This window comes from Micromonospora sp. A200 (genome assembly GCF_029893845.1).
GTDB classification, from domain to species: Bacteria; Actinomycetota; Actinomycetes; order Mycobacteriales; family Micromonosporaceae; genus Micromonospora; species Micromonospora purpureochromogenes.
On the sequence record NZ_JARXXY010000008.1, the window covers coordinates 167,639 to 221,123 of the forward strand.

Below are 53,485 nucleotides of genomic sequence, written 5' to 3' on the forward strand. Positions count from 1 at the left end.
GGTGACCCCGACCCGGTCGGTGTCGAGCACCTCCCGCCAGATGCCGGCGATCAACTCCTCGGTGTCGGTCAACCCGCCCGGACCGGCCGGCATCGAAATGCGCGGCGCCTCGGCGGCCGCCACGGTCATCGCGCCGAGCTTGGGCGTACGCACGGTGGGCCGGGGCAGCGCGGCGGCAACCGCGTCGGCCGGCGCGTGCGGGTCGGCGGCGAGCGCGCCGACCAGCTCGGCCAGGTCGGCCAGGAGCGCCTCGATCCGGTCCGCGTCGAACAGGTCCGGGTTGTGGACCACCTCGACGCCGAAGCGGCCGTCGGACTCCACCACGTAGACGGTGATGTCGAAGGGTGAGCCGGGCTTGGGCACCGGGACCGGCACGGCGGTCAGCCCGGTCAGCGCCAGCCGGGGCGGGGCGAAGTTGAGCACGTTGAACAGCACCTGCACCAGCGGCGCCCGGGAGGTGTCCCGGCCGACGCCGAGGGCCTCGACGAGGCGTTCCAGCGGCGCGCCCGGGTGGGCGGTGACCTCGTGCAGCTCGGCGGCGCACCGGTCGACCAGCTCGGCGAAGGTGGCCCCGCCGGTGCGCAGCCGCACCGGCACGGTGTCGATGAAGAAGCCCACCACGTCGTCGAAGGCGGCCAGCCGGCGGTCGGCGACGATCGCCCCGACCACGTGGTCGTCACCGCCGGTGAGCCGGCGCAGCAGCTCACCGAAGCCGGCGAGCAGCACCGCGGCGACCGTGGTACCGCGCCGGGCGGCCAGGGCGCGGACCGCGCGGTCGGCGGGCTCCGGGAGGCGCACCGCGGCCTCTGCGCCGGCGTAGGTCTGCACCGCCGGGCGGGGCCGGTCGCGGGGCAGCTCCAGCACGGTGGGCACGCCGCGCAGGTGCTCGGCCCACCAGGCCAGGTCCGCCGCGCCCCGGCGGGCGTCGCGCCCGGCCCGCCAGACCGCGTAGTCGGCGTACGTGGCGGCCGGCGGCGGCAACGTCGGGGTGGCCCCGGTGACGGCCCGGTCGTACGCGGCGGCGAGGTCGTCGTAGAGGACCGCCTCGGACCAGCCGTCGAAGACCGCGTGGTGCATGGTCATCGCCAGCACGTGCGCGTCGGCACCGAGCCGGTAGACGGTCACCTGCCAGGGCGGCCCGGTGGCCAGGTCGAAGGCGTGCGCGGCGCCGGCGGCGAGCATCCCGGCCAGCTCCGCCTCGGCATCGGCGCTGCCGGTCAGGTCGACCACCGGCACGGCCACGTCGGTGGGTTCCTCGCAGACCGCGTACGGCACCCCGGCGGTCTGCGGGATCCGCCAGCGCAGCACGTCGTGCCGCTCGACGACGGCCCGCAGCGCCGCGCCGAGGGCGGCGGTGTCCAGCGGGCCGCGCAGCCGGTGCGCGACGGCGATGTTGTACGGGGCGCTGGACGGGGCGAGCTGGTCGACGAACCAGAGCCGACGCTGCGGTGGGGAGAGGGTGGGCGGGTTGCCGGTGGTCAGCGGCTCGGTGTCGGCCGGGGCGGCGGCGCGCAGCCGGGCGACCAGGCCGCCGAGGGTGCGTCCGGCGAGCACGTCCCGGATCTCGACGTGCCGGCCCAGCTCGGCGCGGAGCGCGGCGACCAGACGCATCGCGGCGATGGAGTTGCCGCCGGCGGCGAGGAAGTCGGTGTCCGGGCCGGGGGTCGCGCCGAGCAGCCGGGTCCAGATCCGGGTCACCGTTCCCGTCACCGGGTCGGCCGCACCGGCCGGCTCCTCGGCGGTGGCTCCGGCGGTTGCTCCGGCGGTCAGCGCGGCCGTGGCCAGGGCGCGCAACGCCGGCCGGTCCAGCTTGCCGGTGACCGGGCTGACCGGCAGGTCGTCGCGGCGCAGCAGCCGGGCCGGCAGCATCGCGGCGGTCAGCCGCGCCCGGGCGTACGCCCGGATGGTGTCGTCGCCGGGCGCCCCGGCCGGGGTGAGGACCGCGACCAGCTCGGTACCGGCCGGCCCGGGCACCGCCTCGACGGCGACCCGGTCGACGCCGGGGGTGCCGGCCAGCACCGCCTCGACCTCGCCCAGCTCGATGCGCTGGCCCCGGATCTTCACCTGCCGGTCGGTACGTCCGAGGTAGACGATCCACCCGTCGGCCGCCTGGCGGACCAGGTCGCCGGTGCGGTACAGCCGCTCGCCGGGCAACCCGGAGAACGGGTCGGGGACGAACCGGTCGGCGGTCAGCCCGGGCCGGTCGAGGTAGCCGTCGGCCAGTCCGGGGCCACCGATCAGCAGCTCGCCGGTCTCCCCCGGCGGCACCGCCCGCAGCTCGGCGTCGACGACGTACGCCCGGTGGTTGGGCAGTGGCGAGCCGATCGGCACCGGGTCGGTCTCGGCGCCGCTCAGCTCGCCGGTGACCGCGAGCACGGTGGTCTCGGTGGGGCCGTAGCCGTTGAGGAAGCGCCGCCCCGGCGCCCAGCGGGCGGCCAGTTCGGCGGGGACGACCTCGCCGCCGCAGAGCACGGTACGCCAGCCCGGCACGTCGACCGGGTCCAGCATGGACAGCACGGTCGGGGTGATGAAGCCCCAGTTCACCTCATGCGCGGCGATGAACCGGGCGAGCCGGGTCGGGTCGGCCCGGTCGTCGGCGCCGAGCAGTTGCACCGCGCCGCCGAGCAGCAGCGGCAGGAAGAGGTCCATGGTGGCCGCGTCGAAGCCGAGCGAGGCGATGCCGAGGCTGCGCACCCCGGCGTCGGCGCCGCTGATCGTGGCACACCCGGTGACGAACTCGACCACGTTGCGGTGGGTGGTCAGCACCCCCTTGGGGCGGCCGGTGGAGCCGGAGGTGAACAGCACGTACGCCGGATCGCCGGGCCGGGCCGGGCAGGGCGCCAGCGGGGCCGGGCCGTCCGACTCGACCACCTCGACGCCCGGCAGGTCGGCCAGCTCGGCCGCCGCGTCGCCCACCAGCAGCGACACCCCGGCGTCGGCGACGATCTCGCGCTGCCGCTCGCGGGGACCGTCCGGCTCCAGCGGCACGTAGCAGCCGCCGGCGAGGAGCACCCCGAGCACGTCCACGACCAGCCGGGGCCGGCGCCGCCCGCAGACCCCGACCCGGGCCTGCCGGCCCACGCCGCGGGCCCGCAGCGCGGCGGCCACCCCGGCCGCCCGGCCGACCAGCTCCCGGTAGGTGAGCCGGTCGTCCCACTGGCGGACCGCGACCGCGTCGGGACAGCGCGCGGCCCGGGCGGCGATCAGGTCGGCCAGCGTCCCGTCCGGCCAGGGCAGCTGCGGCCCGGCGACGGCGCTGATGGACAGGATGTCGGTCACCCGTGCTCTCCCCGGTAGGTGGCTGGATCGGTGATCTGCAGGCGCAGCTCGCTGACGTGTCCGCGCCCGGCGGCGTCGGGCACCCAGGCGTCCGCCGGCGTGGGCAGCAGCTCGGTGACCACCACCGCCACGTCCGGGCCGGTCTTCGCGGCGGCGTCGGCCATGGCGCACAGCGACTGGGCGTACAGCGGGCCGGTCAGGTCGACGTAGCAGGGCTTGACCTCGGTGCCGACCTTGACGAACACCCGCTCGGGCAGGTCGAGGGCCGCCCGGAAGCGGCGCGCCGCGAGGTAGCGCGCGGTCTCGTCGCCGTGCCCGGCCAGCCCGCTGCCGGCCACGGTGGTCCGCCAGGTGCGCCGGGCCACCACCAGCCGGTCGATGGTGATCCTGGGCGTGTGCGGGGCCGGGTCCAGCAGCTTGAAGGCGTCCAACAGCAGCGAGCCGAGCAGGTGGGCGAAGATCTCCATCACCGGCCAGCGGGACCCGTCCGGGAATACCGCGATCAGCCCGTCGCCGTCGCGGACCACGGTGACGGCGGTGGCCGGGACCAGCCGGTCGACATCGCCGCCGCGCGCGGTGTCGATGCCGAGCTGGCGGTCCGCCGGGCCGGTGAGGGCGTACGTGGTACGGGTGGTCAGCCGGGGCCAGCTCTCCGGGTAGAGCACCCGGATCCGGGCCGGTCCCAGGTCGGCGTCGAGCGCCGCCCGCAGTGCCGGCGGGTCGGGGTGGAACGGGGTGAGCACCGCGCTGTCGTAGGCGACGGTGGCCGGGTGCAGCTCGCCGAGGACGAGCAGGAACTCGCCCCGGTCGATCGCCTCGGCGGAGGCCGCGCTGACCTGCAGGTCGGGGTTGTGGATCCGGGCGGACGGCCAGCCGGGCCGTTCGGCGGCGAAGAGCGCGCGGACCGGGCCGGCCAGATCCTCGGCGCGCAGCCGCAGCTCGACGGTGCCGGCCGGCAGGTGCCGCAGCCCGAACAGCTCGGCCCACCGCTCGGTGAAGTCCGCCCCGGCGCGGGCGACGGGTCCGTCCGGTGCGATCAGCATCCCCTGGGCCAGCGACCAGATGTCGGCCAGCCGGACCGGACCGTCGGCGGCGAGTTCGTCGTGCAGGTCGGCGAGGATCTCCTCGCAGCCGGCGCCGATCTCGGCGGTGAGCCAGCGGGCCGCCTGGAGGATGACGGCGAGCGGGGCGGCCAGCGCGTCCAGCACGATGGCGCCGACGGTGACGTCGAGGTCGCGGGCGGTCTCCTCGTAGCAGACGGTGCGCCCGGCGTACATCTGGCCGCTCTGCCGGGTGGCGGGGCGGCCGGTGACCGCGGTGAACCGGGTGTTGAGCGCGGCCAGCGCGACGCCCAGCCGGTCCGGGTCGCCGGCGGCGGCCGCGACCGCGTCCCGGGCGGCGCGGAGCCGGTCGAAGTCGGCGGCCACCGCCGTGCGCACGGCCTCCTCGCCGATCGCCGCGATCCGCTCGCCCAGCACCCGTTCCGCGTCCGGGCTGTTCGGCAGGTTCGCGTCCCAGGTCAGCTGGCCGCGTTCGACGAACCGGTCCAGCAGCAGGTACGCGTCGTCGACGGTGCGGACGTCGCCGTCGGTGCGGGCCCGCTCGGCCAGGTCCACCGCGGCGGTGCGCCCGTCGCAGGACGCCAGCAGCCGGGCCTCCACCGCCGACAGCGGGATCGGCGGGTGCAGCGGCCAGCGCAGTTGCCGGCCCTGGACGGTCAGGTGCGGTTGCAGCGCCGGGGCCCACCAGCGGCGTACCGCCAGGTCGTCGGCGAGCCGGTCGGCGTACGCGATCAGGGCCCAGGCCTCGAACCCGACGTGCCGGCGGGTGACCAGTCCGGGTCCGGGCGCCAGCCGGGTACGCGGGTCGTCCGGGTCGAAGGTGCCCCAGCAGACCGGGCCGAAGAAGCCGATCGTCTCGGCCTTGCCGCAGTAGCGCTGCCAGTAGCGCAGCAGGCTCAGCTCCCGCTTGCGCCGGCGCACGTTGCGTACGGTCGGGTCGGTGCGCAGCAGGCCGTCCAGCGCGATCAGCATGTCCGGGTTCTGCCAGGTGACCGCCTCGCGCAGCAGCGGGTCGGCGGCCAGTTCGCCGGCCACCGCCGAGGAGTCGGCGAACGCCTCGCGCAGCGCCTTGTCGACGATCTCCGGGGCGACCTCCCCGGCGAGCAGCCCGTCCGCGGCGGCGGCCGCGTCGGGCGCCGCGAACCGGTCCAATCCGTCGGCGGGGAAACCGGCGCTGCGCAGGACCACGTCCCGCCACACCGACCAGCCGGTGTCGCCCAGCGGCAGCAGGTGACTCATCGGCCGTCCTCACTTTCGGGGGCGTCCACGATCTGCAGCCGCAGCTCGCTGAAGCACCGGCGGCCGGTGCCGTCCGGCACCCACGCCTGGTCGGGGGTGGGCAGCATCTCGCTGACCAGCAGGGAAACCTCGTCGCCACCGTCGGTGCGGGCGGCCCGGACCATGGCGCAGAACATGGTCACGAAGGCGGGGCTGCTCAGGTCCACGAAGCAGGGCTTGACCTCGGTCCCGAGCTTGACGTAGACCTGCTCCGGCAGGCCCAGCCGCCGTCGCCAGGCCCGTGCCGCGAGGTAGCGGTCGCGCTCGCCGGTCACCGCGGCGAGCCCACTCTCCCCGACCGTGGTCCGCCAGGTCTGCCGGGCCACCACCATGTTGTCCAGGGTGATCCGGGGGGTGTAGGGCGCGGCGGCGACCAGCTTGAACCCGTCGACGGCATGCGCGCTGAGCAGCTCGGCGAAGACCTCGGTGAGCGGCCATCGCTGGCCGTCGCGGGCGGTGGCGACCAGCCGGCCGTTCTCGTCGGTCACCGTGAGGTCCACCGTGGGCAGCACCCGGGCCGGGTCCGCGCCCGGGGCCGGCTGGAACGCCAGGTGCCGGTCGGTCGGACCGGTCAGCGACTCGGCGGTACGGCTGGTCCGCCGGGGCCACTCGCTCGGGAAGAGCAGCCGGATCCGCCGCTCGCCCAGGTCCTCGGCGAGCGCCGCGCTCAGCCGCTCCACGTCCGGGTGCGACGGGGTGAACACGGCGCAGTCGAACGACGACCAGGCCGCGTGCAGCTCGCCGAGCACGACGGTGAATTCGCCCCGGCGCAGCGCATCGGCGTCGGAGGCGCAGATCTGCAGGTCGGGGCTGTGTACGACGCCGTTGGACCAGGACGGCCGGGACCCGGCGAAGACCTCGTCGATTCGCCCGGCGAGGTCGGCGACCCGCAGCCGGACCTCGTTGGTGCCGGCGGGCAGGGTGTCCAGCGCGAACAGCCCGGCCCAGCGCGCCGCGAACTCGGCGGCCACGGTGTCGACCGGGCGCTCGCCCCCGCCCCAGAACAGGCCCTGGACCAGGAACCAGAGGTCGGAGAGGGCGACCGGGGAGTCCCCCGCCTCGGCGCGCAGCTCCTCGTACAGCCCCCGGAACACCGCCCCGTACGCCTCGGTCAGGGCGTTGACCATCCAGCGGGCGGCGCGCAGCAGCACGTCGAGCGGGGCGGCGAGGTCGGCCAGCAGCGGCGCGCCGAAGACGACGTCGAGGTCGCGGCTGGCGTCCTCGTAGCAGATGGTCCGCCCGGCGTACATCTGGCCCTCCCGTCGCCGGGACGCGGCCCCGGTCAGCGCGGTGAAGGTGGCGTCGAGGTCGTCGAGTGCGACCCGGAGCCGGTCCGGGTCGCCGGCCGCGGCAGCGACCTCGTCACGTGCCGCGCGCAGCCGGTCCCAGCCGGCCCGCGCGGTGGCCCGAGCCGGCTCGTCGCCGATCCCGTCGATGCGGGCGGTGAGCACCTGCTCGGCGTCCGGGCTGACCGGCAGGGCGGCGTCCCAGGTGATCAGCTCCCGGGCCACCAGCCGGTCCAGCAGGGCGTAGCCGTCCTCCGGTCGGCGCAGCCCGAGCGCCGGGTCGGCCACCAGGTGGCACGCCGGCCGGCGGCCGTCGACGGCGGCGAGCACCGCCGCCTCCACCGGGGACAGCGGCACCGGTGGCCGGCCGGGGCGCAGCACGCTGCGCCCGCGCACGCTCAGGTGCGGGCAGAGCATCGGCGGCCACCAGCGGCGCACCGCCAGGTCGGTGCCGATCCGGTCGGCGTACGCGGACAGCGCCCAGGACTCGAACCAGACCCAGCGGCGGCGGGTCAGCCCCGGCCCCTGGCTGATCCGGGCCACCTCCGGCTGCTCCGGGTCGAGGGTGACCCAGCAGCTCGGCCCGAAGAAGCCGACCGTCTCGTTCTTGCCCGCGTAGCGCTGCCAGTACTTGAGCAGGGCCCGCTCGCGGTCGCGGCGACGCACGTTGCGGGCCGCGTCGCCGCCGCCGCGGGCCAGGCCGTCCAGGGCGAAGAGCGCGCCCCGGTTCTGCCAGGTGACCGCCTCGCGCAGCAGCGGCTGGCCGGCCAGCTCGCTGATCCGGTGCGCCGACGCCCGAACTGCCTCGTCGAACTCCTTGTCGAACCGGTCGGCGCCGGCCCCGGTGGCCAGCAGCTCGTCGGCGGCCGCGGCGGCGTGCGGCGCGGCGAGGAGGGTCAGCCCGTCGGCCGGGAAGCCGGTGCTGCGCAACACGGCGTCCCGCCACACCGACCAGCCGGTGTCCCCCAGCGGCACCCGGTGCGCCCCGGTCGACCCGGCACCCTCCGCACCGGCAGCGCCGGACGCGGCAGCGCCGGACGCGGCAGGGCTCGGCGCGGCAGCGCCGGACCGGGCGGCGGTCGGAGCGGCGGCGGCCGGCGCGGCGACGGCCTCGGCCAGGTCGGCGCGGATTGCGGCGAGCAGCTCGGGCAGCCGGTCGGTGAGGAAGAAGTGCCCGCCGTCGATCTCGTGCAGGGTGAACCCGGCGGCGGTGTGTTCGGCCCAGGCGGCGCTCTGCTCCCGGCTGACCGCCCGGTCGTGCCGGCCGCTGAACGCGACGAGCGGCACCGGCAGCGGCTCGCCGGGGACGTACCGGTAGCTGTCCACCCGGCCGAAGTCGGCGCGCAGCAGCGGCAGCAGCAGCTGCACCAGCTCGGGGTGTTCCAGCAGCTCGGCGGGGAGCCCGCCGCCGGCGCCGAGGCGGCGCAGCAGCTCGTCGTCGTCCACCCCGGACAGCCCGTCGAAGAGGCTGGGGGCGGTGACGTGCGGCGCCCGGGCACCACCCACGTAGAGCCGCAGCGGCAGCGGGCGGCCGGTACGGCGCAGCTCGCGGACCACCTCGAAGCCGACCCGGCCGCCCATCGAGTGGCCGTAGATCGCGTACGGGCGGTCGGCCCGACCGGCGATGGCGGCGGCGACGTCGGGCACGGTGAACCGGGGGTCCTCGGAGATCCGGTTCTCCCGGCCGGGCAGCTGCACCGCCAGCACCTCGACGTCCGGGCCGATCCCCTCCGGCCAGCGCCGGAAGGCGCTCGCGCCGGCCCCGGCGTAGGGCAGGCAGAACAGTTGCACCGGCGCCTGGGGTCGGCTTCCGGGCGAGACGAACCAGTTCACCGCGCGCCTTTCTGAGGAGGGTCGATCCAGTACCGCCGGCGCTGGAACGGGTAGCCGGGCAACCCGGTGCGGCGGACGCCCCCGCCGGGGTGCAGCGCGGCCCAGTCGACGTCGCCACCGGCGACCCAGTCGGCGGCGAGGTCCCGCAGCCGGCCGGCCGGGCCGGCGATCCGGGTGTCGGTGTCGAGCAGCTCGTCGAGCCCGGCGACCGCGCCGGCCGGGTCGGTGGCGACCACCGCCGCCCGGCAGTCGAAGGCCCGCCGGCCCAGCGCCAGGGTGGCGGCCACCTCGGGCAGCGCCGGCGCCGCGCCGGCCAGGTGGGCCCGCAGCCGGGTGAGCGCCGCGCGCAACGCCCCGGGGGTACGCGCCGAGACCGGCAGCAGGTGCGCGGCACCCTCGGGCGCCTCGACCGGCTCGACCGGCGAGGGCTGCTCGACCACCACGTGCGCGTTGGTGCCGCCGAGGCCGAACGAGCTGACCCCGGCGACCCGGCGCGGGCCCGGCGGCCAGTCGCGCGCCTTGGTCGGCACGTAGAACGGGCCGCCGGCCAGGTCGATCTCCGGGTGCGGCCGGGTGAAGTGCAGGTTCGGCGGGATCACCCCGTGCTGCACGGCGAGCACGGTCTTGATCAGCCCGGCCACGCCGGCTCCGGCGTCGAGGTGGCCGATGTTGGTCTTGACCGAGCCGAGCGCGCAGGACTCGGCGGGCGCGGCTCCGCCGTACACCTCGTGCAGCGCGGCGACCTCGATGGCGTCGCCGAGCGGCGTACCGCTGCCGTGGGCCTCGATGAAGCGGACCTCGCCGGGCGCGACGTCGGCCGCGGCGAGCGCGTTCGCGACGGCGGCGGCCTGCCCGGCGGGGCCGGGGACGGCGAAGCCGGCCCGGTCGGGCCCGTCGTTGGTGATCGCCCAGCCGGGCAGCACCGCGTAGATCCGGTCGCCGTCGGCCTGGGCGTCGGCGAGCCGGCGCAGCGCGACGACCCCGACCCCGGAGCCGAAGCCGGCCCCGTCGGCGGCCTCGTCGAAGGCGCGGCAGCGGCCGTCGGGTGAGGCGAGGCCGCCGGGGGTGTGCCGGTAGCGGGGCCAGGTGACGTTGACGCCGCCGGCGAGGGCGAGGTCGCACTGGTAGTCGGCGAGGCTCTGCGCGGCGAGGCAGACCGCGACCAGCGAGCTGGAGCAGGCGCTCTGCACGGCGACCGCCGGCCCGGTCAGCCCCAGCCGGTACGCGACCTGGCCGGGCAGGTGGTCGGTGAACTGCCGGCCGATCAGCCGGGCCTCCCAGTCGTCCGGGTCCACGTCGCCCACCACCGCCGGGTTGTCCAGCAGGTGGAACAGGAAGTACCGGTTGGCCGAGGTGGCCGAGTAGACCCCGACCAGCCCGGGGAACCGGGTCGGGTCGTGCCCGGCGTCCTCCAGCGCCTCCCACGCGGTCTCCAGGAAGAGCCGGTGCTGCGGGTCGGTGCGGGCGGCCTCCTGCTCGCCCATCGCGAAGAACTCGGCGTCGAAGTCGGCGACGCCGTCGAGCCGGCCGGCGGCCCGGACGTGCCGGGGGTCGGCCCGCAGGCCGGCCCCGATGCCCAGGGCGGCCAGCTCGGCGTCGCTGTGGTCGTGGATCGAGTCGACCCCGGCGCAGAGGTTCCACCAGAAGGTGGCCAGGTCGGGGGCGCCCGGGAACCGCCCGGCGAGCCCGACCACGGCGATCTCGTCGCCGGCGTACTCGCGGGCGGCGACGGTCGGCGCGGCCGGGGCGGGCAGGGTCGGCGCGGGGGCCGGTGCGCCGGGCCGGTCATCGATGGCCGCCGCGTCGAGCAGCCGGGCCTGCGCCGCCACGGTGGGGTGCGCGAAGAGCCGCACCATCGGCAGCGCCACCCCGAACCGCTCGGCGAGGCGCTGCTGCACCTGGCCGAGGAGCAGGGACTGGCCGCCCGCGTCGAAGAAGCTCTCCTGCCGGCCGACCGCGTCGCGGCCGAGCACCGCGCACCAGATGTCGTGCACCGCCCGCTCGGTCTCGGTGGTCGGGCCCTGCCCGGCCGGGACGTCCCGGGGCGGGTCGGGCAGCGCCCGCTCGTCGACCTTGCCGGTGACGGTGAGCGGGAAGGCGTCGAGCGCGACCACCGCGCGGGGCAGGGCGTACTCCGGCAGCCGCCGGGCGAGGGCGGCGCGCAGGGCCGCCGGGTCGAGGGGCCCGCCGGCGGGCGTCGCGTACGCCAGCAGCTCGCCGTCGCGGGCGATGGCCCGGACGGCGGCGACGCCGGGCTGGGCGGCGAGGACCGCCTCGATCTCGGTCAGCTCGACCCGGAACCCGCGCACCTTCACCTGCCGGTCGAGCCGGCCGAGGCAGACCAGCTCGCCGCCGGGCAGCCGCGCGCCGAGGTCCCCGGTGCGGTACGCCCGGGTGTGGCCGTCGTTCTCGAGGCTGAACCGGTCGCTGTCCTGCCCCAGGTAGCCCGGGGCGAGGTATCGGCTGCGCACCACGATCTCGCCGGTGTCCCGGTCCAGCGACAGCTCGTACCCGGGCAACGGGGTGCCGATCGGCAGCGGCCCGGTGGCGGTCGGGTCGGCCTCGGCGAACGGCAGCGTGTGCCGGGCGGCGAAGGTCATCTCGGTGGCGCCGTAGCCGTTGACCAGGACGCTGCCCGACGCGAACCGGTCCCGACCGCGCGCGGCGTCGGCGTGGGTGGCCTGCTCGCCGCCGAGCAGCACCACCCGCACCGCGTCGAGCCGGCGCGCGCCGAGGGTGTCGAGCAGGAACCGGTAGACGGTCGGGGTGGAGTGGTAGACGGTCACCCGGCGTCGGACCAGCTGGTCGGCGGCGTGGGCCAGGCCGTGCCGGCGCAGGTCCACCGGGACGACGGCGGCGCCGGTGAGCAGAGCCGGGTACAGGTCGGGGATGGCGGCGTCGAAGCTGAACGAGGCGAGCAGGCTGAGCCGGTCGTCCGGGCCGAGGGCGAGGTCACGGATCTGGTTGTCCACGACGTGCGCCAGGTTGCGGTGGGTCTGCGCGACGGCTTTGGGCGTGCCGGTGGAGCCCGAGGTGAACAGCACGTACGCCGGCGCGTCCGGGTGCACCGGCACGGGACGCAGCGGGGCGGGCCCGATCCCGTCGAGGACGATCATGGTGGTGCCGGGCCGGTCGGCGCACAGCCGCTCGGCCAGTTCCCGGTGCGCGGCGGCGCAGGCGACGGCCCGCACGTCGGCGGCGGCGAGCAGGTGCCGCAGCCGCGCGTCGGGGAACCCCGGGTCCACCGGCACGTACGCGCAGCCGGCGGCGAGGGCACCGAGGACGGCGGCGACGGTGGGCGCGCCGTGCCCGGTGAGCAGGGCGACCCGGTCGCCGGCGCGCAGGCCCGCGGCGGCGAGCGCGGCGGCGTGGCCACCGGCGCTGCCGGCCAGCTCGGCGTAGTCGACCTCGTGGGTCTCGCCCAGGATCGCCGGCCGGTCAGGATGGGCGGCAGCGACGTCCACGAAACGCTGGATGATCATTGGTTGCGCCATCTCAGGGAGCTGACTCGACTCCACTGTGGACAGGCGCGCAGGTATCGACAATTGTGATCATGATCCCCCCCAGGACTTCACAATGGAGCCAGAATAGGGCTCGATGCCTCCCGGAACAGGCCATTGACCGGAGTCAGCCCGAAGGGGCCACGACACCTCGGTGATCGGGCGTCGAAATTCGGCCGATCATCCCCCTAGCGCGGCGAGGAGTTTCAGCTTAAGGGGATTTCAGCGAGCAAATTTCCGGCGAAAGGGGCCGCAGACCGGGGATCTTCCGCCCCGTCGGCTCCCGTTATGGCAGCTCAGGCGGGGTGCGCAGTGGCGGCGACGTCACTCATCGTACGGCCGCGGTGGCGCTGGATCGACGTCCCTGGTGAAACTTTTCGGCAACTGCGCCACCAGGTCCTGGAACTCGCCGACCGTGACCGCCTCGCGCAGGGTGGCGAAGACCGCCCGGACCCCGACCTGGGCGGTGGCCGGCTCGACGCCGGCCCGATCGGCCACCCGGCGCAGGAACTCGACCGGTCCGAAGGTCTCCGCCGCGCCCGGCGTGGTCTCCGGCGGCGGTCCGGCCAGGTATGCGCTGAGCTCGTCCGGGAGCTGGGCGCTCAGGTCGTCGACCTCGCCGGCCTGGACCCGCTCGGCCACCGTCACCAGCACGGCACGGGCGATCGCGGCGGCCCGCTCCGGCGGCAACTCCGCCCGCCGGGCGACCGCGTCGACGAAGAGGGGAAAGCGCACCGGTCCTCCTCTCGCTCCGCCGATCGGCCGCACCTCCGACCCGGAGTCCCCGGGTCGTCCGTCGGAAATCCGACCCTCGGCGGCCGTCCCGCCGGGTCGGGAATCCGACCGCGGTTACCCGTCCCGGCGGACCCCAAACGGCCGCCTCACCCGACCGGTTCCGGCGCGGCTCGCATCCGCGCGACGAGCGGGAAGCCGCCCGCCTCGGCGGCGAACTCGTGGCGCGGCACCCGCGAGGTCGCTCAGCCCAGCAGGGACCGCCGGCGCAGGTCGTCGAAGATGATCCGGTCGACCGGGGAGACCCGGTCCCGGTCGGCGTACCCGAGCCAGGCGACCTCCTCGATCTCGTGGTCCGGCCGGGGCTCGCCGTGGTGCTCGGCGGAGTAGCAGGTCATCCGCACCAGCGTGCCCGCCGGATGGCCGTGCGCCTGGGCGGTGAACGTGCCGACGTGCACGGCCGTCGCCGGGTCGATCACCACGCCCAACTCCTCGGCGATCTCGCGGGTGAGCGTCTCCCGGTCGGTTTCGCCGGGCTCGCGCTTGCCGCCGGGCAGGTACCAGACGTCCCGGCCCCGCGAGCGGGTGCTGAGGATCCGGCCGTGCGCGATCCGGATCCAGGCGATCTTGTCGATGGCGTCCACGGGCGATCCTCCGGTCCGGGCGGGCACCCACTGTAGACGGCGGCCCGGACGTGCCGGGGTTTGGCGGCGGGGACCGGCGGGGCATTCCGACCGCACGGGGTGCTCCCGGAGGGAGGGCGCGGATGAGCTGGTGGCGCGACCGGTGGCGGCGGCGGAAGCCGCCGGAGAAGGTGGCGGCAGGTCGAGTCGGTGATGCTGGCGGCGCTGACCTCGGACGGGCCCCCGGCCGGCCCCGACTGGCGGCGACTGGACTGACGGGTCGGGTGCCGTTCACCCCTCGGCGAGGGTGTCGAGCAGCAGCGACGCCGTCCAGCTGAACGCCGCCGAGCCGAGCCCCGCCCCGGTGTCCGGATGGAAGTACTCGTGACAGCCGCCGGTGGCGACCAGCGCCAGCATCGACTCGCGCAGCCCAGCGGCCAGGTCCGGCCGGTGGTGCGCCCGCAGCCCGCGCCAGAGCAGCCAGTTGGTGTTCATCCAACTGGGGCCGCGCCAGTAGCGCAGCGGCTCGAAGTCCGGCGCGCTGCGGTCGTGGGTGGGCAGCGGACGCGGCATGCGCGGGGCCAGGCCGAACCGCGCCGAGCACGCCTCGGTCAGCACCGCCCGCACCTGGCGCCCCGGCAGGTCGGGCAGGATCAACGGCATCAGCCCGAGCACGGTACGGGCCGGGACCAGCCGGTCGGTGCGCAGGTCGCGCGGGTGGAAGGTGCCGGTGACCGGGTCGTGGAGCCGGCGGACCACGGCCTCGGTGATCCGGGCCGCGCGGTCGCGGTGCGGACCGGGATCGGCCCCGACCACGGCGGCGATCCGAGCCAGGGCGTGCTCCGCCGCACCCAGCGCCGCGTTGAACAGCGGGCACTCCACCAGGAACGGATGCCACCCGGCCAGCGCCTGATCGCTGTAGCGACGGTCGCGGTAGGAGGCGACGATCGCGACGTACCGCGCGTAGTCCAGGTCCGTGGGGCGGTGCGCGGCGTCGGCGTGCGCGGTGTCGTGCCGACGGTACGCCCGCATCACGGCGGCGTCGGCCGGTACCGCCGCCATCGGCGCGTCCCAGGCCGGGCTGTTGTCCAGGCCGGACTCCCAGGGGTGCACGATGGCCGCCAGCCCGGCCCCGCCGACGTCCCGCCGGCCGGTCAGGTAACGCTGCTGGGCGACCAGCCTCGGGTACAGCCAGCGCAGCGCCTGGGCCGACGCCTCGGACGGGGCGCGGCGGTACACCAGCCAGGCCGCCTGGGCGTGCACCGGCGGCTGGACGATGCCGGAGGTGGCGGCGGGCGGGGCGCCCTCGGCGGTGGCAGAGCCCCAGAACTCCGGCCCGGGGAAGTACGAGCCCACCCGCAGCGCCGGGTTGAAGACGATGTGCGGCACCCGCCCGTCGGCCCACTGGGCGGCGAACAGCGTGCGCAGCTCCCGCCAGGCCCGGTCGGGGCGGACGTGGGCCAGCCCGATCGCGATGAACGCCGAGTCCCAGCTCCACTGGTGCGGGTAGAGGGTGCGCGAGGGCACCGTGTGGTCATGCTCCCAGTTGGCGTCGAGGGTGGCGATGGCCAGCCGGCGCAGGTCGGCGAGGTGCCCGGCGGGCGCCGGACGGGCGGCCGCGCCGGCCCTCGGGGCGGGGCCGCCGTCCGGGTCGTCGGCGAGGGGCGCGCCGAGGCCGGACGGGCCGGCGGCGCCGGTGCTCACGCCGCCGCCTGCCGGGGCTGGGCGTGCCGGAGCACGGTCGCCGCCTGTTGCAGCGCCCGGACCGGGTCGCCGCGCAGCCGACACTCCAGCGCCAGCCAGCCCGGGTAGCCGATGTCGCGCAGCGTGCGCAGCAGCGCCGGCCAGTCCAGGTGCCCGGCGCCGGGCTGGAACCGGTTGGAGTCGCTGACCTGCACGTGCCCCAGGTACGGCGCGGCGGCGCGCAGGGCGGCGTGCACGTCGTCCTCCTCGATGTTCATGTGGAAGGTGTCGGCGACCACCCGCACCGAGGGCAGGCCGACGGCGGCGCAGAGGGTGACCGCCTCGTCGAGCCGGTTGACCATGTGGTCCTCGTACCGGTTGAGCGGTTCCAAGAAGAGGGTGACGCCCTCGGCGCGGGCGTGCTCGCCGAGGTCACCCAGGGCGTCGACGAGCACCTGCCGATCGCCGCCGGGCGGGCGGGGCGGTTCGAACGGGGGCAGCCGACGGGAGAACATCCCCCAGGCGGCGGGGGTCATCGCGCCGATCCCGCCGAGTTCGGCGATCACGGTGAGCTGGGAGCGCAGGTTGGCGACCGCGTCGCGGGAGCGCGCCGGGTCGAAGTCGCCGATGAAGTGGTCCATCTCCACGCAGACGGTGGGCATGACCACCCCCTCGGCGCGGGCCCGGCGCAGCTCCGGCAGCCGACGGGCGAGGGCGAGGTCGCCCCGGCCGCGCAGCTCGATGCCCTGGTAGCCGAGGGCGGTGGCGAGAGCGAACTTCTGGGCCAGGTTGGTGCCCGGGAGCAGTTGCTCCTGGCAGGCGAGCGGGATGGACATCAGAACTCCAGCACGACTTGTAGGACGTCACCGGCACCGCGGTCGAGCAACGCGAGCGCGTCGGCCACCGCGCGGGCGTCCACGACGTGGCTCACCAGCGGCAGCGGGTCGACGCTGCCCTCGGCCACCAGGTCCATGAAGGTGTGGGCGATGCGGGCACCGGACCACCGGCCGGCCAGGCCGGGCGCCGGGGCGGGGCCGGAGACCTGGGCCGCCACCAGCTGGATCCGGTTGTGGTGGAACTCCTCGCCAAGGCCCAGCCCGTCGGCCTGGCCCTGGTAGAAGCCGCCGGCCACGACGCGGCCGGCATGGGTGGTGGCGCGGATCGCCTCGTGCAGCGCCGGGTACGCCCCGGACAGCTCCAGGCAGACGTCCGCGCCCCGGCCGGCGGTGGCCTCGCGCAGCACCGCGGCGGCGGAGTCGACACCGGCGTCGACGGTGCGCCGGGCCCCGAGGCGGGCGGCCCGTTCCAGCCGGGCGGGCACCCGGTCGACGGCGACCACCCGGGCCCCGGAAAGGCTGGCCAGCCGGGTGGCGAGCAGCCCGATGACGCCCTGCCCGAAGATCCCGACCCAGTCGCCGAGGTGCAGGTCCCCGGCGAGGACGGCGGTCAGCGCGATGGCGCCGGGACGGGCGAAGACGGCGGCGAGCGGGTTGAGCCCGGGGGCGAGCGGGTTGACCGCGCCGGCCGGCAGGACGGCCTCGGCCCGGTGCCCCCAGATGCCCCAGACGAGTTGGCCCGGATGTCGGTCGGCCACGTCGTCGGCGACCTCGACGATCTCGCCGACCTCCTCGTAGCCGAACCCGACCAGCGGATACGGCACGGGGGTCTGCCGGGGGACGAACATCCGGCTGGCGTCGTCCCAGTCCTTGCTGAGCCGGGGGTTGCTCCCCCGGAACAGGGTGAGCTCGGTGCCGGCGGAGATGCCGGAATAGCAGGTGCGGACCCGGACCTGGCCCGGGCCGAGCGGATCGGTGGGGCAGGGCTCGAGGCTCACGCGCCGCGGCCCGGCCAGCGAGACAACCCAGTTGCCCATGGTGCCACTCCCGGGACGTACCGGGCTCAATCTTAACAAAAAATCGCTATATGTCTTGTGATTGATCAATCCAGCACGTTGAATCCCTCATGTACCCTTCGAGAGGAGTGCCACAGATGTCATCCCCTCCGATGCGGATGCTGGCCGCCACCCTGATCCTCGCAGTAACCGGGGCGAGCCTGCTGGCCTGCAGCGACGACGAGTCTAAAAGCGACAGTTCCGAAATAACCGTCTGGAGCCTGGAGGACGTGGCCGACCGGGTCACCGCCACCAAGGCGATCATCGCCGACTACACCGCCAAGACCGGCGTGAAGGTCAATCTGGTCACCGTCAACGAGGACCAGTTCCCCTCCCTCATCGCCTCCAGCGCCGCCGCCGGGGAGCTGCCCGACGTCGTCGGGTCGGTGTCGCTCGCCGGCATCCGCACCCTCGCCGGCAACGAGCTGCTGCATCCCGACGCCAACAAGGAGATCGTCGACAAGCTGGGGCGGGACACCTTCTCGCCACGGGCCCTGGAACTGACCTCCGAGGACGGGAAGCAGCTCTCGGTACCCAGCGACGGGTGGGGGCAGCTGCTGGTCTACCGCAAGGACCTCTTCGACGCCGCCGGCCTGCCCGCCCCCGACACGTACGAGAAGATCGCCGCCGCGGCGGCGAAGCTGAACACCGGCGGGGTCGCCGGCATCACGGCGGCCACCGCCCCGGGCGACGTCTTCACCCAGCAGACCTTCGAGCACCTGGCCCTGGCCAACAACTGTCAGCTCACCGACGACTCCGGCGCGGTCAAGCTGGACTCCCCCGAATGCGTCGAGGCCTTCCGCTTCTACGGCGACCTGATGCGCAACCACTCCGTCAAGGGCGCGCAGGACGTGGACACCACCCGGGCCACCTACTTCGCCGGCAAGGCCGCCATGCTGATCTGGTCGCCGTTCATCCTCGATGAGCTGGCCGGACTGCGCAACGACGCCAAGCCGACCTGTCCCCAGTGCGCGAAGGATCCGAACTGGCTGGCGAAGAACAGCGGCTTCGTCACCGCCATCAAGGGCCCGAACGGCGCGGAGCCGGCCCAGTACGGCGAGATCAGCTCCTGGGCGGTGCTGAACGAGGCCGCCGCCGACCCGGCGAAGTCCTTCGTGGAGTACCTGCTCTCCGACGGCTACCCGCGCTGGTTCGGCATGTCCCCGGAGGGGCGCTTCCCGGTCCGCAAGGGCACCGCCGACGACAAGGAGAAGTTCCTCACCGCCTGGAACACCAGCCAGGCCGGCGTGGACGCGAAGAAGCCACTCTCCGAGGTGTACGGCGCCGAGGTGCTGACCGGCCTGCGCACGAGCCCGGACACCTTCCAGCGCTGGGGCCTGACCCAGGGCCAGGGCAAACTGGTCGGCGCGATCCTGGGCGAACTGCCCGTACCCAAGGCCCTCGCGGACGTCGTCGGCGGCAAGAGCGACGCCGGCGCGGCGGCCGCCCGGGCGAAGAAGGACGTGGAGGCGATCAAGGCGGGCGTCAATTGACGACGGCCCCACCGGAGACCGGCCGCTCCCCCGCCCGGGAGCGGCCCGGCCCCGGCCGCCGACGCCCGCTCACGCTGCGTCGCCGGGAGTCGCGCGCCGGGCTCGCACTGGTTGCGCCGACCCTGCTCGTCGTGGTCGCGGTGATCGGCATCCCGATCGTCTGGACGGTGGTGCTGGCCTTCCAACGGGTACGCCTGGCCACCCTGCGCAAGACCGGGCTCTTCGGTGAGCTGACGCTGAGCAACTTCGACCGGGTGCTGAATACGCCGGGCTTCGCCGACACGCTCTGGACCACGGTGCTCTACAGCCTCGGCGGCACCGCCGGGTCGATCGCGCTCGGCCTGGTCGCCGCGCTGGTGGTCCGCCGACCGTTCCGGGGCCGGACGCTGGTCCGGGCCTCGATGCTGCTGCCGTACGTGGCGCCGGTGGTCGCGGTGGCCTTCGTCTGGCAGGTGATGCTCGACCCCCAGCTCGGCATCGTCAACGACTGGGGGCAGCGCTTCCTCGGCTGGGACGCCCCGATCCCCTTCCTGTCCCAGGACTCGACCGCCCTGGCCACGGTGGTCGCGTTCGAGGCGTGGCGCTACTTCCCGTTCGCGTTCCTGTTCCTGCTGGCCCGGCTCCAGGCCGTCCCCGGCGAGCTGGAGGAGGCCGCCCGGGTGGACGGCGCCACCCCGACCCAGCGGTTCCGGCACATCCTGCTGCCGCAGCTGATGCCGGTGATCGCCCTGCTGGGGGTGCTGCGGTTCATCATGACGTTCAACAAGTTCGACGACGTCTACCTGCTCACCGGCGGTTCCGCCGGCACCGAGGTGGTCAGCGTCCGGGTCTACCAGTTCCTCACCGCGCGGACCGACATCGGGGCGGCGGCGGCGCAGGCCGTCGTGCTGGCCGTGGTGCTGATCGTCTTCGTGGCGATCTACCTGCGCTTCTTCGCCGGACGCAGGGAGGCGTGATGGACCGCGACCGGATCGAAACCGTCTCGCTGCGCTGGCTGCGCCGGCTGGTGGTCACCGCGTTCCTGCTGGTCACCCTGCTGCCGTTCTGGTACATGCTGGTGCTCTCGGTACGCCCCATCGAACGGCTGCTGCTCGACCCCGGCTCGCTGTGGGTGCCGCTGGGCGAGCTCACCGTGGCCACGTACACCGAGGTGTTGAAGGCCGCCGAGGACGGCGGCCAGGGTTTCCTCACCTTCATCCGCAACAGCGGCCTGGTCGCCCTGGCCGCGACGCTGCTGACGCTGCTGGTGGCGATCCCCGGCGCGTACGCCGTCTCCCGGTTGCGGTTCTTCGGCCGTCGCCAGGTCAATGTCCTGTTCCTGGCCGTCTACCTGTTCCCGTCGATCGTCATCGCGATCCCGCTCTTCGTGGTCTTCACCCGGGCCGGGCTGCGCGGGTCCCTGTTCGGCCTGGTGCTGGTCTACATCTCGCAGACCCTGCCGGTCTCGGTCTACATGCTGAAGAACTACTTCGAGACCATCCCGATCAGCCTGGAGGAGTCCGCGGCGATCGACGGGGCCGGCCGGCTCGGCATCATCCGCCGGATCAGCCTGCCTCTGGCCGCCCCGTCGATCATGGCGGTCGCGCTCTACGACTTCATGATCGCCTGGAACGAGTTCCTCTTCGCGCTGCTCTTCCTGGTCGACAAGCCCGACCGGTGGACGGTGTCGCTGGGGCTCTCCCTGCTCGCCGACGGCGTCGAGGTGCCCAAGACGGTGCTGATGGCCGGGTCGGTGATCCTCACCCTGCCCATCGTGATCCTCTTCTTCGCCAGTGAGCGGCTGCTCACCGAGGGTCTCACCGCCGGCGCGGAGAAGGGCTGACCACCCGCCCACGGGCGGTGGCCGACCGCCGGTCACCGTCCGTGGAGGCCGCGATCACGCCTCGAAACACCTGGTAGATAATCGTGCCGAACGGTCATGTCGTCCGTAGCATCGTTCGAAAACCCGCCCCGGCGGGTACGGGGGAAGCCGACGGAACGCCCTGCGCGTGCCGCCGGCAGGTGCGCGAGCACCACATCCGTATCCGCGACAGGCAAAGGGGCCGGCGATGGGTCGAGCACGGCAGGACGCGCCAACGGGCACCCAGGGTGAGGACTACACCCGTCGGCTGCAACGCCTGGGTGGCGCGCGCTGGAAGCAGCTGCTCGACGTGCAGGCGCCGTACCGGTGGAACCTGCGGCGGCTCGGCCTGGGCCGCACCCTCGACGTGGGCTGCGGACTCGGCCGCAACCTCGCGAACCTCGGCGACGGCGCCGTCGGGGTCGACCACAACGCCACGTCGATCGCGCACGCCCGGGCCGCCGGGCACGAGGCGTACACGGTCGAGGAGTTCTTCCGCTCCGAGCACGCCCGCCCGGACGCCTTCGACTCGCTGCTCGCCGCCCACCTGCTGGAGCACCTCCCCGCCGGCCAGGCGCTGGAGGTGGTCTCCTCGTACCTGCCGTTCGTCCGCTCCGGCGGCACCGCCGTCTTCATCACCCCGCAGGAGCGCGGGTACGCCAGCGACGCCAGCCACGTCCGGTTCGTCGGGTTCCCCGAGGCGGCCGAGGCCGCCCGCGACCTCGGCATGACCGTGGTACGGCAGTACTCGTTCCCCTTCCCCCGGGCGCTCGGCAAGCTCTTCACGTACAACGAGTTCGTCACCGTCGCCCGGCTGCCCTGACCGCCGGGACGCTCCGCCGGGCGCCGGTTACCGTGGCGGCATGACCAACCCGACCCGCTGGGCGACCGAGACCGGCCCCGGACACTCGCAGTGGTACATCGACCGGTTCCGCAAGCTCGCCGCCGAGGGCGCCGACCTCGCCGGCGAGGCGCGCCTGGTGGACGCCATGGTCGCGCCCGGCTCGCGGATCCTGGACGCCGGCTGCGGCACCGGCCGGGTCGGCGCCGCGCTGGCCGCCCGCGGTCACCGGGTGGTCGGGGTGGACGCCGACCCGGCGCTGGTCGAGGCCGCCCGCGCCGACCATCCCGGCCCGCGCTGGCTGGTCGGCGACCTCGCCGCACTGGACCTGGCCGCGGCCGGCGAGCCGGAGCCCTTCGACGCCGCCGTGGTGGCGGGCAACGTGATGGCGTTCGTCGCTCCGGGCACCGAACGGGACGTGCTGGCCCGGATCGCCGCGCACCTGCGCCCCGACGGCGTGGTGCTGGTCGGCTTCGGCACCGACCGGGGCTACCGGCTGGCGGACTTCGACGGCGACGCGGTCGCCGCCGGGCTGCGCCCCGAGCACCGCTTCGCCACCTGGGACCTGCGTCCGTGGCGCGACGAGGCCGACTTCGCGGTCAGCGTGCTCCGCCGCCCCGCGCCCTGACCGCCCGCCGTCCTGGGCCCTGACCCACTCGCGGCGGGCGCCCCTGGGCCCGACCATCGCCAGGCCTGGGTCAGGCGGGGGCGGCCACCGCCCGCGCGGCGGCCGGGTCGAGCGGGCTGCCGGCGGGCACCAGGCTGACCAGGCCGGCGGGCAGCCGCACCGGCCGCACGTCGCGGTAGCCGAGCATGCCCAGCACCTCGGCGCCGGCCAGCACGTACCGCCGGCCCAGGTCGGTGACGACGGAGACCGCGCCGCCGGTCGCGCCGGGCGCGGCGACGGACTCCACCACCGCGCCCCGGCCGGGCTCGACCACCACGTGGTCGGCGAGCACCGCACCCCGCCCGGTGGCGGCGCCGGTGCGGGCCACGGCGGTCAGATCGGGCAGGGTGGCGCCGACGCGGACGTCGCGGACCTCGCCGTCGTCGCCGACCCGCGCGCAGAGCCCGCCACCGTCCACGCCGGCCAGCCGGGGCGGCGACGCGGGTGGGGCGGTGGGGCCGCTCGGCACCAGGTCCGGCAGCTTGGGCAGGGCGGCGAACCGGCCGAGGGTGATCGGCTTCGGGTCGCCCTGACCGGTGCGGGCCATCAGCAGGGCCGCCTGCAACTCGGTGATGCCGGCGAGGCCGTCGGACTCGGCGACCGCGTACTGCCGGCCGCCGCCGGAGTTGCGGACCAGGTAGACGTCACCGACCGCGGCGCCGGCGACCCGGGCGGCGGGCTGACCCAGCTCGGGCAGGGCCGGCGGGGCCAGGTCGGCGCCCGCGGGCAGCGTGTTGAGCAGGGCGGGCGCCACCGGCACCGCCCGCTCCCGGGTAGCGGCCAGTGCCGCCAGCACCCGGCTGGTGTCGCGCAGCAGGAAGCGCCGCTCCCGCCAGACGAGATGCAGGGTGCCGTCCGGATGCCGGACCAGCACCCCCTCCTCGCCGGTCGGCCGCCCGCCGGTGGCCTCCCGACCGATGAGCAGCGCCGAGCGGGGCGTCGGACGCCCGGTCCCGGCCGGCACGACCGAGCAGACCGTCCACGCGGCGGTCGAGAGCCGCCCGGGGGCGGGCAGCGAGTCCGGCGCGTCGGCGATGCCCAGCGGCAGGCCCCGGGGCACCCCCTCGATGGACCGGCGGGAGACCAGCACCGTGCTGGACCGCTCGGCCCCGATGATCAGCAGCGCGGAGGCGTAGTTGAGCACCGGGTGCAGCTTGCCGTCCCGGTAGACGAACCGGGCGCCGGACTCCTTCTCGACGATCACCGCGCCCGGGTCGCGCCACTTGCTGCCACCGCCGGCGAAGAGGCCGTACAGGGCGAAGCCCCCGAGCCCGATCGCGGCCACCAGCACGCTCGCCAGACCGGCGCCGGCGAGCCGCCGGAACGGCGACCGCGCCGGGTCGGTCTCCCGCATCACCAGCGCGGCGACCGCCCGCTGCACGGTGAACTGGTACGAGTGGAGCTGGTCCTGCCGCGACGGCATGGCGTCCCTTCCGGCGAGTCGTCGGCGGACAGGATATGCGCTGCGTCGATGTCCCGGCGACCCTGCGTCGTCACGGCCGCACCGCCCGGCCGGATGTCGCGCCCCAGGTTCGCCGATCGCGTATAACCGGACCGTGGACAGCAGTGAATGGGACGCGCGGTACGCCGCCTCGACGGAGCTGGTGTGGACCGCCGAGCCGAACCGTTTCGTGGTGGAGGCGATCGCCGACCTGCCCCCGGGTGACGCACTCGACCTCGCCGCCGGGGAGGGGCGCAACGCGGTCTGGCTGGCCGGGCGGGGCTGGCGGGTGACCGCGGTCGACTTCTCACCGGTGGCGGTGGCGCGCGGCCGGGAGCCGGCCGCCCGCCGGGGCGTACCGGTGGACTGGCGGGTCGGGGACGTCACCGCCGACGCGCCCGAGCCCGGCCGGTACGACCTGGTGCTGGTCGCCTACCTGCACCTGCCCCCGGCCGCGCTGGCGACGGTGCTGGCCGGGGCGCGCGACGCGCTGCGGCCCGGCGGCACGGTGGTGGTGGTCGGGCACGACCGGGCCAACCTGGAGGGCGGCGTGGGCGGCCCGCGCGAGCCGGCGATCCTGCTCACGCCGGAGGAGGTGACCGCCGGTCTCGACGGGCTGCGGGTACGGCGGGCGGAGACGGCCCGCCGCCCGGTGACCGTCGACGGCGACACCGTGGACGCGCTCGACACGGTGGTGGTGGCGACCCGGGCGGCGTGACCGCCGGGGTGGGAGGTCACCGCAGAGTGCGCCGGCCGGTCAGGGTCGCGGGATGAGCCGGACCCGACCGGTAGCATCCCGCACGGACGGTGGCGGCGAGGAGGCCGGGTGGGCACGCGATTCGAGGAACTGGCCTGGCGGGAGACCCCGATCGGCGAGATCAGCCTGCGCCGGCGCCGCGACCCGGCGCTCGACGTCGACGTGTACGAGGTGAAGCTCGACGACGAGTTCCTGATGTCCAGCCTCTTCCCGGTGGCGGAGATCGAGCTGGCCCGGTTGGGGCTGGCCCCGCTGACCGGCGACGCCCTGGACGTGGTGGTCGGCGGCCTCGGCCTCGGGTACACCGCGCGGACCGCGTTGGAGGACCCCCGGGTGCGCTCGCTGGTGGTGGTCGAGGCGATCGAGGACGTCATCGACTGGCACCGCCGGCAGCTGTTCCCCTTCTCCGCCGGGCTGGCGCCCGACCCGCGTACCCGGTTCGTGCGGGCCGACTTCTTCGCCGCCGTCGCCGGCGGCACCGGCCTCGACCCGGCGGATCCGGACCGCCGGTTCCACGCCGTGCTGCTGGACGTGGACCACTCGCCGCGGCACGTCCTGCACCCCAGCCACGCCCCCTTCTACCGGGCGGACGGGCTGCGCCGGCTGGCCGACCTACTGCACCCGGACGGGGTGTTCGCCCTCTGGTCGGACGACCCGCCGGACGAGGATTTCGGCCGGGTGCTGGCCGAGGTGTTCCCGACCTCGCAGGCCCACGTCGTCCGCTTCGCCAATCCGTTGACCGGCGGCGAGAGCGCCAACACCGTCTACGTCGCCCGACGCTGACCGACGTTTCCGCGCCCGGCCGGCATGTCCGGCCCCCAGGGGGAGGCGCGCGGACAGTCGATCAGGGAGGCGAAGATGCGGACCGTGCTCTGGATCGTCGGCATCGTCGGCGGCGCGCTCGTCCTGCTGGGGCTGCTCCTCGAGGCGGTCCGTTGGCTGGTCGTCATCGGGGCGATCGCACTGGTGGTGGTGATCGTGCTGGCCTTCGTGCGGGGCCGGCAACTGATGCGACAGCACTCCCCCGGTCGCCGATAGGCGAACGCCTGGGCCGGCCGCGGGCGCGGGCGGGAACGCGAACGGGTTGTCAGGTATCGGACAGATTGCAACCCGACCTGGCCGTCGAGGGTTCTCCCGTCACACCGTCCGGAGCACCCGGACCGACCACGGGGAGATACCGATGACCCACCTCGCTCGACGCAGGATGCTGGCGGCGGCCACCGCCGGGCTGCTGTCCGCCGCGATCGGCGTCGCCACCGCGCCGGCGACCGCCGCGCCACGGACGGCCAGCGCCAGCGCCTGCAAGCTGTCCACCCTGCCCTACCCCGCCGATGTCTACCGCGCCGACGCGCGGGCCATCGACCGGACCGGCCGGTTCATCGCCGGCACCGCCCTGCGGGTCGGCGAGGAGAGCAACCAGGCCCTCCTGTTGGTGTGGGACCGCGGGCGGCTCACCACCATCGAGTCATCGCTCGCCGAGAACGTGGCGGACGTCAACACCGCCGGCACAGTGGTCGGCAGCGGCTGGGCCGATGGCAGGATCCGGCCGTGGATCCTGCGCGACGGCGCCGTCGCACTCCTCCCGTCGCCGCCCGGCGGCGCGGAGCCGACGGCGATCAACGGCGCAGGAGACATCGTCGGTGTGGGGGTGGACCCGGACACCTACGACCCCTTCACGGTGCGGTGGCCGGCCGCCCGGCCCGGCACGTTCGAGGTGCTCGACGCCCCGGCCGGCGCCGTGCCGCAGGGCATCACCGAGGACGGCACCATCGTCGGCACCGCCGGCGAGTTCGCGGCGTGGACCGGCTGGGTGCGGTACCCGGACGGACGTGTCGAGGCGCTCACCGTGCCGGGGGCCCGCACCACCATCGTCTACGCGGCGCAGGGCCACTGGGCGATCGGTCGGGTCAACCTCGGTGACGGCAACCAGGTGAAGGTGCGCTGGGACCTGCGCGACGGCTCCTGGTCGCGACTCGCCGACGAGCTGCCGTTGGTGACCGACGTCAACAAGCGCGGGACGGTGGTCGGCGGCGACCGGATCGCCCGCGGCGGCACCTCCCGCCTGCTGCCCGGGGGCGGAGCACGGGTGGGCTTGGGCGCTGAGGCCATCTCGGACACCGGCACGGTGGTCGGCTTCCGCAACGACGGCCGGCTCACCCCGGTGCGCTGGAGCGGCTGCTGACTCCACCGACTGCGCCGCCGGCATCGGCGGCGTCAGTTGCGCCGTCGCCGGTGCGGGTGTCCCGCCCGCACCGGCGACGGCGGGGGAACCGGAGGGACCTGACCGCCGAGCGGCCCGATCCCCGCCACGTCGATGCCGCAGCGGGTTCCCGGCCGCGGCGCGGTGCAACCGGGCGGTGCCCTCACCCGTGAACAGGGCATGGACACCGCCCGGAAGCCCGGGCGCCAATGCCGGGAGCAGCCATGACGCGGACCATCCCGAACAGCCTCCTCGCCGGCCTCACCGCCGGCGTCCTCACCGCGACGCTGGGCGCGCCCGGCGTCGCCACGGCGGCGACGGGGCCGCGTAGCGCGACGCTCTGCACGAGCCGCCCACTGCCGATGCCGGCCGACGTGACGCACGGCGAGGCTCGGGCGATCGACCCGACCGGACGGTTCATCGCCGGCCGGGGCCTGCGCATCACCGGGGACGTACGGGAGGAACTGCTGCTGCTCTGGGACGGGCCGAGGGTCACCGTGGTGCCGTCCGACCCGTCCCGGCGCCTCGCCGCCGTCAACCGGTACGGCGTGGTGGTTGGCAGCGCCTTCGTCGACGGCACCTTCCGTCCGTGGCGCTACCGCTACGGCCGGCTGGAGTGGTTGCCCGTGCCGGCGACGGTTTCCGGGACCTGGCCGCTCGGGATCAACGCCCGCGGTGACATCGTGGGCCAGGGCTCGGTGGAGGAGACCGAGACCGCCCTGCCGCTGCTCTGGCCGGCGGACCGGCCGGGCACGGTGGAGGTGGTCGACGCGCCGGCGGACTCGGCCGCGCAGGAGATCCTCGACAACGGCACCATCGTTGGCACCGCCGGCGCCTCGGGCGGTGCGACGGGGCCCACCGCCTGGGTCCGCTGGCCCGACGGACGGATCGACCGGCTCACCGCGCCGGGCATGACGGGTACCTGGATACGGGCCGCCCAGGGTGACTGGGCGGTCGGGGGCGCCGGTCCCGAGGGGGACCAGACGCCGATGCGCTGGAACCTGCACAGCGGGTCGGCGGTTCCGGTGCACCCGGGGCTGCCGTCGGTGCAGGATGTCAATGCGCGGGGCACGGTGCTCGGCGACCGGGCGGTCGACCGCGGTGACCGGCTCGTCCCGCTCCCCGGCACGGTCCCGGGCGCGGTGATCATCATGGCCTGGGCGATCGCGGACAACGGCACCATCGTCGGTTCCGTCAACGGCGCCCGGCTGCGCCCGATGCGGTGGAACGGCTGCTGACCCGGACCTACGCAGGCGTAGGTTACCGGTAGGTAGGTTAGGCTGGGGCGGTACGCCCGGTCGCGACCGGCGGGCGGACCGTCGTGCCCAGCGAGGGGAGACCCGATGGACCTGACCACCGAGCGGCCCTGGCTGCGCAGCTACGCCCCCGACGTGCCGGCGACCATCGCGCCGTCGGAGGAGTCCCTGGTCGACCTGCTGCGCGCGGCGGCCGGCCGGTTCGGCTCCCGGGTCGCGCTGGACTTCTTCGGGTCCACGACCACCTACGCCGAGCTCGACGCGCAGGTGGCCCGGGCGGCGGAGGCGCTGCGCCGGCTCGGCGTCGCCGCGGGCGACCGGGTGGCCCTGGTGCTGCCGAACTGTCCGCAGCACGTCATCGCCTTCTACGCCGCGCTGCGCCTCGGCGCGGTGGTGGTCGAGCACAACCCGCTCTACACCCCGCAGGAGCTGGGCCACCAGCTCGCCGACCACGGCGCCCGGGTCGCCGTGGTCTGGGACAAGGCGGCGCCGCAGGTGCGGGGCGCGGGCGCGGTGGAGACCGTGGTCGCGGTGGACCTCACCCGCGCGCTGCCCAGGGCGAAGCGCTGGGCGCTGCGGCTGCCGCTGGCGAAGGCGCGGGCCGCCCGGGCGGCGATGACGGCTGCGGCGCCGGGCGCGCTGAGCTGGGACGCGCTGCTGGCCGCCGCGCCGCCGCTGCGCGCCGAGCACCCCGCGCCCGGCCCGGACGACACCGCGCTGCTGCAGTACACCGGCGGCACCACCGGCATCCCGAAGGGCGCCGTGCTGACCCACCGCAACCTGCGCGTCAACGCCGCGCAGGGCCGCGCCTGGGTGCCGGGGCTGCGCGACGGCGAGGAGACCGTGTACGCCGTCCTGCCGCTGTTCCACGCGTACGGGCTGACGCTCTGCCTGACCTTCGCGGTGAGCATCGGCGCCACCCTGGTGCTGCTGCCCCGCTTCGACGTCGACCAGGTGCTCGACGCGGTCCGCCGCCGCCCGCCGACGTTCCTGCCCGCCGTCCCGCCGATCTACGAGAAGGTGGCCACCGCCGCCCGCGAGCGCGGCGTCGACCTCACCTCCGTCCGGTACGCCATCTCCGGCGCGATGGCCCTGCCGCCGTCCACGGTCCAGCTCTGGGAGTCGGTCACCGGCGGGCTGCTGGTCGAGGGGTACGGCATGACCGAGACCTCCCCGGTGGCGCTGGGCAACCCGGTCTCGCCCGCCCGCCGGCCGGGCACCGTCGGGGTGCCGTTCCCGTCCACCGAGGTCCGCATCGTCGACCCCGAGGACCCGTCGGTCGACCGAGGCCCCGGCGAGGCCGGGGAGCTGCTGATCCGGGGCCCGCAGGTGTTCTCCGGCTACTGGAACCGCCCGGAGGAGACCGCGGCGGTGCTGCTGCCGGGCGGCTGGCTGCGAACCGGGGACGTGGTGGTGATGGACCCGGACGGCTTCGTCACCGTGGTCGACCGGATCAAGGAACTGATCATCACCGGCGGCTTCAACGTCTACCCGTCCGAGGTGGAGGACGCCCTGCGCCGGGTGCCCGGGGTGGCCGACGCCGCCGCGGTGGGGCTGCCCGGCGAGCACGGCGGCGAGGAGGTCGTCGCGGCGGTGGTGCTGAACGAGGACCACGCGGCCGATCCGGAGAGCCTGCGCACGTCCTGCCGGCAGCACCTGACGGCGTACAAGGTGCCGCGCCGGGTGGTGGTGGTCGAGGAGCTGCCCCGTTCGCAGATCGGCAAGATCCTGCGCCGTGAGGTCCGCGACCGGCTGCTCGCGCAGGACTGAGCCGGGCGGCGCTCCCGGCTCAGCCGGCGGACCTCGGCCCGCACCGGCCCCGGCGGTCGCCACCACCGTCGTAGCGTCTCCAGCCGGGCGTCGCGGTCCACCGGCCCCGACGGGGTCTCGGGAGGGTCCATCGGGGCCAGGGACCGGTGCCGCTACTCAGAACCACTCGTCGCGCATGTCCAGGGTGGTCCGGTCGAGGCCGTCCAGCAGGTCGAACCGGGCGGTGGTGCGGGGCAGTTCGAAGCGGAAGAAGTACCGCGCCGCCTGCCGCTTGCCGGCGTAGAAGGCGGCGTCCGCGTCGCCACCGCCGTCCGCCGCACCGCCGGCCGCCGCGCCGGTCGCGGCGTCGACGGCGAGCAGCTGCTCCAGCCACATCCAGGCGACCACCACGTGCCCGACGGCCTCCAGGTAGAGGCTGGCGTTGGCCAGGGCGAGCGCGGGGTCACCGGTGGCCCACAGCCGGCGGGTGGTGCCGGCGATCCGGTCGACCGCGGCGCCGAGCTGGGCGGCCAGGCCGGCGGCCTCCCCGTCGGCCTTCCACGCCCGGCTCACCGTCGCGGAGATCGTCTCCAGCAGCAGGGACAGCCCCGCTCCGCCGTCCATGGTCGCCTTGCGCCCGAGCAGGTCCAGCGCCTGGATGCCGTGCGTACCCTCGTGGATCGGGTTGAGCCGGTTGTCCCGCCAGTGCTGCTCGACGTCGTAGTCGCGCGTGTAGCCGTAGCCGCCGTGCACCTGGATGGCCAGGTCGTTCGCGGCCAGGCACCACTGCGACGGCCAGCTCTTGGCGATCGGGGTGAGCATGTCCAGCAGCAGGTGCGCCCGGGCCCGGTCGGCCGGGTCGGGGGCGGTCTTCTCCTCGTCCAGCAGCCGCCCGCAGTAGAGCACCAGCGCGAGGGCGCCCTCCACGTAGCTCTTCTGGGCCAGCAGCATCCGGCGCACGTCGGGGTGCGCGACGATCGGCACCTGCGGCACCGTCGGATCCTTGTCGGCGAGCGGCCGGCCCTGCGGGCGCTGGCGGGCGTACGCCAGGGACTTCAGGTAGCCGGTGTAGCCGAGCGCGGTCGCGCCGGCCCCGACGCCGATGCGCGCCTCGTTCATCATGTGGAACATCTGGGCCAGGCCCTGGTGGGGCTTCCCCACCAGGTAGCCGACCGCCCCGGGGCGACCGTCCGGCCGGTGCACTCCCTCGCCGAAGTTGAGCAGGGTGTTGGTGGTCCCCCGGTACCCCATCTTGTGGTTGAGGCCGACCAGCACCACGTCGTTGCGGGCGCCGAGCGTGCCGTCGGGGCCGATGAGCACCTTCGGCACGATGAACAGCGAGATGCCCTTCACCCCGGGCGGGCCGCCGGGGATCCGGGCGAGTACCAGGTGGACGATGTTCTCGGCGAGTTCGTGGTCTCCCCCGGAGATCCACATCTTGGTGCCGAAGAGCCGGTGGCTGCCGTCGTCCTGTGGTTCGGCGCGGGTGGTGATGTCGGCCAGCGAGCTGCCGGCCTGCGGCTCCGACAGGCACATGGTGCCGAAGAACCGGCCCTCGACCATCGGCCGGACGAAGGTGTCGACCTGGGCGGCGCTGCCGTGGGCGAGCAGCAGGTTGGCGTTGCCCAGGGTCAGGAACGGGTACGCCGCGGTGCTCACGTTCGCGGCCTGGAGGAAGCCGAACGCGGCGGCGGAGACGACGTGCGGCAGCTGCAGCCCGCCGACGCTCTCGTCCATGCTCGCGCCGAGCAGCCCGGTGCCGGCGAAGACGTCCAGCGCGGCCTTGACCTGGGGGATCATGCGGACCCGCCCACCGTCGACGACGGGTTCGCTGGTGTCCGCGGCCCGGTTGTGCGGGGCGAAGTGCTCGGCGGCCACCCGTTCGGCCAGGTCGAGCACGTCGTCGAAGGTCTCCCGGGAGTGCTCCGCGTAGCGGGGCCGCTCGGTCAGTCGGGGCGCGTCCAGCCACTCGTAGAGCAGGAAGCGCAGGTCACGACGGGACAGCAGGGTGGACGACACGGATCTCCTTCCGTCGTACGCCTCAACCGAGCCGGAGCCCGGCGATGGCGTCACGCAGGTCATCCTGGCTGATCGGGCCGGCCGGCGCACCGTCAGATGCCTCACGCATCGCTTTGGCGAGTTGCACCCGGCGCAGCACCTCGCGGAGGTCCGCGCCGGTGAGACCCGCGGTGAGCGCGGCCAGCCCGCGCGGGTCGACGTCGTCGGCGAACATCCGGAAGCCGGGGCGCTCGTGCCGGTCGATCAGCTCCCGGACCATCTTGGCGATGATCTCGGCGCGGCCGCTCTCGTCGGGCGCCGGGATGGCCAGCTTGACGTCGAAGCGCCCGGAGCGGGTCAGCGAGGCGTCGACCCGGTGCGGGAAGTTGGTGGTGGCCACCACGATGACGTCCGGGTTCTCCTCGATGAGGGTGTTCATCTCCTGCTTGAAGATGCCGGCGACCGCGTTGACGGCCTGGCTGGCGGCGTCCCCGCCCGCGCCGGCGTAGCTGATGATGCTGTCGAACTCGTCGAAGAGCATCACCGTGGGCTGCCGGTAGCCGCGCGCCTCGCGGAAGATCTGCTTGATGTTGCGCTCGGAGCCGCCGAGATACTTGTCGAGGATCTCCGGGGTGCGGATCTCCCGGAAGTCGGCGCCGATCTCGTTGGCCAGCGCGCGGGCCAGCATGGTCTTGCCGGTGCCGGGCGGGCCGTACAGCAGGATGCCCTGCGGGCGGCGCGCGCCCCAGCGGGCCATCACCTGGGGGTGCCGGAACGACACGGCGATCTCCCGGAACCGGGCCACCACCTCGGCGAGGCCGCCGACCTGGTCGAGGGTCACCGCCGCGCTGCCCGGCGGCGTCGCGGCCGGCTCCGGCCGGACCCCGAGGGTGTACGCCCGGCCGCGCAGCACCGCCGGTTCCGGGGTGTCGCCGGCCAGCTCACGGACGGCTTGGAGGACCAGGGCGACCATCGCCGTCAGGTGCGCCGGGGTGACGTCGGCGCTGAGCGTCGCGCCGCGCACGGTGACCAGCCGCCCGCCGGGCTCGGCGTGGTGGCTGATCTCGGGGCGCAGTCCCAGCTCGCGGGCGCGGTCGAGTACGGCCGCCCCGGCGGCGTCGGGTGGCGGCGCGGCGGGTGCGGGCGGGCGGAACCCGAGCCGGCGGGACGGCTCGGCGGCCACCCGGCCGGCGGTGGCGGCCATCCGGTCGGCGCGGGGATCGCCGGCGGCCAGCCGCTGGGCCAGCAGCATCCCGGCCGGGCCGGCCAGGCCGAGCGCGAGCAGCCCCACCGCGGTGGCGGGCACGCCGGCCCGCACCGAGGCGTCGAACCGGTGCTCCCCCGCCTCGACGCGCACGGTGAACCGCACCCGGCGCACCGGGTCGGGAAAGGTGGCGTCGGCCAGCAGCGCGACGGGGCCGGCGGCGGCCGCCGCGAGCAGGCCGGCCGGGTCGACGAGGGTCACCCGGGCGCCGAGCAGCGTCCCGGTCTCGGTGTCCGGCCGGAGTGCGTACCCGTGTCCCGTCATGCGTCCACGTCCCTCGCCGCTGCGGTCCCCGCCGGCAAGTCTGACACCCGCCCACCCCGGCTGCCACCGGGCGGACGTCATGGGCAGGGGTGCGGCACGGCGTACCGCACCCCTGCGGCGGGCCGGGCCCCGGCCCGGCCGCCCGCGTCCCGTGGTGATTCCGACGGACCCCCGATGGCGCATGGCTGCGCGCTCCCGTCGAACCTGCCAGGACGCCCCTGGCATTGGGCGGTGCCACGATCACACCAAAGTGTCCACTCCCCGTGCCAGGGGTGGTAATGCTATACATACTCGCGGTAGCGGCGTCAACAGTCGGTGCCACCGTCCCGGCCGGTGTCATCGCCCACGTGCGGAGGAGTCCCCTTGCCCCAGGTCACCGAGCCGCACGACGACTCCTTCGCCGCCCGCCTGGACTGGCTCTTCCGGACGGTGACCGACCCGCAGGGCCGGCCGTACAGCGTCCGGCACGTGGCCCAGGAGCTGACCCGGCGCGGCTGCCGGATCTCGCACACCCACCTCAGCAACCTGCGGCAGGGGCGCGCGCCGGACCCGCGGCAGTCGGTGGTGGACGCCATCGCCGCCTTCTTCGGCCAGCCGTCGCGCTTCTTCGCCCCCGGTCCGGACGACGTGGACGGTGGGCGCGACCTCGCGCACGCCCTGGCCAACCCGCACATCAAGCAGGTGGCCATGCGGCTGGCCGACGCCCGGCTCTCCCCCGAGGGCCACGCCGCCGTGGTGGCCATGATCGAGCAGGTGGAGCGCCTGGAGGCCGCCGCCCGCGCCCGCCGCTCCGGCGAGCGCCCGGCGGAGGCGAGGTGAGGACGGAGCGGGCCACCGGCGGTGGCGGGGTCCGGCTGCCGGCACCGCGGGACGGGTCCGCCCAGCACCCGGCGCCGGCCCGATGATCCGGCGACGACGCGCGGCGGGCGAGGACCAGCTCCGGCAGTTGCGCCGCCAGTCCGAGCAGGCCCTGGACGCGCTCGGACTGACCGGCGGCTTCACCTTCGGCGAGCTGCACGAGCGGGTGGAACGCCGACGCGGCCGGCCGGTGCACCTCATTCCCCGCGAGCTGCCCGCGCTGGCGCCGCACGGGCTCTGGGTGGCCGGCGAGCACGCCGACTACATCTTCTACGCCGCCAACGCCAGCCCGGTGCGTCAGCGCCTGATCATCGGGCACGAGTACGGCCACGCCCTCTTCGACGACGCCTCCCCGGCGTCCGAGCTGGACCGGCCCGCCGCCGCGCCGGCCCCGCTGGCCCGCAGCTCGTACGACGTGCCGCAGGAGCGGCGGGCGGAGATCTTCGGCAGCCTCGCCGTGCAACGCGCGGAGAGCTGGTCGGAGATACCGGTCACCGCCCCGGCCGACATCGCCCTCGCCGACCGGCTCGCCGCCGCCCTCGAAGGACGCCGCCACCCGTGATCAGCCTCGTCCGTGACCTGATGATCGGCGTGACGCTGACCTGCTGGGTGATGAGCCTCTACAAGCTGCGCGACCTGGCCCGCAACCCGCGCTACCGGCCGCTGCGGGCGCTCTGCCTGGCCCTGGTCGGCATCACGGTGTCGCTCACCATCCAGCCGTTCATGCCGGCCCTGGACCGGGCGCTCGGCGTGCTCGACCTGGCCCGGCTGCTGTCCAACTGCCTCACCCTGGTCTCGGCCACCGCCGCGCAGGCCTTCCTGCTGCACATGACCGGAGACGACGAGCGCACCCGGCGCCGGGTGCGCCGCCGCACCGTCGCGTTGCTGGTCAGCATCGCCGCGATCGCGGTGCTCTTCGCGCTGACCCCGGCGCGGACGGCCCTGGACGACCCGCGGGTGGCCAGCGGCCGGTACTACGGCGACCCGTTCGACGCACCCTTCCTCTACGTCTACCTGACCTACCTGGGCTGGTCGATGACCCAGGTGGTGGCCCTGGCCCACCGGTACGCGCGGCAGGCCGGCCGGCCGCTGCTCCGCCTCGGCCTGCGACTGATCGTGGCGGGCGCGGCCTGGGGCCTGGTCTACGTGCTGGGCAAGCTGACCGCGGTGGCCGCCGGCGCGCTCTGGCCCGACTCCGCGCTCGTCTCCGACGCGGTGGTGGTGTTCAGCTTCACCGTCTCCATCCTGCTCATCCTGATCGGCTCGACGCTACCGTCCTGGGGGCCGCTGGTCGGTCTCGACCGGCTCGGCGCGCGGCTGGGGGCCGTCGTCGACCATCACCGGCTGCGTCCGCTCCAGGCGGCGGTGCACCGGGTGCTGCCGGAGATCGCGCTGCTGCCCGAGCCGCGCGGACCCGCCGGGCTGCTGGCGGTGCTGCGCGACCCGTACCTGCGCCGGGTCCGCGCCACCGTGGAGATCCTCGACGGGTACGCCACCCTGCGCCCCTGGATGTCGGCCGCGCTGCTGCGCGCCGCCGAGGCGGCCGGCCGCCGGGCCGGCTGGAGCGGTGCACGGCTCGCCGCCGCCACCGAGGCGACCGTGCTGGCCGCCGCGCTGCAGGCGCGGGCCGCCGGGGCGCCGCCGGCCGCCGACCACGAGGAGCTGCCCGACCTGCCGGCCGGGGGTGCCGACGGTGGGGAGGCCGCGGAGCAGGTCGCCTGGCTCGTCCGGGTGGCAAGGGCCTACCGTTCCCCGGAGGTCGCCCGGTTACGGGCCGGGCTGGGCCCGGCGACCGGCACCGAGAACAGCGAGAGGAAACAGCGTGTCCAGTGAGACCAGGGTCGTCGCGCCCGCCGGCCCCAACGTCGCGCGGATCGTCACCGAGGTGTTCGCCCCGGCCGTGTGGGCGGCGGCGATGCCGGTGGTCGTGGCGCTGCACGCCACCGCGCCGGCCTGGCTGACCGGCCTCGGCTGGGCGCTGCTGGCGATGCTGTTCAGCGCGGTGGTGCCGTACGGGATCATCTGGCTCGGGGTGCGGCGCGGCCGGCTCACCGACCACCACATCGGGGTACGCGAGCAGCGGCGCGCGCCGCTGGTCGGCGGCCTGCTCTCGGTGCTGGCGGGCATCGCGGCGCTGGTCCTGCTCGGGGCACCCCGGGCGCTGGTGGCGATGGTGATGGTGATGTTCGCGGTGCTGCTCGTGGTCACCGCGGTCAACCAGGTCTGGAAGCTCAGCGCGCACGCGGCCGTCGCCGCCGGGGCGGTCGGGGTGCTGGTGGTCGTCTTCGGGCCGGCGCTGCTGGTCGCGTTCGGCCTGGTGGCCCTGATCGGCTGGTCCCGGGTGCGGCTGGGTGACCACACCGCCGCCCAGGTGCTCGCCGGCGGCGTGGCCGGCGTGCTGGTCGGCGTGCCGACGTACCTGCTGCTCGGCTAGCCCACCGGTCCCGCCGCCGAGGTGATCGAGGGTGGACGAGGTCAGCTGTTCACGAACTCGTAGACCTCCGCCGGCGCCGGGCCGATCTTCCCGTCGAACGGCGCGCTGAGGTCGGGCTTGAAGCCGTGCCCCGAGTAGCTGATCTCGGACGGCTGCTCCGGTCGGCCCCCGGCGGCCGGCAGGGTGAAACGCAGGCCCAGCAGCCGCCGCTGGGAGTCCACGGTCGCCTCGAACGGCACCGCCCCGGTCTGCTCGGGGGTGAGCGACCGGAGGTACGCGTCGTCGATGAGGCGGCTGGCGCCCGGTTCGGTCGCCCGGGTCAGGTCCAACGTGCCCCGATAGCCGCGCTCGCCGTTGCGCTCGGCGGTGCCGACTCCGGCGAGCAGGTCCTCGGCGTGGGCCGGGTCGCCGAACCGCTCCAGCGCGGCCCGGCGCGCCGGGTCCACCTTCGTCATGTCCAGCCGGGTCCACCGGTCCTCGGTCAGCGGGTTGCTGCGGACCAGGTGCTGGCCGTCCCGGTGCAGCACCTCGAAGGTCACCCGGGCCTTGGCGATCTCGCCGCCGACCACCCTGATCCGCAGCCAGCCGTCGCGCCCGTCGACCGCGCCGGCGCCGATGGTGGTGGGCGTGCGGAACTGGAAGCTGTAGGGGCCCCGGTCCAACGCCTTCGCCGCCTGGCGCAGCTCGTCGGGCGCGGACGGCCCGGACGGGGTCGCGGCGTCGCCGGTGGCGAGGTCCCGCGCCACGCCGCAGCCGGTCAGGGTGAGCAGGAGGGCGAGCAGGCTCGCCGAGGCACGGACGGTCACCGGACACCTCCCCCGAGGGCGGACCGCCGCCGGCCGTCCGACGGCGGTCCACAGCGGATACCCAGGTGGCGGCGCCCGCAATCCACCCCCTCGGGTCCGCGCCCGGTCAGCCCGCCTCGCCGAGCGGCCCGTCGACCAGCTCGCGGGGCAGCCCGTGGGTGTCGTGCAGCCACGCGTAGTCGGTGTCGGTCAGCGGCCCCCGGGACCGGCACCGCTCGACCACCGGCCGCCCCCGCCGCAGCAGGGCCCGGAAGCGCCGTTCCTCGTCGACCAGCACCTGGCGCAGCGGCCCGACGTCGCCGCCCTGGCGGAACCGGCGCAGGTTGTCCGCGTACGGCTGATCGGGCAGCTCGGCGAGGGTTCGGGACTCATCGTCGCGCCACAGCGTGGTCAGCGCCCGCCGGACCAGCCGGCGCAGCACGTAGCCCCGGCCGGTGTTGGCGGGCCGGACGCCGTCGCCGAGCACCACGACCGCCGAGCGCAGGTGGTCGCAGACGATCCGGTGCGCCGTCTCGTCCAGCGGCCACCGGTCGCGGACCGCCTCGACCCAGGGGGTCAGGCCGGCGCACTCGAAGACCGACCGGCCGCCGCGCAGCACCATCTCCAGCCGCTCCAGGCCCATCCCGGTGTCGATGTTGGGCTGTGGCAGCGGCTCCAGCCGGCCGTCGTCGTGCCGGTGGTAGCGCATCCGCACGTGGTTCCAGACCTCCATCCACCGGTCGTCGCCGCCGGGGGTGCCGGTGGGCGGGCCGTCGCCGGTCCAGACGAAGATCTCCGAGTCCGGCCCGCACGGCCCGGTGGGGCCGTTGGACCACCAGTTCTCCGCGCGGGTCAGCTCCACCGGCACGCCGAGCTCGGTCCAGGTCGCCAGCGCGGTCTCGTCGGGGCCGACCTGGTCGTCGCCGCCGAAGACGGTGGCGTGCAGCCGGCCCGGGTCGACGCCGAAGCCGTCGGTGAGCAGCTCGTAGCCCCAGCGCAGGCTCGGCCCGATGCCGTAGTCGCCGAGCGACCAGGTGCCGACCATGTCGAAGACGGTCAGGTGGGTCGGGTCGCCGACCTCGTCCAGGTCGGTGGTGCGCAGGCAGCGCTGGACGTTGACCAGGCGCCGGCCGGACGGGTGGGGACGGCCCGCGAGGTAGGGCGTCAGCGGGTGCATCCCGGAGGTGGTGAAGAGGACCGGATCGCCCGGCGGTGGGATCAGCGGGCTCTCCGGCGCGGACCGGTGGCCCCGCCGGTGGAAGTGGTCGACGAAGGTGCGGACGATGTGCTCGGGTGTCATGGCGCGGGCCTTCCGGTGAGGGTGCGACCGGTACGGCCCGCCGCGCGGACGCGGGGGTGCAGACGCGCGAACGCCGGCGGACCGTTTCCGGTCGCCGGCGTGGGGTCAGGTGATCAGGCGGCGGCAACCGGCGAGCGGGAAGCTCGCGCGGCCGCGGCGGTGGTGCGCCTGATCTGCATGGCCCGACCGTACCGCGACGACGGCGCCGCCGGCCACCGCATTCCGGGTGGCTCGGCGGCGCCGTCGCGGGTGCTCAGGCCCCCGAGGGAGCGAGGGTACGCGTCGACAGGTCGTCGGCCGGCTTCGGCGCGGCCGGGGTCCGGTTGGGCAGCGACAGCCGGATGACCTTCCACCAGGCCGAGGCGACCTGCTTGGGCAGCGGGCCGGTGGTGTACTTCAGCCCGTACCGGTCGAAGAGCGCCCGGACCTGCGGGGCGATCTCCTGGTAGCGCTTGCTCGGCAGGTCGGGGAAGAGGTGGTGCTCGATCTGGAACGACAGGTTGCCGGTCATGATGTGCATCAGCCGGCTCCCGCTGATGTTGGCCGAGCCGAGCATCTGCCGCAGGTACCACTCGCCGCGCGTCTCGCCCTCGATGCTGGTCTTCTCGAAGGTCTCCACGCCGTTCGGGAAGTGCCCACACATGATCACCGAGTGGCTCCACAGGTTGCGGATCAGGTTCGCGGTGAAGGTGGCGGCCAGGGTGCTGAGGAAGGACGGGCCGGACAGCAGCGGGTGCACGACGTAGTCCTTGAGCACCTGACGGCGGATCTTGCGGCCGACGGCGCGGGCCCGGGCCCGGAACTCCGGGGCCTTGCGCCGGTCCTTCTGCAGGTTGCGGCCGAGCTCCAGGTCGTACGCGGCGATGCCGTACTCGAAGAAGCAGGCGTTGACGAAGTTCCACAGCGGCTGGCCGAGGTGCATCGGGTGCCACTTCTGGTCCTCGTCGACGCGCATGATCCCGTACCCGAGGTCGTTGTCCTTGCCGAGCACGTTGGTGTACGTGTGGTGCAGCTGGTTGTGCGAGTGCTTCCACTGGTCGGCCGGGGAAACGTGGTCCCACTCCCAGGTGGTGGAGTGGATCTTCGGATCACGCATGAAGTCGTACTGGCCGTGCAGGATGTTGTGGCCGATCTCCATGTTCTCCAGGATCTTGGCCACCGCCAGGCCGGCGGTGCCGACCACCCACGCCGGCGGGAAGAGCGAGAAGAGCAGCACCGCGCGGCTGCTGATCTCCAGCGTCCGCTGGGTCTTGATGACCTTGCGGATGTACCGGGCGTCGGACTCGCCGCGCTCGGCGATCACCCGGTCCCGGATGGCGTCGAGCTCCTTGCCCAGGATCTCGATGTCCCCGGCACTGAGGTGGGCGATCGGGTTGTCCGGCTTCTTCTGGATCGCGGTCACGTCCGGCCTCCTGTCTACAGGTCGATGTCGCAGGTACCGGCCGCCGCCGACACGCAGGTCTGGATGAGTACGCCGTCACCGGGGACGGCCGTGGTGATGTCCCCGGTACGCAGGTCGCGGACCGCCCCCTGGCGCAGCGGGAGGACGCAGCCGTAGCAGATGCCCATCCGGCAGCCCGACGGCATCAGCGCACCGGCGGCCTCCCCGGCGTCCAGGATGGGGGTGGCGCCGTCGGCCCGCACTTTGAGACCGGCCCTGGTGAAGGTGACGGTGCCGCCCTCCCCCGGTGAGATCACGGTCGGCCGGAACCGCTCGGTGTGCAGCCGCTGCGCCGCGCCGGCCGCCCGCCAGTGCTCCTCCACCGCGTCGAGCATCCCGATCGGGCCGCAGGCCCAGGTCTCGCGCTCCAGGTGGTCGGGGACCAGCCCGGCCAGTTCCTCGACGCCGAGCAACCCGTCGGTGTCGGTGTGCCGCTCGACCAGCCGGATCGCGCTCTGCGCGGCGAGCGCCCGCAGCTCGGCGCCGAAGACCACGTCGGCCGGGGTGGGCGCGGAGTGCACGACCACGACGTCCGACCGGCCGAGCGCGCCGGCGCGCAGCATCCCCATGACCGGGGTGACGCCGCTGCCGGCGGTGAGGAAGAGGACCCGGGCCGGCGCGGGGTCGGGCAGGACGAAGTCCCCCTGCGCCTGGTCGAGCTGGACGATGGCGCCCGGGCGGATGCGCCGGACCAGGTGGCTGCTGACCTTCCCGTCGGGGATCGCCTTCACCGTGACGCAGATGCGACCGTCGGGACGCCCGGGAGCCGAGGTGACCGAGTACGCCCGCCACTGCCGGACCCCGTCGACGTCCACGCCGAGGCGCACGTACTGCCCGGCGGTGTGGCCGCGCCAGGCGCGGCCGGGCTGGATGGTCAGGGTGGCGGCGTCGCGGGTCTCGGCGTCGATTGCGACCACGCGACCGCGCAGCGCGGCCCCGGCGCGCAGCGGCGCGACCAGGTCGAGATAGTCCTCGGGGAGCAGCGGGGTGGTGACCGTCTCGGCGAGCCGGAGGAGCCGGTCCCGGACGGAGAGCCTCGTCGGGGGACGCGGGACGGTGGTGGTCATATGTCCAGGATCGTCGCCCGTTCGCATAACATCTTGGCCAGCTAAGGTGAATTGACCACGGGTTCTTGTTCGGGGAGAACAACATGACCGATCCTTCCGGGGCCACCAGCCGCCGGGCGGCGCACCTGGAGCTGGACGAGCGGGTGGCCGACCGGCTGCGCGGCCAGCTGCCCGCGGTGGCCGAGCGGACGGTCACCGCGATCACCGCCGAGGTCCCCGACTACTCGGGCACCCTCACCGGACAGATGCGCGAGAAGATCGAGAGCGCGGTCCGCATCGCGCTGGGCACGTTCCTCCAGCTCATCGAGCGGGCCGACGCCGCCGACCCGAGCACCCCGCTGAGCCGGGCGTTGGAAGCGGCGTACGCCCTCGGCAGCGGCGAGGCCCGGTCAGGGCGGAGCATGGACGCGCTGCTGGCCGCGTACCGGGTGGGGGCCCGGGTGGCCTGGCGGGAGGTCTCCGCCACCACCGTACGCGACGGGCTCTCCGCCGAGCGGGTGGCCGAGTTCGCCGAGCTGATGTTCGCCTACATCGACGAGCTCTCCGCCGCCAGCGTGGCCGGGCACACCGACGAGCTGGCCAGCGCCGGCCGGGTGCACCGGCGCTACCTGGAACGGCTGGTCCAGCAGCTGCTCGCCGGCGAGCCGGAGGAGGTGCTGCGCCGCAGCGCCGAGCGGGCGGAGTGGCCGCCCCCGCAGACCCTCACCGTCGCGGTGCTGCCCCGCAGCAACCTGCGCGGAGTGCTCGCGACGCTCAGCCCGCACACCCTGGAGAGCGGCGAGGACCTGCCCGGGGTGGAGCTGGCCGAGGAGTCCGCCGTGCTGCTCGTACCCGACGTGCACGGCGGGCGCCGGCGGCGGCTCACCGGCGCGGTGCAGGGGCACCGGGCGGTGGTGGGGCCGGCCCGGCCGTGGACCCGGGTCGCCGAGTCGTACCAGCGGGTGCTGCGGGCGCTGGCGCTCGGGTTGGACCGGCCGGCGGACGGCGCGCCACTGGACACCGAGCAGCACCTGGCCCGACTGGTGCTCAGCACCGACCCGGAGGCCCTGGCGGACCTGCGCGCGCAGGTGCTGCAACCGCTGTCGGCGCTGCCCCCGGCGACCGCCCGGCGGCTGGCCGAGACGCTGCGCTCCTGGCTGCTGCACCAGGGCCGGCGCGACGACGTCGCGGGCGATCTCTTCGTCCACCCGCAGACCGTGCGCTACCGGATGGGTCAGCTGCGCGAGCTGTACGGCGAGCGCCTCAACGACCCGGCGACCGTGCTGGAGCTGACCCTGGCGCTGGCCTTCCTGCCGGCGGAGTGAGCCGACCGGCCGCCACGGGTGGCCGCGCCCGCCCCACCGCCGGGCGCGTCGACGCCACGGCTGGACCGCCGTTGCGCAGGCTGGCACACATACCGAGCTTGTCATCGGTTCGGCGACGCTGCGTCGCCCAGCGTTCACAAACTTGATCTGGATATCGGCCGCCTTCTCTGTCCGTATGTACGCAGGCGATCCCGCCCACCCTCATTGGACGGAGCACCATGACCCGTACCCTGCGCGCGACGGCCACCATCCTCGCCGCCGCCCTGGCCGCCACCCTCGGCCTCGCCCATCCCGCCTGGGCCGCCAGCTACTCCGCCTCGCTGACCACCGCGGTCGCCGGCCTTCCGGTCGCCACCGAGGTCCGCACCGGCTACAACCGCGACCTCTTCCCCCACTGGGTCGACGCCGACGGCGACGGCTGCCACGCCCGCAACGAGGTGCTGATCGCCGAGGCCGTCTCCGCGCCGACGGTCGGCGGGAGCTGCACGCTGTCCGGCGGGCGCTGGTACTCCTACTACGACAACGCGTACTGGACCCTCACCGGCGATCTCGACATCGACCACATGGTGGCGCTCGCCGAGGCCTGGGACTCCGGCGCCCGCAGCTGGACCACCAGCCGGCGCCAGGCGTACGCCAACGACCTGGGCGACAGCCGCCCGCTGGCCGCCGTCACCGACAACGTCAACCAGGCCAAGGGCGACCAGGACCCGGCCACCTGGCTGCCCCCGTACGCCTCGGCCCGCTGCCGCTACGTCAAGGAGTGGGTCGCCACCAAGATCCGCTGGCGGCTCACCGTGGACAGCGCCGAGAAGAGCGCCCTGACCAGCTGGGCGAACAACTGCCCCGCCACCACCGTCTCGGTCACCTACGCCTGGTGACGCCCGGCCGGCCCGCCGCCCGGCGGGCCGGCCGTTGCCGGCCGGTCCCGGCACCGTCGCGGAGTCGACCCGGAGGCTTGCGGTGCAAGCGGTTCCACCCCGTACCGTCCCGGCATGGACAGCACCGCCACCGCCATCCGCCAATACCGGAACCGCGACCACGACGCGGTCTACGACATCTGCGTCCGCACGGCCGACGCCGGCGGCGACGCCCGCGGCCGGTACGCCAGCGACGACCTGATGCCCGACCTCTTCGCCGGGCCGTACCTGCACCTGGAGCCGGATCTGGCGTTCGTGCTCACGCACTCCGACGTCGTCGTCGGCTACGTGATCGGCACGGCGGACACGTCCGCCTTCGTGCGGGCCTACCGGCGGGAGTGGATACCCCGGCTGGCCGACCGGTACCCGGTACCGACCCACCCGCCGGCCACCCCGGACGACGAGATGATCGCTTTGCACCACCGGCCGGAGCGGATGCTGCTGCCGGAACTCGCCGGCTACCCCGCCCACCTGCACATCGACCTGCTGCCCGAGCACCAGGGCCGGGGTCACGGCCGGCGACTCGTCGAGACGTTCCTGCGCGCCGCCGCCCGCGCCGGGGCGCCCGGGCTGCACGTCGGCATGGTCACCGCCAACGTGCGGGCGCGCGGCTTCTATGACCGGCTGGGCTTCCACGAGATCCCGGTGCCCGACCCCAGCCCGGTCACCTACCTCGGCCGGACGACGCGGGTGCCGGCGCCCGTCGAGACCGCCCGGTAGCGGTGGATCCACTCCCGGTTGAGCTGGTCGGCCTGCCGCCGGTGCCGGGGTACGACGGCGGCCCCGGCGGGCAGCGCGAGCCCGAGGAAGTCGAGGACGGCGTGGGTGACGCCGACCAGGTCCGCGTCGAGGTCCTCGTAGGACACCACGTACGGCCGGACGCCGGACGCGGCGAACCACGCCCGCCACGCCGCGTCGTGCCGGCCGATCACCTCGACCAGCCGGCCGATCGCGTCCGCGTCGAAGGTCGGCGCGCCCCCGCCGCCGTCGCCGCCGCCGCTGATCTCACCGTCGCCGCCCAGGTACCAGGTGCCGGTCTGTTCGGCGCGCAGCCAGGACACCGCCTGCGCGACGACGTCGTCGCGCCGCAGGTACACGAAACGGGTACGCCCGAAGGCCCGTTCCAGCAGCGCCCGGTCCGCGCCGGCGAGGTCCGGGTACACCGTGGCCAGCCGATCGACCAGCTCGTCGAGCGTCCCCCACATCAGCTTCGCCCCGAAGACGCCGTTGTCGGTACGCCCGGCCGCCAGCGCCGCCGCCAGGTACTCCCGGTAGTCGACGTTCCCGTCGGGACGCCGGGCGATCCCCCAGCGCTCGGCCCACAACGGCTCGTCCGGCACCCGGAAGTACGCCTGCGGGCGGCCGGCGACCCCGGTGGAGGCGAGCAGCCCGAGCAGCAGTGAACTACCGGTGCGGGGCGTGGCGCAGACCAGGTAGGAGTCGACGGGCTCGCGGCCGGAGCGGGTGGTCACGCCGCCGAGGGTAGGCCGGCCGGGCGGGGGCGGTTCAACCACTTTTTCCGGGTGCCGGCCGACCATGCGGGGGGCGCACTGGCGCGGGTCCTGTCACGCCAGGTCGTCCAGCACCGCCTCGACCGCCCGCCGGCCCAGGGCGGCCATTGCCGGGTTGGTCTCGCGGTAGTAGGTCAGCGCGCTGACGAACGGCAGCGCCCAGCCGCGCCCCCGGGCCCACGTCGCGTCGTCGAAGCCGGCCGCAGCGCGGAACACCTCCCGGGTCTCGGCGGTGAACAGCACCCAGGCGGGCAGCGCGTCGCACGCCGGGTCGCCCGCGCCGGCCGCGCCGAAGTCGATGACACCGCTCAGGTGCCCGCCCTCGACCAGCAGGTTGCCAGGGAGCAGGTCCCCGTGCGTCCAGACCGGCGGCCCGTCCCACTCGGGCACGGCGAGCGCCTGCTCCCAGGCGGCGAGCACCGCGTCGGTGTCGACGAGGCCACGGGCCGCCGCCGTCCACTCGCGGACGTACGCGTCCCGCCCCCGCAACGGCCCGCTCCGGTAGCCCGGTCGGGCGCCGGCGGCGTCGACCCGACGCAGGGCGGCGACGTATCCGCCCAGCTCCGCGGCCACGCCGGCCAGGCTTCCGTCGGCCTCGGTCGCGGTCACGCCGCCGATCCAGCGGTTGACCGCCCACGGCCAGGGATACCCCTCGCCCGGCTTGCCCAGGGCCACCGGCTCCGGCACCCGCACCGGCGAGTGCGGGGCGAGGCGCGGCAACCAGTCGTACTCGAACTCGACCTGCTCCACCGCGTCCGCGATGCGGGGCAGGCGCACGACCAGGTCGTCGCCGAGCCGGTAGATCGCGTTGTTGGTGCCGGCCGAGCGGACCGGCTCGACGGGCCGGTCCGTCCAGCGCGGGAACTGCGCGGCGAGCAGGCGACGGACCAGGCCCACGTCCGTCGGCACCTCGTCATCGTGCATCCGCCCACCGGACATTCCGCCCCCTGTCACGTCGTGATCCGCCGGCGCAGCCTAGTTCGCCGGGTGGGGAACCGACCCTCGATTTTCGGGCGCGGCACCAGGTCCCCGCTGGGGCGGCCTGACCGGCGGTGACGGGTGACTAGCCGCCCGCTCGGCGGGTACGCGCTGCCCATGGGTAGCCAGCAGCACAACAAACACGACAGCGGTGGCGAATCGGCCCGGGGCCGGCGGCACCCGGGCAGCGGCGCGCCAGGGCGGCAGGGTTCGGAGGTCGAACGCTCGCCCAAGCGCCGGCACCAGCGCACCGCGACCGGCCCCTCGGGCAGCGAACGCGACCACGGCCGGTCCAAGGTCGCGCACGAGGGGCGGGTGCACCGGCAGGGCACCGGCTGACCCGGCCGCCGCCGTACGCGCCTCCCGGTTCCACTGACGGGCGGTGCGTACGGCGCGCCGGCATCCACTACGACACCGACCAGGACCCGGCCGGCGGCGACGTCGGCGTCGTCCGGGAGCCCTTCGAGGTCAACGCGCTCGGAGCGCTGAAGGTGTCCCAGGCCGTCCTGGCGTTGCTGCGACACCAGCGGCCCGGCCGCCGGGTCGGCTTCTTCCGGGACGGCCGGCCCGTCCCCTGGTGATGCCGGTGTCAGTCGGGCTCGGGCGCGCCGGTCTCCCGCAGCTCTCCCCCGGCGAGCCGCAGCCAGCGGTTCACCCCGATCTCGGCGAGGAACCGCTGGTCGTGGCTGACCACCACGAACGCGCCCTGGTACGCGCCGAGCGCGCTCTCCAACTGGGCGACGCTGACCAGGTCGAGGTTGTTGGTCGGCTCGTCCAGCAGCAGTAGTTGGGGTGCCGGCTCGGCGCACAGCACGCAGACCAGGGTGGCGCGCAGCCGCTCCCCGCCGGAGAGCACCCCGACCGGCAGGTGGATGCGGGAGCCCCGGAACAGGAAGCGGGCGAGCAGGTTCATCCGCTCCGCCTCCGGCGTCCCGGGCGCGAACGCGGCCAGGTTCTCCGCCACCGTGCGATCGAGGTCCAGCAGGTCCAGCCGCTGCGACAGGTACGCGATCCGCCCGTCGGCCCGCCGCACCCGGCCGCCGTCGGACTCCAGGTCACCGTGGACCAGGCGAAGCAGGGTGGACTTGCCGGCGCCGTTGGGCCCGGTCAGCGCGATCCGCTCGGGTCCCCGGATCACCAGGTCGGCACCGTCGGCGGCGAAGAGCGCGCGGTCGCCGTAGCGGACCTGCATCCGCTCGCCAAGGAAGACGGTGCGCCCGGCGGGAACGTTGGTGCCGGGCAGGTCCAGCACGATCCGCTGCTCGTCGCGCAGGGCGCGGCCGGCCTCGTCGAGCCGGGCCCGCGCCTGGCTGACCCGGGCCGCGTGGGTCTCGCCGGCCCGGCCGGCCGACTCCTGAGCGCCGCGCTTCATCGTCCCGGCGAAGATCTTCGGCAGGCCGGCGCTCTTGAGGTTGCGGCTGGCGTTGCTGGCCCGCCGCTCGGCCCGCTCGCGGGCCTGCTGCATCTCCCGCTTCTCCCGCTTGACCTCCTGCTCGGCGTTGCGGACGTTGCGCTCGGCGACCTCCTGCTCGGCCCGCACGGCCTCCTGGTAGGCGGTGAAGTTGCCGCCGTAAGAGCGGACCTCGCCCCGGTCGAGTTCGAGGATGCGGTCCATCCGGTCGAGCAGCCCGCGGTCGTGGCTGACCAGCAACAGGCAGCCGGGCCAGTCGTCGAGCACGCGGTAGAGCAAACGCCGGGCGTCGAGGTCGAGGTTGTTGGTGGGTTCGTCGAGCAGCAGGACGTCGGGCCGCTTCAGCAGCTCCGCGGCGAGGCCGAGCGAGACGACCTGCCCGCCGCTGAGGGTGTCCAGGCGGCGGGTGAGCGCGACCCCGGCGAGCCCCAACCGGTCCAGCTGGGCCTGGGTGCGCTCCTCGACGTCCCAGTCGTTGCCGATCGTGGTGAAGTGCTCCTCGCTGGCGTCGCCGGCCTCGATGGCGTGCAGCGCCCGCAGCACGGGGGCGACCCCCAGCACCTCGGAGACGGTCAGGTCGCCGGCCAGGGGCAGGCTCTGCGGCAGGTAGCCGAGCACTCCCTCGACGGTCACCGACCCGCCGGTGGGCCGGCACTCCCCGGCGATCAGCTTGAGCAGGGTGCTCTTGCCGGCGCCGTTGGGGGCGACCAGACCCGTACGACCACCGCCGACGGTGAACGACAGGTCCTCGAAGACGGGTGTGTCGTCGGGCCAGGAGAAGGAGAGGTTGGAGCAGATGACGTACGCGTCGGACATGCGGAGGACCTCGGGTGTGATGCGGGCGTGCCAGAGCCGCCCGGGCAGGCAGGGGTTGGTCGACAACGCACGGCTCACCGGCGGCGGGGCGCTTCCCACGCGCCTGCCGATGGCCGAACATGTCCGGTCTCACCCGGAGATGTCGTCGTCACCCGCCATGTCTGGTCTCCCTGTCCCGATCACTCGCCGCCGACATTACCAGCAGCCGATCCGGTGTCCGGCCGACGACGGGACGCGGCAGGTGAGCCGTGCCGGTCGATGCGCGACGCGGTGACCTCCCGGTTGGCGCCCTCCTGCGCGGGTAGTCACGCCCGCCAGCCGGCTGCCGGGCGGCTCGTCCCTCGGCAGCCGTCCCGAACTGCTGGCCGCGCTGCCGGGGGTCGCAGGCCGATGACGGACACCGCACCGCCGTCCGGGGAGCAGCACGCGCCGGACGATGTCGTCGAACTGCGGGTGCACGGGGTCTCGGGCGCCCGCGCCGATCAGGTGCTCGACCGGCCGCACGCCCACCAGGTGGCCGGCGACCGCAGCGGTGGCTTCTTCCGGCCGAGGCCGGGCTACCCGGACAGCACGGGGCCGGGCGGCGTGGTGCTGGAGGCGTACCGGTGGAGCGACCTGCCCTCCGGCACCGCGGCCCGGACGCTGTCCCTGGTCTTCCTGCTCCCGTTCATGCTGAGCAACGTGGCGATCTGGATGCGGCCGGCCCGGCGGGGGCCCGGCTCGGGCGTCAAGGTGCTGTGCCGGCTCGTCGCGCTCAACCTCACCGTGCTGTACGCCCTGTCCGCCGCCGGCGTCGCCCTGGACCTGATCGCCTGGAAGTGCATGGGCTCGTCCCGCTGCCTGATGGGCCGCGCCTGGCTGTCCTGGCTCGGCGGGCACCCGGTCGGGCTGCGGCTGGCGGTGCTGGCCGTGGTGCCGATCGCCGCGGTCGGGCTGGTCTGGCTGCTGGGCGCCCGGCCCGGCCGTTCCTACGAGGGCTTCCGGGTGCCGACCGGCGACCCGGAGGGCGACCGGCTCAGCGCCGTCGGCCAGTGGGACGCCATGCCGATGGTGGGCCGGCTGCGGGCGATCCACATCGCCGTCGCGCTCGCGGTGCTCGACCTGACCCTGCTCACCGCGCGCGCCGCCGGCCACCCCTCGGTCGTGACGGTCGCCCTGGCCGTCCTCGCCGTGCTGGTGCTGGCGGCCGGCGCGGCGCTGCTCTGCGTGCCCGAGCTGCTGGAACGGCCGGCGACGGCGCACACCACCGACCGGTTGACCGTGGCGCTGCGCACGGTGGCCTGCGGTCTGACCGTGACGACCCTCGGGGTGGTCGCACTGGACCAGGCCCCGTGGCCGCTCGCGGCCGGGCTGCCGGGGTACGGCCGGATCGTCGGTTGGGCCTTCCTCGCGCAGATGGCCCTGCTGGCGACCCTCGCCGTGCTGGCCCCCTGGCGCGGCCGCCGGGACGGCGGCCACGCGCTGCTGCACGGCCTCGGCGCACCCGTGATCGCGGCCTTCGCGGTCGGCCTGGCCGGCGCGTTCTCCGCCGAGCTGGTCTACCGGACGGCGTACTTCCTCAACCGGCGGGCGATCACCGGAAGCCCGATGGATCTGGCGGCCCCGCCGCTGGCCTACAAGTGGGCGCTGTTCACCTTCTTCCTGAGCATGATCGTGGCGGTGCTGGTCGCCGCCGGGCTGACCCTGCTCTCCCGCCGGGGTCGCCGACGGGCGGCGGCAGCCATCGTCGCCCGGGACTTCCCGTCAGCCCCGCCGGAGGCCGCCGACCGGATGCGACGCGTGGAGAAGACGATCGCGCGGGCGCGGTTCACCGAGTGGCTCGGCCCGCTGGCCGTCGCGTGCGCCTGCCTGGCCACGCTCGGCCTGGCCACGAGCCTGCTCGCACTGTTCGGCCTGCAGCCGAGCCCGCTGGCGGAACGGCTGCTCGGGGTGCCGTCCGGGTTCGTGAACTTCGGGCTGACCGTGGGCAGCTATCTCATCGCCGGGCTCGTGCTCGCCCTGGTGATGGGCGGACTGTTCGCCTACCGGACGGCGGAGTTCCGCCGGTACGTCGGCGTGGTGTGGGACCTGGGCACGTTCTGGCCCCGGGCGGCGCACCCCTTCGCGCCGCCGTGCTACGCCGAACGGGCCGTACCCGAGCTGGCGAAGCGGATCTGCTACCTGGCGGAACGGCACACCGGCGTGCTGCTCACCGGCCACAGCCACGGCTCGGTGCTGCTGGCGGCCACGGTGCTGCAACTGCCGCCGCAGGTACGCCGGCGGGTCGCGCTGCTGACCTACGGGTCCCCGCTCGACCGCCTGTACGCCCGGCTCTTCCCCGCGTACCTGGGCCGGGACGTGCTGCACGAGGTGGGCGAGCGGGTCGGCTGGCGCTGGCTGAACCTGTGGCGGGAGACCGATCCCATCGGCGGTTGGATGTTCGCCGCACACCGGCCCGGTGACCCACCGACCCGGGCCGGCCCGAGCGACCGGGTCGACCGGCGGCTGCGGGACCCCGAGGACGTGGTGGCGCCCCCGAGCGACAGCGTCCCGCCCCCCGTGCAGGGGCACTGGCCGTGCGAATCCGACGAACGCTTCGCCGCCGCGGTCCGTGAGCTGGCCGACCGGCTCCGGGTCGAGGGCCGGACCTGACGCCGCCGGGCGGGGACGACGCCACCGTGGGTTCTGCTACCTGCCGCGTCGGACGGCCCGCACGCCGAACACCACGGCGCCGAGGACGAGCAGGACGCCCAGGAGCTGGAGGCCCGGCGAGTCGTCGGCCTCCCCGTACACGACGCCGGCGACGCCGATCGCGACGGCGAGGAGGGCGACGATGGCGAGGACGTACTTCATGGGGTTTCCTTTCCGAGGCCGGATCCGTCGCGGATCCGGCCGGTGAGCGGGGCGACGTGGCTGAGGTGTCCGGTGGTTGGCGCGCGGTGCGCCGGGTCAGTCCTCGACCCACTCGAGCAGGTCACCGGGCTGGCAGTCGAGCACCCGGCACATGGCTTCCAGGGTGCTGAAGCGGACGGCCTTGGCACGGCCGTTCTTCAGCACCGCCACGTTCGCCGGCGTGAGCCCGACGCGTTCGGCGAACTCGGCGACGCTCATCTTGCGTTTGGCCAGCTCGACGTCGATGCGGACGACGATGGGCATCAGATCACCGCTTCCATGTCGGTGCGCAGTGTCGTGGCCTGCCGCAGCAGTGCCCGCATCACCACCATCAGGAGCCCCAGCACGGCGACGCCCACCAACATCAGGAAGAGCAGGAGCGGCAGTCCGGGGTCCGACGCGTTGAAGCCGACGTAGAGGAACACGCCCAGCAGCACCACCCAGGCGGCGACGATCGCCCAGACGATCGCGTCCACCCACGCCAGGGCGGCGTCGCTGAAGATGCGGTCGTTCTTGACCAGGGTGAGCAACTTCCAGGTGGCCACGATCACCACCTGGATGCACAGCAGCCAGAACACCGAGACGGCAGTCATCGGCCACCGGAGGTAGGCCTGGTCCGGGGACTCCTGGGCCATGTGCGCGAACTGTCCGGGCAGGGAGAAGGTCTGGAACATGACCAGGATCCCGAACAGCAGCACGAGGAAGACTCGGAGCGGGGCCACCGCTCGATGCTCAGCGAACATGCATCGACTATCGCTCGTAACCTATCGAAAGTCAATCGGTGCGGCGGTCTCCTGACCGGTCAGCAGGCCGGCCCGCCGGCGGCCGAGCACGACGGACCCTCCGCGGCCCCGGCGCAGGACGCCGGACCGCCACCGACCGCCCGCTCCAGCAGCTCGTAGAGCGTCTCGCGCTGCCGCGCGTCCAGCGCGCCGAGCACCTCGTCCTCCACCGCCGCGAGGGCGCACTCAGCCTCCCCGAGGCGCTTCTCTCCGGCGGGGGTGAGGTCGACGACGTGCCGGCGGCGGTCCTCGGGAGACCGGCGCCGTTCGATCAGCCGCTCCGCCTCCAGCTCGTTGAGCAGCCCGACGATGTTGGTGCCGTCCATCTCCAGCGTGCCGGCGAGGGCCTGCTGGCTGCTGCCGCCCTGAGCCCGCAGCACGGTGAGCGCGACCAGGTGCCGGGGTCGCAGCCCCAGCGGCGCCAGCACCGTCTCGGCACGCAGCCGCATCCGCCGCGCGAGGTGGTCGAGCAGGGGCGCCGAGCGGTGCTCGGGCTGGTCGACCGGTACGGCAGGCATGTGACCAAGCCTACCGCCGCAGCCCACGACCCACGTGCTACAAATGATTGGTAAGATACCAATGAATTATGAAGGGCAAACCAATGGCACACCTGTTGCACATCGACTCCAGCATCCAGGGGGACCGGTCGGTGAGCCGCCGGCTGACCGAGCGCGCGGCCAGGGCCTGGCGCGCCGCGCACCCCGACGGCACGGTCCACTACCGGGACCTGGGCGCCGATCCGCTGCCGCATCTGGACCAGGCCGGCGGCCTGGCGCGGATGACACCGCCGGAGCAGCACAGCCGGGCCCAGCGGGAGTCCTGGGCGCTGACCGAGCAGCTGGTCGAGGAGGTGAGGCGGGCCGACACGGTCCTGCTGGGGCTGCCGCTGTACAACTTCGCCGCCCCCAGCAGCGTCAAGGCGTGGGTCGACCACCTGATCGCGCCCGGCCTGGCCTACGACCCGGAGACCCAGGCCGGCCTCCTGGGCGACCGCGAGTTCATCGTGCTGGCCACGCGCGGCGGCGGGTACGCCCCCGGCACGCCACGCGAGGGCTGGGACCACGCCGAGCCGTGGCTGCCGCACGGCCTGGCGATGACCGGCCTCCAGCCGCGCTTCGTCACGGCGGAGCTGACCCTCGCCGGCGTGAACCCGGCCATGGCCGGCCTGGTGCCGCTGGCTCAGGAGAGCCTCGCGGCAGCCGAGCGCGCCGTCGACGAACTCTGGGTCCCGGCCGCCGCCGCGGCCTAGGCGAGGTCGCCACGGGGCCGGACCACTCCCTCGCGCCGGCTCCACCGGGGCGGCGCGGATCGTGGACAGGCATTATCTTGCCCGGCATGCATCGGAGCCGCGTCTACGCCGTCCTGATCGACACCCCGCATGCGGAGGCCGCACGGGCGGCGGCCTTCTGGTCGGCCGCCCTCGGCGTTCCCACCGAGGCGGACCCGAAGTATCCCCAGTTCGTCGGCCTGCACGGCGCTCTGCCCGGGCTGGTCACCGCCGTGCAGGCCGTCGACGACGCGCCCCGCTTCCACCTCGACTTCGAGACCGACGACGTCGAGGCCGAGACGGCACGGCTGGTCGCCCTCGGCGCCACCGAGGTGACCCGGTGGCTGGACTGTCGCATCCTGCGGGTGCCGGGCGGGCACCTGGTCTGCGTCCTGCCGGTGGAGAGTCCGCCCGAGGTCTTCGACGCCCAGGCCCGGACCTGGCCCTGACAACTGCCTCGTCGTCGACCCCGGCCAGGCGACGCACTACGGCGGCGTCATCGAGTGCGAGGTGACCGAGACGCGGCTGCGGCTCAAGCTGACACCCGAGGCTGCCCATGACCTCGGCGTGAGCGCCGACGTCACTTTCGCCCTGGAGCTGACTTCCGACCAGCTCCCGATGCTCAAGGATGGACTGACCCGGGTCTTTGCCTCCGGCCGCGAGAACGCCCGGCCCACCCTCCTGCACACCTAGTACGACAGCCGCCGTTCGGGATCATGGGTGAAGTTCGAGGTTGAGGCGGCGTGTGTAGTGGGATCGTCGGGCTTGGGCTTGATGCCGGCGCCGCCACTGTGACCAGTGCAAATG

46 protein-coding genes (1 of these 46 only partly in view) are annotated in these 53,485 nt (G+C 74.7%); 23 read left to right on the forward strand and 23 right to left on the reverse strand.

Features of this window, described 5'->3' with window-relative positions; genetic code table 11:
- The 9 genes from M2302_RS10410 to M2302_RS10450 form a co-directional block, all read right to left on the reverse strand.
- Positions 1-3,279, reverse strand: partial view of an amino acid adenylation domain-containing protein gene (locus M2302_RS10410; RefSeq protein WP_280837699.1) — the 5' portion only. The gene continues 249 nt to the left of window position 1, outside the view; the window shows 3,279 of its 3,528 coding nt (coding positions 1-3,279); it begins with the start codon at positions 3,277-3,279; its stop codon lies beyond the left edge, outside the window.
- Complete coding sequence (locus tag M2302_RS10415) at positions 3,276-5,579, reverse strand: lantibiotic dehydratase (protein ID WP_280837700.1); 2,304 nt, start codon at positions 5,577-5,579, stop codon at positions 3,276-3,278. The genes M2302_RS10410 and M2302_RS10415 overlap by 4 nt, the downstream gene beginning before the upstream one ends.
- Positions 5,576-8,737, reverse strand: a complete 3,162-nt coding sequence (locus M2302_RS10420) for a thioesterase domain-containing protein (RefSeq protein WP_280837701.1) — start codon at positions 8,735-8,737, stop codon at positions 5,576-5,578. The genes M2302_RS10415 and M2302_RS10420 overlap by 4 nt, the downstream gene beginning before the upstream one ends.
- The gene (locus M2302_RS10425; RefSeq protein WP_280837702.1) at positions 8,734-12,219 is read right to left on the reverse strand and encodes an AMP-binding protein; all 3,486 of its coding nucleotides are present in this window, start codon (positions 12,217-12,219) and stop codon (positions 8,734-8,736) included. The genes M2302_RS10420 and M2302_RS10425 overlap by 4 nt, the downstream gene beginning before the upstream one ends.
- A 342-nt stretch (positions 12,220-12,561) precedes the next feature.
- A complete protein-coding gene (locus M2302_RS10430) occupies positions 12,562-12,972 on the reverse strand; it encodes a DUF2267 domain-containing protein (protein ID WP_088962485.1) in 411 nt (136 codons plus the stop codon).
- A gap of 242 nt (positions 12,973-13,214) precedes the next feature.
- On the reverse strand, positions 13,215-13,613 hold the full coding sequence (locus tag M2302_RS10435) for an NUDIX domain-containing protein (protein ID WP_280837703.1): 399 nt from the start codon (positions 13,611-13,613) through the stop codon (positions 13,215-13,217).
- Positions 13,614-13,883: 270 nt separating this feature from the next.
- The gene (locus M2302_RS10440) at positions 13,884-15,173 is read right to left on the reverse strand and encodes a hypothetical protein (protein ID WP_280837748.1); all 1,290 of its coding nucleotides are present in this window, start codon (positions 15,171-15,173) and stop codon (positions 13,884-13,886) included.
- A gap of 119 nt (positions 15,174-15,292) precedes the next feature.
- Positions 15,293-16,111: a sugar phosphate isomerase/epimerase family protein gene (locus M2302_RS10445; RefSeq protein WP_280837704.1), complete on the reverse strand. Its 819-nt coding sequence runs from the start codon at positions 16,109-16,111 to the stop codon at positions 15,293-15,295.
- Positions 16,111-17,148 carry a zinc-binding dehydrogenase gene (locus M2302_RS10450; protein ID WP_280837705.1) on the reverse strand — a complete coding sequence of 346 codons (1,038 nt, stop codon included), beginning with the start codon at positions 17,146-17,148 and terminating at the stop codon, positions 16,111-16,113. The genes M2302_RS10445 and M2302_RS10450 overlap by 1 nt, the downstream gene beginning before the upstream one ends.
- 116 nt (positions 17,149-17,264) lie before the next feature.
- Here M2302_RS10450 and M2302_RS10455 point away from each other — a divergent pair, with 116 nt between their 5' ends.
- From M2302_RS10455 to M2302_RS10475, 5 genes are all read left to right on the forward strand, one after another.
- Entirely contained in the window at positions 17,265-18,659 is a 1,395-nt protein-coding gene (locus tag M2302_RS10455; protein ID WP_280837706.1) for an extracellular solute-binding protein, read from the forward strand.
- The gene (locus M2302_RS10460; RefSeq protein WP_280837707.1) at positions 18,656-19,615 is read left to right on the forward strand and encodes a sugar ABC transporter permease; all 960 of its coding nucleotides are present in this window, start codon (positions 18,656-18,658) and stop codon (positions 19,613-19,615) included. The genes M2302_RS10455 and M2302_RS10460 overlap by 4 nt, the downstream gene beginning before the upstream one ends.
- The gene (locus tag M2302_RS10465) at positions 19,615-20,481 is read left to right on the forward strand and encodes a carbohydrate ABC transporter permease (RefSeq protein WP_280837708.1); all 867 of its coding nucleotides are present in this window, start codon (positions 19,615-19,617) and stop codon (positions 20,479-20,481) included. Before M2302_RS10460 ends, M2302_RS10465 begins: the two co-directional genes overlap by 1 nt.
- Positions 20,482-20,707: 226 nt before the next feature.
- Positions 20,708-21,322: a methyltransferase domain-containing protein gene (locus tag M2302_RS10470; RefSeq protein WP_280837709.1), complete on the forward strand. Its 615-nt coding sequence runs from the start codon at positions 20,708-20,710 to the stop codon at positions 21,320-21,322.
- 40 nt (positions 21,323-21,362) lie between these two features.
- Entirely contained in the window at positions 21,363-21,968 is a 606-nt protein-coding gene (locus M2302_RS10475) for a class I SAM-dependent methyltransferase (protein WP_280837710.1), read from the forward strand.
- A gap of 70 nt (positions 21,969-22,038) precedes the next feature.
- Here M2302_RS10475 and eccB read toward each other — a convergent pair whose 3' ends face one another.
- A complete protein-coding gene (eccB, locus tag M2302_RS10480) occupies positions 22,039-23,430 on the reverse strand; it encodes a type VII secretion protein EccB (protein WP_280837711.1) in 1,392 nt (463 codons plus the stop codon).
- Between the two features lie 133 nt (positions 23,431-23,563).
- Here eccB and M2302_RS10485 point away from each other — a divergent pair, with 133 nt between their 5' ends.
- From M2302_RS10485 to M2302_RS10510, 6 genes are all read left to right on the forward strand, one after another.
- Positions 23,564-24,166, forward strand: coding sequence for a class I SAM-dependent methyltransferase (locus M2302_RS10485; protein WP_280837712.1), 603 nt, complete (start codon positions 23,564-23,566; stop codon positions 24,164-24,166).
- A gap of 108 nt (positions 24,167-24,274) precedes the next feature.
- The gene (locus tag M2302_RS10490; protein ID WP_280837713.1) at positions 24,275-24,988 is read left to right on the forward strand and encodes a spermidine synthase; all 714 of its coding nucleotides are present in this window, start codon (positions 24,275-24,277) and stop codon (positions 24,986-24,988) included.
- A 75-nt stretch (positions 24,989-25,063) separates the two neighbouring features.
- Positions 25,064-25,243 carry a hypothetical protein gene (locus tag M2302_RS10495; protein ID WP_280837714.1) on the forward strand — a complete coding sequence of 60 codons (180 nt, stop codon included), beginning with the start codon at positions 25,064-25,066 and terminating at the stop codon, positions 25,241-25,243.
- Between the two features lie 142 nt (positions 25,244-25,385).
- Positions 25,386-26,387, forward strand: coding sequence for a hypothetical protein (locus M2302_RS10500; protein ID WP_280837715.1), 1,002 nt, complete (start codon positions 25,386-25,388; stop codon positions 26,385-26,387).
- A gap of 242 nt (positions 26,388-26,629) precedes the next feature.
- Entirely contained in the window at positions 26,630-27,643 is a 1,014-nt protein-coding gene (locus tag M2302_RS10505; RefSeq protein ID WP_280837716.1) for a hypothetical protein, read from the forward strand.
- A gap of 105 nt (positions 27,644-27,748) precedes the next feature.
- On the forward strand, positions 27,749-29,431 hold the full coding sequence (locus M2302_RS10510) for a long-chain-fatty-acid--CoA ligase (protein WP_280837717.1): 1,683 nt from the start codon (positions 27,749-27,751) through the stop codon (positions 29,429-29,431).
- A gap of 156 nt (positions 29,432-29,587) precedes the next feature.
- Here the strand turns inward: M2302_RS10510 and M2302_RS10515 are convergent, their stop codons facing one another.
- Both M2302_RS10515 and M2302_RS10520 read right to left on the reverse strand, forming a co-directional pair.
- Positions 29,588-31,429: an acyl-CoA dehydrogenase gene (locus tag M2302_RS10515; protein ID WP_280837718.1), complete on the reverse strand. Its 1,842-nt coding sequence runs from the start codon at positions 31,427-31,429 to the stop codon at positions 29,588-29,590.
- A 22-nt stretch (positions 31,430-31,451) separates the two neighbouring features.
- Positions 31,452-32,936: an ATP-binding protein gene (locus M2302_RS10520; RefSeq protein WP_280837719.1), complete on the reverse strand. Its 1,485-nt coding sequence runs from the start codon at positions 32,934-32,936 to the stop codon at positions 31,452-31,454.
- A 363-nt stretch (positions 32,937-33,299) separates the two neighbouring features.
- Between M2302_RS10520 and M2302_RS10525 the strand changes: the two genes are divergently transcribed.
- The 4 genes from M2302_RS10525 to M2302_RS10540 all read left to right on the forward strand — a co-directional run bounded on the left by M2302_RS10525 (position 33,300) and on the right by M2302_RS10540 (position 36,228).
- A complete protein-coding gene (locus tag M2302_RS10525; RefSeq protein ID WP_280837720.1) occupies positions 33,300-33,755 on the forward strand; it encodes a hypothetical protein in 456 nt (151 codons plus the stop codon).
- 82 nt (positions 33,756-33,837) lie between these two features.
- Positions 33,838-34,356, forward strand: a complete 519-nt coding sequence (locus M2302_RS10530; protein WP_210777513.1) for an ImmA/IrrE family metallo-endopeptidase — start codon at positions 33,838-33,840, stop codon at positions 34,354-34,356.
- A complete protein-coding gene (locus M2302_RS10535) occupies positions 34,353-35,627 on the forward strand; it encodes an MAB_1171c family putative transporter (protein ID WP_280837721.1) in 1,275 nt (424 codons plus the stop codon). Before M2302_RS10530 ends, M2302_RS10535 begins: the two co-directional genes overlap by 4 nt.
- 82 nt (positions 35,628-35,709) lie before the next feature.
- Entirely contained in the window at positions 35,710-36,228 is a 519-nt protein-coding gene (locus tag M2302_RS10540) for a hypothetical protein (protein WP_280837749.1), read from the forward strand.
- Positions 36,229-36,269: 41 nt separating this feature from the next.
- On the opposite strand, the gene M2302_RS10545 is transcribed toward M2302_RS10540, so the two are convergent.
- The 4 genes from M2302_RS10545 to M2302_RS10560 all read right to left on the reverse strand — a co-directional run bounded on the left by M2302_RS10545 (position 36,270) and on the right by M2302_RS10560 (position 40,821).
- Entirely contained in the window at positions 36,270-37,034 is a 765-nt protein-coding gene (locus M2302_RS10545) for a hypothetical protein (protein ID WP_280837722.1), read from the reverse strand.
- A gap of 106 nt (positions 37,035-37,140) precedes the next feature.
- Complete coding sequence (locus tag M2302_RS10550) at positions 37,141-38,313, reverse strand: alanine--tRNA ligase-related protein (protein ID WP_280837723.1); 1,173 nt, start codon at positions 38,311-38,313, stop codon at positions 37,141-37,143.
- A gap of 253 nt (positions 38,314-38,566) precedes the next feature.
- Positions 38,567-39,715, reverse strand: coding sequence for an acyl-CoA desaturase (locus M2302_RS10555; protein WP_280837724.1), 1,149 nt, complete (start codon positions 39,713-39,715; stop codon positions 38,567-38,569).
- 14 nt (positions 39,716-39,729) lie between these two features.
- Positions 39,730-40,821: a ferredoxin reductase gene (locus M2302_RS10560; protein WP_280837725.1), complete on the reverse strand. Its 1,092-nt coding sequence runs from the start codon at positions 40,819-40,821 to the stop codon at positions 39,730-39,732.
- A gap of 83 nt (positions 40,822-40,904) precedes the next feature.
- On the opposite strand from M2302_RS10560, the gene M2302_RS10565 reads away from it, so the two are divergent.
- The 3 genes from M2302_RS10565 to M2302_RS10575 all read left to right on the forward strand — a co-directional run bounded on the left by M2302_RS10565 (position 40,905) and on the right by M2302_RS10575 (position 43,762).
- On the forward strand, positions 40,905-42,125 hold the full coding sequence (locus M2302_RS10565; RefSeq protein ID WP_280837726.1) for a helix-turn-helix domain-containing protein: 1,221 nt from the start codon (positions 40,905-40,907) through the stop codon (positions 42,123-42,125).
- Positions 42,126-42,343: 218 nt separating this feature from the next.
- Positions 42,344-43,003, forward strand: a complete 660-nt coding sequence (locus tag M2302_RS10570; protein WP_280837727.1) for an HNH endonuclease family protein — start codon at positions 42,344-42,346, stop codon at positions 43,001-43,003.
- A 114-nt stretch (positions 43,004-43,117) separates the two neighbouring features.
- A complete protein-coding gene (locus M2302_RS10575; RefSeq protein WP_280837728.1) occupies positions 43,118-43,762 on the forward strand; it encodes a GNAT family N-acetyltransferase in 645 nt (214 codons plus the stop codon).
- Here the strand turns inward: M2302_RS10575 and M2302_RS10580 are convergent.
- A complete protein-coding gene (locus M2302_RS10580; RefSeq protein ID WP_280837729.1) occupies positions 43,711-44,514 on the reverse strand; it encodes a Stf0 family sulfotransferase in 804 nt (267 codons plus the stop codon). The two genes, M2302_RS10575 and M2302_RS10580, sit on opposite strands and share 52 nt — an antisense overlap.
- Before the next feature lie 93 nt (positions 44,515-44,607).
- Complete coding sequence (locus tag M2302_RS10585; protein WP_280837730.1) at positions 44,608-45,462, reverse strand: aminoglycoside phosphotransferase family protein; 855 nt, start codon at positions 45,460-45,462, stop codon at positions 44,608-44,610.
- Positions 45,463-45,612: 150 nt separating this feature from the next.
- Between M2302_RS10585 and M2302_RS10590 the strand changes: the two genes are divergently transcribed.
- The gene (locus M2302_RS10590) at positions 45,613-45,870 is read left to right on the forward strand and encodes a hypothetical protein (RefSeq protein WP_280837731.1); all 258 of its coding nucleotides are present in this window, start codon (positions 45,613-45,615) and stop codon (positions 45,868-45,870) included.
- A gap of 250 nt (positions 45,871-46,120) precedes the next feature.
- Here M2302_RS10590 and abc-f read toward each other — a convergent pair whose 3' ends face one another.
- Positions 46,121-47,758, reverse strand: a complete 1,638-nt coding sequence (gene abc-f / locus M2302_RS10595) for a ribosomal protection-like ABC-F family protein (RefSeq protein WP_280837732.1) — start codon at positions 47,756-47,758, stop codon at positions 46,121-46,123.
- 390 nt (positions 47,759-48,148) lie between these two features.
- Here abc-f and M2302_RS10600 point away from each other — a divergent pair, with 390 nt between their 5' ends.
- Entirely contained in the window at positions 48,149-50,389 is a 2,241-nt protein-coding gene (locus M2302_RS10600; protein WP_280837733.1) for a hypothetical protein, read from the forward strand.
- 36 nt (positions 50,390-50,425) lie between these two features.
- Here M2302_RS10600 and M2302_RS10605 read toward each other — a convergent pair whose 3' ends face one another.
- The 4 genes from M2302_RS10605 to M2302_RS10620 form a co-directional block, all read right to left on the reverse strand.
- Complete coding sequence (locus tag M2302_RS10605; protein ID WP_280837734.1) at positions 50,426-50,590, reverse strand: hypothetical protein; 165 nt, start codon at positions 50,588-50,590, stop codon at positions 50,426-50,428.
- Positions 50,591-50,686: 96 nt separating this feature from the next.
- Entirely contained in the window at positions 50,687-50,893 is a 207-nt protein-coding gene (locus M2302_RS10610; RefSeq protein ID WP_280837735.1) for a helix-turn-helix transcriptional regulator, read from the reverse strand.
- On the reverse strand, positions 50,893-51,351 hold the full coding sequence (locus M2302_RS10615) for a DUF2975 domain-containing protein (RefSeq protein ID WP_280837736.1): 459 nt from the start codon (positions 51,349-51,351) through the stop codon (positions 50,893-50,895). Before M2302_RS10615 ends, M2302_RS10610 begins: the two co-directional genes overlap by 1 nt.
- A gap of 80 nt (positions 51,352-51,431) precedes the next feature.
- Positions 51,432-51,929 carry a MarR family winged helix-turn-helix transcriptional regulator gene (locus tag M2302_RS10620; RefSeq protein ID WP_280837737.1) on the reverse strand — a complete coding sequence of 166 codons (498 nt, stop codon included), beginning with the start codon at positions 51,927-51,929 and terminating at the stop codon, positions 51,432-51,434.
- 68 nt (positions 51,930-51,997) lie between these two features.
- Here M2302_RS10620 and M2302_RS10625 point away from each other — a divergent pair, with 68 nt between their 5' ends.
- The 3 genes from M2302_RS10625 to M2302_RS10635 all read left to right on the forward strand — a co-directional run bounded on the left by M2302_RS10625 (position 51,998) and on the right by M2302_RS10635 (position 53,371).
- The gene (locus tag M2302_RS10625) at positions 51,998-52,660 is read left to right on the forward strand and encodes an NAD(P)H-dependent oxidoreductase (RefSeq protein ID WP_280837738.1); all 663 of its coding nucleotides are present in this window, start codon (positions 51,998-52,000) and stop codon (positions 52,658-52,660) included.
- Between the two features lie 86 nt (positions 52,661-52,746).
- On the forward strand, positions 52,747-53,127 hold the full coding sequence (locus tag M2302_RS10630; RefSeq protein ID WP_280837739.1) for a VOC family protein: 381 nt from the start codon (positions 52,747-52,749) through the stop codon (positions 53,125-53,127).
- Positions 53,128-53,188: 61 nt separating this feature from the next.
- Complete coding sequence (locus M2302_RS10635; RefSeq protein ID WP_280837740.1) at positions 53,189-53,371, forward strand: hypothetical protein; 183 nt, start codon at positions 53,189-53,191, stop codon at positions 53,369-53,371.
- Positions 53,372-53,485: the final 114 nt, after the last annotated feature.

Excerpts from the sequence above, each read along its gene's own strand:
- M2302_RS10500 (WP_280837715.1), top strand. The coding sequence starts at position 25,386 with ATGACCCACCTCGCTCGACGCAGGATGCTGGCGGCGGCCACCGCCGGG.
- M2302_RS10550 (WP_280837723.1), bottom strand. The coding sequence starts at position 38,313 with ATGACACCCGAGCACATCGTCCGCACCTTCGTCGACCACTTCCACCGG.
- M2302_RS10625 (WP_280837738.1), top strand. The coding sequence starts at position 51,998 with ATGAAGGGCAAACCAATGGCACACCTGTTGCACATCGACTCCAGCATC.
- M2302_RS10445 (WP_280837704.1), bottom strand. The coding sequence starts at position 16,111 with ATGTCCATCCCGCTCGCCTGCCAGGAGCAACTGCTCCCGGGCACCAAC.
- M2302_RS10415 (WP_280837700.1), bottom strand. The coding sequence starts at position 5,579 with ATGAGTCACCTGCTGCCGCTGGGCGACACCGGCTGGTCGGTGTGGCGG.
- M2302_RS10505 (WP_280837716.1), top strand. The coding sequence starts at position 26,630 with ATGACGCGGACCATCCCGAACAGCCTCCTCGCCGGCCTCACCGCCGGC.
- M2302_RS10450 (WP_280837705.1), bottom strand. The coding sequence starts at position 17,148 with ATGGGCAACTGGGTTGTCTCGCTGGCCGGGCCGCGGCGCGTGAGCCTC.
- eccB (WP_280837711.1), bottom strand. The coding sequence starts at position 23,430 with ATGCCGTCGCGGCAGGACCAGCTCCACTCGTACCAGTTCACCGTGCAG.
- M2302_RS10530 (WP_210777513.1), top strand. The coding sequence starts at position 33,838 with ATGATCCGGCGACGACGCGCGGCGGGCGAGGACCAGCTCCGGCAGTTG.
- M2302_RS10570 (WP_280837727.1), top strand. The coding sequence starts at position 42,344 with ATGACCCGTACCCTGCGCGCGACGGCCACCATCCTCGCCGCCGCCCTG.
- M2302_RS10465 (WP_280837708.1), top strand. The coding sequence starts at position 19,615 with ATGGACCGCGACCGGATCGAAACCGTCTCGCTGCGCTGGCTGCGCCGG.
- M2302_RS10620 (WP_280837737.1), bottom strand. The coding sequence starts at position 51,929 with ATGCCTGCCGTACCGGTCGACCAGCCCGAGCACCGCTCGGCGCCCCTG.
- M2302_RS10565 (WP_280837726.1), top strand. The coding sequence starts at position 40,905 with ATGACCGATCCTTCCGGGGCCACCAGCCGCCGGGCGGCGCACCTGGAG.
- M2302_RS10475 (WP_280837710.1), top strand. The coding sequence starts at position 21,363 with ATGACCAACCCGACCCGCTGGGCGACCGAGACCGGCCCCGGACACTCG.
- M2302_RS10425 (WP_280837702.1), bottom strand. The coding sequence starts at position 12,219 with ATGATCATCCAGCGTTTCGTGGACGTCGCTGCCGCCCATCCTGACCGG.
- M2302_RS10575 (WP_280837728.1), top strand. The coding sequence starts at position 43,118 with ATGGACAGCACCGCCACCGCCATCCGCCAATACCGGAACCGCGACCAC.
- M2302_RS10605 (WP_280837734.1), bottom strand. The coding sequence starts at position 50,590 with ATGAAGTACGTCCTCGCCATCGTCGCCCTCCTCGCCGTCGCGATCGGC.
- M2302_RS10600 (WP_280837733.1), top strand. The coding sequence starts at position 48,149 with ATGACGGACACCGCACCGCCGTCCGGGGAGCAGCACGCGCCGGACGAT.
- M2302_RS10540 (WP_280837749.1), top strand. The coding sequence starts at position 35,710 with ATGCCGGTGGTCGTGGCGCTGCACGCCACCGCGCCGGCCTGGCTGACC.
- M2302_RS10510 (WP_280837717.1), top strand. The coding sequence starts at position 27,749 with ATGGACCTGACCACCGAGCGGCCCTGGCTGCGCAGCTACGCCCCCGAC.
- M2302_RS10560 (WP_280837725.1), bottom strand. The coding sequence starts at position 40,821 with ATGACCACCACCGTCCCGCGTCCCCCGACGAGGCTCTCCGTCCGGGAC.
- M2302_RS10630 (WP_280837739.1), top strand. The coding sequence starts at position 52,747 with ATGCATCGGAGCCGCGTCTACGCCGTCCTGATCGACACCCCGCATGCG.
- abc-f (WP_280837732.1), bottom strand. The coding sequence starts at position 47,758 with ATGTCCGACGCGTACGTCATCTGCTCCAACCTCTCCTTCTCCTGGCCC.
- M2302_RS10470 (WP_280837709.1), top strand. The coding sequence starts at position 20,708 with ATGGGTCGAGCACGGCAGGACGCGCCAACGGGCACCCAGGGTGAGGAC.
- M2302_RS10455 (WP_280837706.1), top strand. The coding sequence starts at position 17,265 with ATGTCATCCCCTCCGATGCGGATGCTGGCCGCCACCCTGATCCTCGCA.
- M2302_RS10520 (WP_280837719.1), bottom strand. The coding sequence starts at position 32,936 with ATGACGGGACACGGGTACGCACTCCGGCCGGACACCGAGACCGGGACG.
- M2302_RS10610 (WP_280837735.1), bottom strand. The coding sequence starts at position 50,893 with ATGCCCATCGTCGTCCGCATCGACGTCGAGCTGGCCAAACGCAAGATG.
- M2302_RS10495 (WP_280837714.1), top strand. The coding sequence starts at position 25,064 with ATGCGGACCGTGCTCTGGATCGTCGGCATCGTCGGCGGCGCGCTCGTC.